Source organism: Pseudomonas leptonychotis, from assembly GCF_004920405.1.
GTDB lineage: Bacteria > Pseudomonadota > Gammaproteobacteria > Pseudomonadales > Pseudomonadaceae > Aquipseudomonas > Aquipseudomonas leptonychotis.
Genome location: NZ_RFLV01000006.1, coordinates 57672 through 113553 on the forward strand (window position 1 = coordinate 57672; position 55882 = coordinate 113553).

Sequence of the window (55882 nt, forward strand, 5' to 3'; positions counted from 1 at the left end):
ACACACCATGCGCAAGACCCTTACCGCAGTACTGCTCGCCCTGACCCTGCCGACTCTGGCCATGGCCATGCCCGAAGATGGCCCGCGTCATGGCGGCGGCGAGCACGGTTCCCGCATGTTCAAAGAGCTCGACCTGAGCAAAGAACAGCAGCGCGATATCCGTAAGCTAATGGGCGAGCAGATGAAAGGCCGCCATGAGATCACCAAACGCTACCTGGACAAGCTGCCAGCTGCTGAGCAGAAAGCCATGCAGGACGAATTGAAAGCCGCCAAGGACAAGCAGCACAGCGCCATCCGTGCCCTGCTCAAGCCAGAACAGCAGAAAGCTTTCGACGAGCACCAGAAGAAGATGGAAGTGCGCCGCACCGAGCAGCAGGCATTCAAAGCCTGGCAGGCCGATCAGGCGAAAAAGAACTAACCCGGGCACTGTTGCCTTTACGCCCATCACGCTGCAAAGCCTGATGGGCGTAGTCATTACGATTAAGGAGCCACCGTGCGGTCACTGTTCTGGCGCATCTTTGCGAGCTTCTGGCTGGCTATTGCCCTGGTTGCCGGATTGAGCCTGCTGCTGGGGCGCATGCTCAATCAAGACGCTTGGCTGCTCAGCCAGCACCCGGCATTACAGAACTTCGCCGAGAAGTGGGTGCAACGCTACGAGACACAGGGCCCGCAAGCGGCTCAGGCACTGCTGGAACAGCGCAAACGTAAGTTTCGTATCGACGTGCAAGTGCTCGATGACAGCGGCCAGCCACTGGTCGACGGCACCTTCCCGCCTCGCGCGGCAGCCTTCGAGGCGCGCCACCGCAATGAAAAGCGCCTGCCCTGGCGTCGACTGAGTGCCGATTACACCAGTGCGCAGAGCGGCGAAACCTACTTGTTGATTTACCGTATCCCGCTGCCCGAGATCGCCGCCTGGCAGCGCAGCAGCTTGCTCTGGCCGCTGAGTGCATTGGGCATCGCCATACTGGTATTGACCCTGCTCAGCCTCTGGCTGACGTTGTCCATTACCCGCCCCTTGAATCGGCTACGCGGCGCCGTACACGACCTGGGGCAAACGGCCTATCAGCAGAACAGCCTGGCCAAATTGGCCGAGCGGCGTGACGAACTTGGCGTACTTGCGGCCGACTTCAACCGCATGGGCGAGCGGGTGCAGGGTCTAATCAGCAGCCAGCGCCAGCTGCTGCGCGATGTGTCCCATGAACTGCGTTCACCCCTGGCGCGCTTGCGTATTGCCCTCGCGCTGACCGAGCGCGCTGATGCCGCAGAACGGGAAAAATACTGGCCGCGCCTGAGCCAGGAGTGCGACCGCCTGGAAGCCCTGATCAGTGAAATTCTCGCCCTTGCCCGTCTCGACGCCGAACCGGGCGCAGCGCAACCCATTGATCTCGACACGCTGCTGCGCACGCTGCAAGACGACGCGCACCTGGATGCGCCACAACAAGTGATTAAGATTCAGCTAGACAGCGGCCTGCAACCCTTCGGCTGGCCGGACATGCTGCAACGCGCGATGGATAATCTGCTACGCAATGCACTGCGCTTTAACCCCGCAGGCCAAACCATCGAATTGACTGCCCGCAAAGACGCCGAGCAGCTATGCCTGAGCGTGCGCGACCACGGTCCTGGCGCTGCCCCCGAGCAGCTTGCGCGCTTTGGCGAGCCGTTCTATCGCGCCCCCGGCCAGACCAGCAGTGGTCATGGCCTGGGCTTGGCCATCGCTCGGCGTGCCGCGCAGCGGCATGGCGGTGAACTTGAGCTAAGTAACCATGCGCAAGGCGGCTTTATCGCCACCCTACGCTTGCCCCTCACTCAGCCGAATCAATTAGCGGCCAAGCCCTGACAAAGTCACTCACCTGCACCTGCGGTACCGCACGCAACTCACGCTCTGGCGTGCCCAGGTAGAGGTACGCAATCAGCTGCTCATCGCCATCCAGGCCAAGCCCCGCAGCAACTTGCGGGTTGTAGGCCATGTCGCCAGTACGCCAGACCGCTCCTATGCCTTGGGCATGAGCCGCCAGCAGAATACCGTGGGCCGCACAGCCGGCAGCCAACATCTGCTCTTGCGCTGGCACTTTATGGTTGGCTTGCACGCGGGCAATGACCAGCACCAGCAACGGCGCGCGCAGCGGCATCGCGCGGGCCTTGGCCACCGCTTCGGGGCTGGCATCGGCCGGTAGGGCACGGGCAAACAGCTCGCCTAATTGCGCCAACGCCTCGCCTTCAACGGTGAGAAAGCGCCAGGGGCGCAATTGACCATGATCAGGCGCACGCAAGGCCGCACGAAACAACAGCTCGCGCTGTGCAGCATCGGGTGCCGGCGCCGTCAGGCGCGGCGCGGAAACACGGTTAAGCAGCGCATCAAGAGCGTCCATCAGCCACCTCATCTATCCAATCAGGGGGCCATTCTAGTGCCTGCACGGTGTTGACGGGTAACCGGGGCTCCAACCAACCACCGCGACAACACATGTGTGGCGCCAGATCATGCACACCCGACTCATCACCTCGCCACGAATTGATACTCAGCCCAGTCCATCGCTCACGACAACCCACGCGCTGGCGCCATCGCTCAAGCCAGAATGGTGTTTGGGCATGACTGGCCGGCCCAGAAACGCTATAGACCTGCAGCGGACCGTTATTTCATGACCCAGCACATGCCCAAATACCCGCACCGCAGCATCTGTACAGTGACTACAGCCCGCGTAGAATGACGCCCCTTTGCCCCACCAGAGCTTGAGCCGAATCCATGTCATTGCCGACGCTGCGCATCATTGCTTTTATTCTCGGCATATTCCTGATCACCCTGGCAGTCAGCATGTTGATCCCCATGCTGACGCTGCTGCTCTATTCACGCACTGACGATATCGACGCCTTTCTCTGGTCCAGCCTGGTGACGGCCGTAGCCGGGGTTATCATGGTCGCTCCCGGACGGCCGCAAGACGCCCAGTTACGCCCGCGCGACATGTACCTGCTAACCACTGGCAGCTGGCTGGTGGTGTGCATCTTCGCCGCCCTACCGATGGTGCTGATCCACCACATCAGCTACACCGACGCCTTTTTCGAAACCATGTCCGGCGTCACCACAACAGGCTCGACCGTACTCTCTGGCCTGGACCAGGCCTCCCCCGGTTTGCTGATCTGGCGCTCGATGCTGCAATGGCTGGGTGGCATCGGCTTTATCGGCATGGCAGTGGCGATTCTGCCGCTGCTGCGGGTCGGCGGCATGCGCCTGTTCCAGACCGAATCATCGGATTGGGGCGAGAAGGTCATGCCGCGCTCGCACATGGCCGCCAAATACATCCTGTTTATTTACTTGGGTTTGACCCTAAGCGGTTTCTTCGGCTTTTGGCTGGCCGGCATGACGCCTTTTGATGCGATCAACCATGCAATGACGTCCATCTCCACCGGCGGCTACTCGACCTCAGACGCCTCACTGGCGAACTGGAGCCAACCGGCCGTGCATTGGGTAGCCGTGGCGCTGATGATCAGCGGCGGCCTGCCCTTTACCCTGTATGTCGCCACCCTGCGCGGCAATCGGCGGGCGCTGTACAAGGACCACCAGGTGCGTGGCTTCCTCGGTTTTCTGCTGGCCACTTGGCTGATTGTCGGCACGTGGCTGTGGCTGCATTCGGACAACAGTTGGCTGGATGCTTTTCGTATCGTGGCGGTGAATATCACTTCAGTGGTCACCACCACCGGTTTCGCATTGGGCGACTACACCACCTGGGGCAGCTTTGCCGTGCTGCTGTTTTTCTACCTGACCTTTGTCGGCGGCTGTTCAGGCTCCACCTCCGGCGGTTTGAAAATCTTCCGTTTCCAGGTCGCCTACGTGCTGCTCAGGGCTAACTTGCAGCAATTGGTGCACCCGCGCGCCGTGATCAAGCAGCAATACAACAACCACAACCTTGATGAAGAGATTGTGCGTTCGTTGATCACCTTTTCCTTTTTCTTCACCATTACCATCGGCGTGATTGCCCTCGGCCTCACGCTAATTGGCCTGGACTGGGTCACAGCTCTAACCGGCGCCGCGACGGCGGTGTGTAACGTGGGTCCTGGGCTGGGCCCGATTATTGGCCCGGCCGGTAATTTCTCCAGCCTTCCTGATGCCGCAAAATGGCTGCTGACCATTGGCATGTTGTTGGGCCGACTGGAGATTCTTACCGTGCTGGTCCTGGTCACACGCTCGTTCTGGCGGCACTGAACACAAACGTTCACCTATGGGCTTATGGCCTCTAGACTCACCCTATTACTGCAACGGAATCTGCTTCGATGGCTTGGCCGACCTTACGGATCATCGCGTTTATCAACGGCATCTTTCTGCTGACCTTGGCGATCAGCATGGCCGTACCCATGTTGACCCTGGTGCTGTTCGAGCGGCCTAACGAACTCAATGCCTTTCTCTGGTCCAGCCTGATCACCTTTGTTGCCGGGATCACGATGATTGCCCAGGGCCGCCCGAAGGACGTGCAACTGCGGCCCCGGGACATGTATCTGCTGACAGTGTCCAGCTGGGTGCTGGTGGGACTCTTCGCCGCCTTGCCTTTTATGTTTTCCCAGCGCCTGAGCGTCACCGATGCGGTGTTTGAAAGCATGTCGGGCATCACCGCGACCGGGGCCACCATACTCAGCGGCCTGGACAACATGTCGCCGGGCATTCTGATCTGGCGCTCGCTCCTGCACTGGCTCGGCGGCATTGGCTTTATCGCCATGGCCGTTGCGATTCTGCCCATGCTGCGTATCGGTGGCATGCGCCTGTTCCAGACCGAGTCGTCGGATCGCTCCGAGAAGATCATGCCGCGCTCGCACATGGTCGCCAAATACATGGTCGCCGCCTATGTCGGTATCAGCCTCCTCGGTTGCCTGGCGCTTTGGCTAGCAGGCATGGGGGTGTTCGATGCGATCAACCACACCATGTCAGCCATCGCTACCGGCGGGTTTTCCACCTCAGACCAGTCAGTTGGCAAATGGACAGAACCTGCGGTGCACTGGGTCACCATTGTGCTGATGATCCTTGGCAGCGTGCCATTTGTGCTGTTTGCCTCGATGTTGCGCGGCAACTACAAGGCGCTGATCAGAGACCAACAGGTGCGGGGTTTTATCGCCATCTTGCTGACCACCTGGCTGCTGCTCGGCACCTGGTACTACCTGAGCACCGAACTGCATTGGCTCGAAGCCATTCGCCACGTGGCGTTCAACAGCACCTCAATTATGACTACCACCGGCTTTGCCTTAGGCGATTACACGCTATGGGGCGGTTTTGCCGGCATGCTGTTCTTCTATCTGGGTTTTATCGGCGGCTGTTCAGGCTCAACGGCCGGCGGCTTGAAGATTTTCCGCTTCCAGGTTGCCTACGTTCTGCTCAGGGCCAACCTGATGCAGCTGATCCACCCACGCGCGGTAATCAAGCAGCAGTACAACCGTCATCACCTGGATGAAGACATCGTCCGCTCGATTCTGACCTTCTCGTTCTTCTTCACCATCACCATCGCCGTGCTGGCGTTGGGCTTGACGCTCTGTGGGCTGGACTGGATTACCGCACTCAGCGGCGCAGCCAGCACGGTTTCTGGCGTAGGCCCCGGCATGGGCCCGATCATCGGCCCGGCGGGCAACTTCTCCAGTCTGCCGGATACGGCTAAATGGCTGCTGACCTTCGGCATGCTGCTCGGCCGCCTGGAAATCCTCACCGTATTGGTACTGATGCTTCCGGCCTTCTGGCGACACTAAGAATCTATTTACGATCTGCTGCGCGTCGGCCCTGCTGCGTTAAAAACAGGCTCGGCAAGCCGCTTGCGGCTAACGCGCTTTAGCGCGACCCGAAGGGCGAGTGAAACGAGTAATGCTCATGTACAACAGTACACTCCGCTTCCTCGCCTGTTTTGCCTTGCACGGCTCTAGCTCGCAAGATCGTAAACAGATTCTGAAAACCACGATGCATAGTTAAAGACGCGCGCGATATTCACCTGGCGTGGTGTCAAACCAGCGGCGAAACGCACGAAAAAAATTGCTGGGGTCTGAGAAGCCCAGCAAATAGGAAATTTCCAGCAAGGTCAGGTTCGCCTGCCCCAGGTACTGCCCGGCCAGCTCGCGGCGGGTGTCATCGAGCAGGTGCTGATAACTGGTGCCCTCATCCTGCAAACGCCGCTGCAAGGTGCGTTCGGACAATAACAATGCCTGCGCCACAGCCTCACGCTTGGGCTCGCCTTGAGGCAGCAAGCGGCATAAGACCTGACGCACCTGATGGGTCACCCGCGTGCCGGAAAAACGCGCCAGGTAATCGCCGGCAAAACGGTCATGCAGCTGCGCCAAAGCCTCGTTAGCCGATGGCAACGGTGCATCCAGGTCAGCCCGCTCGAACAACAGCGCATAGTGCTCGGCATTGAATTTAAGCGGGCACTGAAAAACCTCGCGGTAGGGCTCTAGGTCCTCCGGCGGCGGCCCCATCAAACTGATCAATCGTGGCCGTAACGGTTTACCGGTGAGCCAGCGACAGAACGCCAGGGAATGCGCCAATGACGCCTCAGCACTCTGGCGGGCAGAGGGTAAGCGGTCCCCGTGAATCGCTAGAACCATCTCATACCCTTCAGGGGTCGGATGAAAGCTCAGGTCAGCACCCTCGCCGATAATCCGTTGATAGCGCACCAGCCGGGTAAAGCCTTCCTGCAGGTTACGGCTGGACATCACCGCATACCCCACCACGTTAAACGAGGAGGGGCGTAAGGTTTTCGCCATATTCAGGCCAATCGCCGGATTGCCAGAAGCCTCTACGGCCATATGCCATAGACGGGTCATGGCGTCCTGCGGGAAGCGCGCGTCGGCATCACCGAGCGCGGCGTAGTCCAGACCCAGCTGGGCAAACAGGTTGCGGCAATCGACACCGCCAAGCTCTAACGCCTGCACAATACCGGAGGCCCAACTTGAAGATGTGGTGCGTTCGCTCATGGCGTTTTCTTATTGTGAGTCAGCAAAAAGGGCGACCGAAGGATACTAAACTGGCACCGAATGTCAGTGGCCTAACGCGTCAGTCAACCTAGACTGCAAGTAACCCGCAGTGACTGCAATCACTGCCGTCCACCGAACAATAAACAGGAGGCCTGCCATGACCACTGAAACCCAGCAGCGCTACGCCAGCTTTGCCGAGTTCTACCCCTATTATCTGCAGGAACACAGCAACGCCACCTGCCGCCGTCTGCATTATGTCGGCAGCCTGCTCGTACTGGCTGTTCTGGGTTATGCCTTGGGTACCCAACAATGGCTCTGGCTATTGGCCATTCCTCTATTGGGGTACGGTTTTGCTTGGATTGGCCACTTTGTTTTTGAAAAAAACCGCCCTGCCACCTTCGACTACCCCCTCTACTCGCTGATGGCGGACTGGGTGATGCTCAAGGACGCCTTCACCGGGCGCATCAAGTTCTAGGACCGTTGCTGCTGCGCAACCCTGATCCGGCCTACCGCCTCAGTCGACCGCTGAACTTGGCCGTGCTGCCGTTCAGCTGACACGCTTGGCGGTTCTGGTTGGCTTGGTTATGATCCCCAGCTATTTGCGCAGCCACCACACTGCGCTAGCCAGGCACCCAGTTAGAGGTGCCAGACGAGCAGCAGGGATTGTTCCATCGGATGAATGTTAAAAGCCCCCCACGACTTTCCGCATTACCGGCGCCACCGCTTCGTGAGTATTACTCACGCGTTCTGGCCTATATCGCCATTGCGGCCAGCATTGCAGCCGGCACCTACAACCAGCATTTCGCCTATGACATCCTGTGGATGGTGCCCTACGCCCTGCTCTACCCGCACCTGGCTCACCACCTGAGCCTGCGCTTTAAGCGCGACCATCCTCAGCGCACCACCCTCGGCCTCTTGTTTATTGATGCCCTGCACTCCGGCGGCGTGCTGGCCCTGCTCGGTTTCTCGGTGGTGCCCAGCTTGATGTCGTTGCTGATTCTGCTGTTCAGCTCACTGGTAATGGGTGGCCTGCGTTACCTCGGCCTCGCTGCCCTGATCGCCCTAAGCAGCGCGGTACTCAGCGCGGCCCTGCTCGGCATCAAGCCGAATATCCACACTCCGGCGCTGGTGGCGCTGGTCAGTATTTTCTTTACCACGCTGTATATCTGCATCACTGCCTACTTCGTGCACCAGCAAGGCCTGCGCCTGAGCCAGGTGCGCAGCGAGATCAGCCGCGAGCAGGAAAAAGCGGCCCGCCTGGCGCGCAACTTGGCCAAGTACCTGTCACCCCAGGTCTGGGAGTCGATATTCAGTGGTAAAAAGACCGTTCGCCTGGAAACCCAGCGCAAGAAACTTACGGTGTTTTTCTCTGACATCAAGGGTTTTACCGAGCTGTCCGAAGAGCTGGAAGCGGAAGCCCTGACCGACCTGCTCAACACCTACCTCAACGAAATGTCGAAGATCTGCCTGAAATACGGCGGCACCATCGACAAGTTCGTTGGCGACTGCGTGATGGTGTTTTTCGGCGATCCGGCCAGCAAAGGTGCAAAAAAGGACGCGGTGAATGCCGTGTCCATGGCCATCGCCATGCGCAAACACATGAAAGTGCTGCGCCAACAATGGCGCGCCCAAGGCATTACCAAACCACTGGAAATTCGCATGGGCCTGAACACGGGCTACTGCACGGTGGGTAACTTCGGCGCCGACACCCGCATGGACTACACCATCATCGGCCGCGACGTGAACCTCGCCAGCCGCCTGGAAAGCGCGGCCGAGTCAGGTGAAATCCTGATTTCCCACGAGACTTACTCGCTGATCAAGGACGTGATCATGTGTCGTGACAAGGGCCAGATCACCGTCAAGGGCTTTACCCGCCCGGTTCAGATCTACCAGGTGGTGGATTTCCGCCGTGACCTGGGCGCCACCTCCAGCTATGTCGAACATGAGCTACCGGGTTTCTCGATGTACCTGGATACCAACGGCATCCAGAACTTCGACAAGGAAAAGGTCATTCAGGCCCTCGGCCAGGCCGCCGACAAACTGCGTGACAAGGTGATCATGTAAGCAGCGGCTGGCGCCGGCCCTGCGGCGTTAGCAAGCGACTCTAGTTCGCGAGATCGTGAACAGGCTCTAAGCCCGCTAAGGCCGGCATACACAGCTCACCATCGAGCAGCGGCTGCTGCGCCAGAAACTCCAGCGCCGACGCCCGCCAGGATTGCCGTGCGGCCAGCGCAACGCAGCGCGTGCGGTCCAGAGTTAAAGCGCCTAGACAGGCCGTTTGCAAATCCTCATTCATTACCCCGCTGACACCCGCCTGCAGCACATCCAAAGGACCTGCGACCGGAAACGCGGCCACCGGCGTGCCGCAGGCCAAGGCCTCAAGCATTACCAAGCCATAGGTATCGGTGCGCGACGAAAATACCAACACGCTGGCCTGCTGAAACGCTTCGGCCAGCGCCTGAGCATGCTGATAACCGAGAAAGCGCACCTGCGGATAGGCCGCTTGCAAGGCCTCGCGTTGGGGGCCGTCACCGACCACGCGCATCTCACCCGGTAAATCGAGCGCTAGAAATGCCTCGATATTTTTTTCCGGGGCAACCCGCCCGACATAAAGAAATACCGGCGCGGCCGGGTTCGGCAATCTCACGCGAGGGCGAAACAACTGCGTATCGACACCCTTACGCCATAGCAGCAGGCGCTTGAAGCCCCAGCCGGCGAACTCATCACGCATCCGCTCAGTGGTCACCAACACCGCCTGACTCGGCCGGTGAAACATGCGCAGAAAGGCATAGCCCCAACGCAGCGGTATCCATGGCCAGCGCGCATGTACGTACTCGGGAAAGCGCGTGTGGATGGCGCTGGAAAAAGCCAGCCCGCGCTTACTCAGCCAGCGCCGCGCAGCCCATCCCAGGGGGCCTTCGGTGGCCAGGTGTACGCAGTCAGGCTGAAAGTCACGAATCGCCGCGCCGACGTTCCAGAGATCCCACACCAGTGGAATCTCTGGGTAGCTGGGGCATGGCAGCGCACGAAAATCCGCAGGCGACAGCAGCTTGACCTGATGCCCAAGGCCGCGCAGCTCGCTGATCAGCGCCTGCAGGCTGGTGACCACACCATTGACTTGCGGCGACCAGGCGTCGGATACGATCAGAATTCTCACAGGATGGGTTCGGCGGCAGCGACTACCGGCGCTTGCAGTGCGCGCGCGTGATCATCGGCCAGGCGATAGAGCTCGATAGTGCCGTCCAGGTGCTCGATCAGCGCCGTGCAGGACTCCACCCAATCACCACAATTCATGTACTCCACCGCCCCCATCGCGCGGATTTCGGCGTGGTGAATATGCCCGCAAATAACGCCATTAAAGCCGCGCTTGAGGCACTCATGGGCAATGGCTTCTTCGAAGTCACTGATAAAACTGACCGCACTCTTAACCTTGTGCTTGAGGTACGCCGACAGCGACCAATAACCGTAGCCATAGCGGCTGCGCCAGTAATTCAGCCAGCGGTTGAGCGTCAGGGTGAAGCCGTAGGCCGAGTCACCGAGAAAAGCCAGCCAGCGGTGGTAACGCGTAATCACATCGAACTGGTCACCGTGAATTACCAGCAACCGCCGGCCATCGGCAGTGAAATGCTCGGCTTCGTCGACCAGCTGGATATTACCGAGCATCAGGCTTGAGTAGCGGCGCAGGAATTCATCATGGTTGCCGGTGACGTAGATCACTTCGGTGCCGCGCTTGCTCATGGTCAGTAAACGGCGAATCACGTTGCTGTGCGCTTGCGGCCAATACACTCCGCTGCGCAGCTTCCAGCCATCAATGATGTCACCGACCAGGTAAATCTTGTCGGTTTGATAGCGCTTGAGAAATGCCGCCAGGTGTTCGGCCTGACAATCGCGAGTACCCAAGTGCACATCGGAAATCCACAGGGTACGGACACGTTGCTTGCGGCTGGGCTTAGCGAGCTGGGCACTGGTCATGGATGACCTCCGGCTGGGTTTGCTTGAGTCTGCGTAGCACCCGTGAAATACCCATGACAATCGTGTGTCAGTTCAATGACCACACCTTGCCATCATCTGCAGGTAGACTCGCGAAACCGAACCAGGAGCTCGCCATGTCCTCACTGCTGTCGTTGCGTCACTACAGCCATGAACGGCTCAGCCACAGCCACGCGCATGCTCAGCTGGTATTCGGCCTGAGCGGTTTGCTCGAGTTTGAAGTAGCCGGCCGCGGCAGCCTGGTCACCCGCCAGGTCCTGGCCGTGGTGCCCAGTGATGCTCAGCATGCGTGCGGCAGTAAGGCCGGCAGCCAGTGCCTGGTGCTCGATGTGCCGTCCGAGCAGTGGTTGCAACTGCAACTGGGCCGACACGCTGATGCCACCCGCAGGCTGCTCGAAACGCCAGCCGCCCTGCCCCTCAATTCGGCGCAGGGGCAGTTGGTCAGCTGGCTGGCCGCCAGCCCGATCAATGATCCAGTTATTGCCCAACAAGGGGCAGCCCTGCTGTTGGCCAGCCTGGCGAATGACGCCACCAAGAAGCATGAGCCCACGCGCCTGCCGCTTACTGCATTGGATGCGCACATCCACCTGCATGCCGCACACCCGTTACAAGTCAGCGATCTCGCGCGCTTGGCCGGGCTGTCGACGGCGCGCTTTCATGTGCGTTTCCTCAGTGAGACCGGGCAAACGCCCATGGATTATGTGCGTAACCGGCGCTTGCAGCTCGCACGCCAACTGCTGCAAGGCAGCAACTTGGCCATTGGTGAAATCGCCGCACGGGTCGGCTACAGCTCGCAAAGCGCCTTTACCGCAGCTATTACACGGCAGTTCGGCCTGTCTGCCCGTGCGCTGCGCCTGCACCGCGAGTAACGCGACAAACGCCGCAAGTCCTGCGACAGACTTCTGCTCAGCCGCGTCCTAGACTGCAGCCAACAGCCTGAGGAGTCGTGGCATGCAGCATATCGAGTGGCAAGACTTTCAACGGGTGGAACTGCGCGTCGGCACCCTGCTGTCCGCGGTAGTCAACGAGAAGGCACTCAAGCCTGCCTATACCTTGCAGGTTGACCTCGGCGAGTTGGGAGTCAAGCAATCCAGCGCGCAACTAACCGCTCATTACACCTGTGACGAGCTCGTCGGCCGCCAGGTACTTTGCGTGTGCAACTTCGCCGCTAAACGCATCGCCGGCGTGCGCTCAGAAGTGCTGGTGACGGGCGTGTATGACGCCGATAACCGCGTGGTACTGGCCGGCTTCGACAAGCCGCTACCGAACGGCGCACGCCTGGCATGAATCAACGTAATGCGCTGTGGGCGATCCACCTGGGCGCCCTGCTGTTCGGTCTATCTGGCATCTTCGGCAAACTGGCCAACACCACCCCGCAAATGATTTCTGCCGGTCGCGCCGCTTTCGCCGTGGCGGCCTTGCTACTGTTTGCCAAGCTGTTCAGTCATGTTCACATGGTACGCCTCGGCCTGCGCCAAACTAGCTTGCTGGCCCTCGGCGGTTTACTGCTGGGCGGTCACTGGTGGAGTTTTTTCGAGTCCGTACACATATCTGGCGTGGCCATCGCCACCCTTGGTTTTGCCAGCTTCCCGGCGTTTACCGTGCTGCTGGAGGGCTTGCTGTTCCGTGAGCGCACCCGAGCGGTCGAGTTCGCCATGGTGGCACTGGTATGTCTGGGCCTGGTACTGGTTACCCCGGACTTCGACCTGGCGAACCAAGCCACCACTGGCCTGCTCTGGGCAGTGTTGTCGGGCCTGTTGTTCGCCCTGTTGTCTTTACTCAATCGTGCCAGCACCCGCGGTGTCGAGCCGGTACAGGCGGCGCTATACCAGAACCTCACCGTGCTGCTGGTATTTACCCCCCTGGCCTGGCCGACCCTGCCCAGCGTGCAAGCACAAGACTGGCTGTGGATGGCCATGCTCGGGATCTTCTGTACCGGCCTGGCGCATAGCCTATTCGTCGCCAGCCTACGGGTACTCAAGGCACGCACCACGGCGGTTATTTTCGCCCTGGAGCCGATCTATGGGATTGCCTTTGCCTGGCTGCTCTTCAGTGAGGTGCCCACCCTGCGAATGCTTGCCGGTGGCCTGCTGATTGTCAGTGCGATCTTTCTTTCAGCGCGCATGGCCAAATAATTCAAGGCCTCTGCCCAGACAACACCAACGCCAATAAAAACGACCAGAAACGCCAGTTACCGAGAGGCAACCAGCACTATCCGGCCGTTGACGTCACACAGGACTGATACCGCGTTACCGTAAGCGCCTAACAGGCGGGCATCCTATGCCTCGACTGTTAGGCGCTACGATGGTTAGTTTTCCAACACGTTGCGGGGCGCACCAATCGGGATGCGTTTGGCTTTCGCCTCTTCCGGCACGATACGCAGCAAATCGATATTCAGCAGCCCGTTTACCAAGCTGGCGGCCTTAACCTCGATATGGTCAGCCAGGCGGAACGACAACTTGAATGCGCGCTGGGCGATACCTTGGTACAGGTAGGTGACATTCTCGGCGCTGGTATCTCGCTTGCCGCCGCTAACGGTCAGTACACCGCGCTCGACCTGCAGCTCCAGATCGTCATCCTCAAAACCTGCGGCGGCGACCACAATGCGGTATTGATCGTCAGCGTACTTTTCGACGTTGTAGGGTGGATAGCTGCTGCCCGCGTCATTGCGCATGGCCGATTCAAACAGGTCATTGAAACGGTCGAAGCCAACAGACTGACGGAACAGCGGGGTCATGGAAAATGCAGTGCTCATAATTTAAATCTCCTGAATTTCAGCGAGTAATGCGGAACCCGACTTCGGCATCCCACATCACTAAAAATGTGGCTACTCAGGTAGATTTCAAGCCTCTGCAAAATTTTCTTACAGGGAGCAACTCGATGAGCAAGGTCATGCTGATTACCGGCGCCAGTCGCGGCATTGGAGCTGCAACAGCCAGACTAGCTGCGGCTAAGGGTTATGCGCTGTGCTTGAACTATCACCAGCAGCAGGCAGCAGCTGAAGCACTGGTGAGCGAGATCACCCAGGCGGGCGGCCAGGCGATCGCAGTGCAGGCGAATGTAGCCGATGAAACCCAGGTGATAGCGATGTTCGAGCAACTCGACCAGCACTTTGGCCGCCTCGATGTGCTGGTCAACAACGCCGGCATGCTGGAAACCCAGATGCGTTTGGAACAGATGGACCTGGCGCGCTGGCAGCGGGTATTTGCCACCAATGTGTTTGGCAGCTTTCTCTGCAGCCGCGAGGCCATTAAACGCATGTCAACCCGCCAAGGCGGACATGGCGGCGCCATCGTCAATCTGTCCTCTGCGGCAGCGCGACTGGGCGCGCCGGACGAATACATCGATTATGCGGCGGCCAAAGGCGCGATCGACAGCATGACCCTAGGCCTGGCCAAGGAAGTGGCCGGCGAAGGCATTCGCGTTAATGCCGTGCGACCTGGATTGATTGCCACTCAGATTCACGCCAGCGGCGGCGAGCCTGAGCGGGTCGCACGGGTCAGCCCAAGCATACCCATGGGGCGCGGCGGCTTGCCTATGGAAGTGGCTGAAGCGATTCTGTGGCTGGCCAGCGAGCAAGCATCCTATGTCAACGGTGCGCTCTTGGATGTCAGCGGCGGACGTTAACCGCCGCGAAGATGACCAAGGCTCAGGCGCTCGCCTGCTGCTGGCGTTGCCATTCTGCAAAGTCGATACCGAGCAAGGCATCGATGCGCAGGCAGTCACTTTCGCGGCGCAGCAGGTTGAACAATGCAGTGGCTTCGGGGTAGCTACGGGTCAGCATGGCCAACCATTGTTTGAGCCGTCCTGGCGCATAGCGCGGGGAAATCTTCCGGCGCGCCTGCAGCCAGAAGTCAGCCAGCAACGGTTGTAACTCGCACCAGCTCATGGCGATTACGGCCTGCCCTGCTCTGGCGGCGGCGATCTGCCGGGCCAGATCCGGACGCGCCACCAACCCGCGACCGAGCATGATGTCCTCAACCCCGCTAACCTCGCGGCAACGCCGCCAATCATCCAGGGTCCAGACCTCGCCATTGGCGAAAACCGGCACCTTGACCGCTTCCTGCACCCGCGCCACCCACTCCCAATGCGCCGGCGGTTTGTAGCCTTCAACCTTGGTCCGCGCATGCACCACCAGCTGCGCGGCGCCGCCGTCGGCCAGCGCCTGAGCACATTCCAAGGCGTAATCCTTATGATCAAAGCCCAGACGCATTTTCGCCGTAACTGGAATGGCCGCCGGCACCGCGCGGCGCACCTCAGAGACGATGGCGTGGAGCAGCTCGGGCTCCTTGAGCAGCACCGCGCCGCCGCGGGATTTGTTCACTGTCTTGGCAGGGCAACCGAAGTTGAGGTCAATCACCGGCGCGCCCAGGGTGCAGGCAAAGGCGGCGTTATCGGCCAAGCAAGCGGGATCGGAGCCGAGAAATTGCACACGCAGCGGCGTACCGGCCGCCGTTTGCGCGCCACTGAACAGTTCTGGGGCCAACTTCTGGTAGGTGCTGGCCGGCAACACGCGCTCGGTGACCCGAATAAATTCAGTCACGCACCAATCGATGCCGCCGACCTGAGTCAGCACATCGCGAAGGATTTCGTCGACCAACCCCTCCATTGGGGCCAGGGCGATTTGCATAGGCAGTCTCTTGAATATTCGTGGCCGTGCGCGGCATAGCGCGCAGATACAAAAACGCCGCGTAGTGTACGCGGCGCGACAGGCTGATGCGCAGCCAGCGATCGATTAAACCCGGCTTATAACTCCATCGGGAAAGGTGGCTGCAACGCCGCACCATAGCCTTCAACAAACGCTGGTGGCATGCGCTTGGGCTTGCCGCTGGATAGCTCAATACAGACGAACGTAGTTTTCGCCCGCAATAACGTCACGCCATCCGCTGGACGAATCAGTTGAAAGCGCCGATCCATCTTCAGGCGCTGGTCGGACTCAACGATCCAAGTGGCCATTTGCAGCTGCTGGTCTTCATAAGCACTGGCCAGGTAATCAATTTCATGACGCAGCACGGCCATGGCGCGGTCGAGACGGCGGTATTCGCTCAAGTCCAGGCCGAGATACTGCGAATGCCGCCAGGCACAACGCTCCAGCCAACTGACGTACACCGCGTTATTGGCATGGCCAAGGCCGTCGATATCGTCGGCACTCACCTGAATATCAATCACAAACGGATTGCTCAGGTCCCAACTCACGATGCCTGCTCCAAACGGCCGGCCAGGGCGCGCGCTTCGGCGGCCAACTGAGTGATTTGATCCCACGCCCGGGCACGCACTAGGTTGCTTGGCGCGATCCAGGTGCCGCCAACGCAAGCCACATTGGGCAAGCGCAGAAAGCCCAGCAAGTTGTCCGGCGTCACCCCTCCGGTTGGGCAGAAGCGAATGCCGGTAAAAGGCCCCTTGAAGCTTTTCAGCATCTTGATGCTGGTGGCCCCATCCGCCGGAAACAGCTTGAGCGAGCGATAGCCGTATTCCAGCGCCAGCAACACTTCCGATGGCGTCATTACCCCTGGCAAATACGGCAGGCCAGAATCCTCCGCCGCCGCCGCCAGGCGTGCGGTGCAACCAGGGCTGACGGCAAACTGCGCACCCGCCTCGCGCGCCTCGAGAAACTGTTCGGCGTGAATCACCGTGCCCGCGCCAATCAACAGTTCCGGCAGCTCCTTGCGCATGGCCGCCAGGGCATCCAGCGCCCGCGGCGTACGCAGGGTGACCTCCAGCACGCGAATCCCGCCGGCATGCAGGGCACGGGCCAGGTCCACGGCCAGGCTGATGTCTTCAATCACCAACACCGGCAACACCGGGCGGGCCTCTTGCAACACCGCGTCTATCGTCAGGCTCATGCTTTGCTCCCGGTTCGATTTCTAGTCTTCAAATAAGCTGCTGGCACCCTGTTCGGCCGTGCCGACCAAGCGGCGTTGCACGGCGAACATTTCCAGGCCGAAGCCCAATTCCAGCTCAGTCGTGGCTGCGCTCAATGGCCGCGCGGCTAACTCTTGCTCAGTCAGTTCAACCTGCAAAATACCCTGCTGCGCATCCAGCAGCAGCCAGTCGCCATCCTGCAACCGCGCCAACGCACCACCGGCCGCCGCCTCCGGGCAAACATGCAAGGCCGTGGCCACCTGGCCCGAGGCACCCGACATACGCCCGTCGGTCACCAGCGCCACGCGCTGCCCGGCCTGCTGCAGATTAGCCAGCAGCGGCATCAGTTTGTGCAGCTCAGGCATGCCATTGGCTCTTGGGCCTTGGAAGCGCACGACCAGCACCAGGTCACCTTGCAGCTCGCCGGCTGTATAGGCCGCCTGCACGGCGGCCTCAGTTTCAAAAATTCGCGCCTGGGCACGAATGCGCCAGAAGGCCGGGTCGACCGCTGAGGTTTTGAGGATGGCACGGCCCAGATTGCCTTCAAGCAGCACCAGCCCGCCCTCCTCGGCAAAGGGTTCAGTTACAGGTCGAACGATGTCGGGGGCCGGGCTCTGCGCGGGCAGGTCGCGCCAGGCGAGTTGTTCGCCATCCAACCAGGGCTCGCGGGTATACGCACGCAAACCATGCCCAGCCGCGGTGGCCACATCGTCATGCAGCAGACCCGCGCTCAATAGCTCACGCAGTAACCAGGCCGGGCCTCCCGCTGCCTGGAACTGATTCACGTCCGCCGCGCCATTGGGGTATACCCGCGCCAGCAATGGCACCACCTTGGACAGCGCGGCGAAATCATCCCAAGTCAATTCATAACCGGCGGCTCGGGCAATAGCTGGCAGGTGCAAGGTGTGATTGCTCGAACCGCCACTGGCGAGCAGCGCCACCACGGCATTGATAAGGGCACGCGCATCGATCTGCTGGCCAACCGGCAGATAACGCTCGCCCTGGCGGCTGTTGTGCGCCACCAGGCGCGCAGCTTCATCGGTCATGGCATCACGTAACGGCGTGTAGGGGTGGATAAAGGCACTGCCCGGCACATGCAGGCCCATGGCTTCCATCAGCAGCTGGTTGGTGTTTGCGGTGCCGTAGAAGGTGCAGGTGCCAGCCTGGTGATAAGCGGCCAGCTCAGCCGCCAGCAACTCGTCACGGCTGGCTTCGCCGCGGGCGTAACGCTGGCGCACCGCCGCTTTTTCCTTGTTTGGCAGGCCCGACTGCATGGGGCCGGCCGGTACGAACACGGCAGGCAGATGGCCAAAATGCAAGGCACCGATCAGCAAACCGGGAACGATCTTGTCGCACACACCCAGGTACAGCGCGCCGTCGAATATCCCGTGGGTCAGGCCAATGCCGGCCGCCTGGGCAATCAGGTCGCGAGAAAACAGCGACAACTGCATGCCGCCTTCGCCCTGAGTGATGCCATCGCACATGGCGGGCACACCGGCGGCGAATTGCGACGTTGCACCGGCCTTGGCCAACGCCACTTTCAGGCGCTCAGGGTATTCCCTGAGCGGCGCATGGGCCGAGAGCAAGTCGTTGTAGCTGGAGATAATGGCGACATGTGGCGAGCCGCCCTGTTTCATGATCAGCCGCGCTTCATCGGGCTGCGCGGCCAAGGCATGGGCCAGGTTGGAGCAACCCAGGGCCTGGTGCGCGGTGCGCCCGGCCGCCAGGGCCAGGCGCTGTAAATAGCGTTCGCGGCGCATGGCAGAACGTTTTTCCAGCGCGGCGGTAACCTGCTCAACAACCGGATGCAACATGACGGGTCCCTTTATCGGCGAGGTACAGGCTTGCAGTGTAACGGCTTAGCGCTGCGTTTAACGCAACAAGGCCAATGCACAACAGACGCTGGAATAGGCGCTTAAGGAGCCCAGTAGATATTGACCGGCAACGGGCTGCGTTGCAGCCAGGCATATAACGGCAATTCACGAGCCTCTGACTGGTCGGCCAACACTGCGTCGATCAACTCGCGCTTGCGCTCACCGAACGCCAACAAGCCGAGCCACTGCCCACGCTGCAACATCGCCAGGTTCAGGGAAAGACGCTCACGCGGTTCCTGCGGGGCCAACGCCGGCAAAGCCGCAGGCGCAGCATGCGGATCGAGCGCCGCCGCCAGCCCCGGCATGCCCGGGAACAGCGACGCGATATGGCCGTCTTCACCCATACCCAGCAGCACCGCGCTGAACGGCAGCCACGTGCTGAGCTGCTCGGCCCAACCCTGTGCTGCCTGCGCCAGCGTCGCACCCTGGCGCGGATCCAAGCAATTGGCCTGCGGCAGCCCCTGATGCAACAGCTGCCAATTGCTCTCAACAGCCTGCGCCGGTACCCAGCGCTCATCACTGGGACTAAGGTCGATGCGACAACTGTCCAGGTGCGGCGCCAGTAACGGCAACAAGGCCTGCGGGCTACTGCCACCGGGCAACAACGCGCGCGCCCGTGGTTGCTGCGCCAAGCTACGCTGGAGCTGCACACGCAGCGCAGCAGCCAAAGACTCTAAGCATTCGCTGCGCTGAGCATGGCAATGCAGGATATTTCGAATCATAAGCAACTCTGTATAAGCTATCGATATGTCATAAGGCCGCGTAATAATGCGCCATTGTTGCGCATTGCGAACATTCTTCCCCCGTGAGTACCTGGTGTGACTGCGTTGTTGCGTGTACTTCTACTGCTGTTACTGCCGGCTTTTAGCCAGGCGGCCCCCCTGTCGTTGGTGGCCGGTGACGCGCCGTTACTGCCCGGCCCATTTATGCAGGTTTGGCAGGATCCACAGGGTCAGGCCGACATCCACACCGTGCGTCAACTACCTGATTCAGCCTGGCAAGACGTAGCTCGTCGCGATCCCAGCTTCGGCTACACCGGGTACACCTACTGGTTACGTGTCACGCTGCACAATCCCAGCGATCAACCGATTGACTGGGTTCTGTTGATCGGTAATCCGCTGCTCGACTACCTAGACGCCTACGGCCTGGATGGCGAGCGAGTGTACCGTGCTGGCGATCAGCGCCCCTTCGATGAACGCTGGGTCCAACACCGCCAGCTGGTATTGCCGCTAAGCCTGGCGGGTGGCGAACAGCGCGAACTGATCCTGCGCATGCAGACCAACGGCTCGGCTAACCTCAGTGCCAGCCTGATGAGCGCACAAGCCTTTAACCATCACGAACAACGGATGCTAATGCTGCAAGGGCTATTTTTTGGCGCCTTGCTGGTAATGCTGATCTACAACCTGTCGATCTTTATCATCACCCGGGATCGTAATTACCTGTGGTATAGCCTGTTTGTCGCCAGCTTCAGTTTCTATCAATTCATTCAGCAAGGCTTTGCCCTGCAGTGGTTTTGGCCGAACTCACTGGCCTGGCATCAGCTGAGCTTTCCTTTCAGCTCAGCCCTGGCGACCCTGTTCGGCATTTTGTTCACCTACGGCATTCTTGACCTTAAAAGCCAACACCGCGCCTATACCTGGGTCACTCGCGCCTTACTGGGCTCAAGCCTGCTGGTGATCGCGCTTGCTCTTAGTGCGCCTTACCGAGTCGCGCTGCTCGGCAGCTTTTATCTGCTGATTATCTGCGCGGCTGTGGGCTGCATCATCACCGCACTGCGCTGGCGTGCGGGGTACCCGCAAGCCAAATTGTTCGCCCTGGGCTGGTCATCGCTGATTATCGCCAGCCTGTTCAGCGTACTCACCGGCACCGGATTGATCGCCAACTCCCTGCTCACCCTGCACGCGCAACAAATCGGCTGCCTGTTAGAGCTGGTGATTTTCTCGATTGCGCTCGGTGCACGCATCCGCCAAACCCAGAGCGATCACCACCTGGCGCAGGCACGCTTGTTTGCCAAAGAGCATCAACTGCGCATGGAGCAGGCCAAAAGCCTGGACTTGCAACAAGAGATCAATGAAGGACTCGAAGCCCGCGTCCAAGAGCGCACGGCTTCCCTGCAGCAGGCCTTGGAGAAACTGTCCGAAGCCAACCAGCGCCTGGCTGAGCTCAGCCGGCATGACAGCCTCACCGGCCTATTCAACCGCCAAGTCCTCAACGAAGAACTTGAACGCATGCTGGCGCAAGCCAAGCGCAGCCAGCAACCGATTGCTGTATTGATGATGGACCTGGACTACTTCAAGCAGGTCAACGACGAATACGGCCACCTGGTTGGCGATGCCTGCCTACAACATGCCGCGCAGCGTATGCAGCAACGCATGCGCAGTAACGACTTGCTCGCCCGCTTCGGTGGTGAGGAGTTCGTTGCCATGCTCTGCGACACCGATCAACCAGGCGCCTACGACTTAGCCGAACAGCTGCGCGAAGACCTGGCTAAGCATCCCTGCCAGCACCAAGGCCTGAATATCACGCTAAGCCTAAGCATTGGCGTTTGCGCACTGATACCCGACGCTCTGAGCAACCGCGAACAACTGCTGCGCCAGGCTGATCAGGCCCTGTACCAAGCCAAAGCTGCCGGGCGCAACCGCGTAGCATGCTACGAGGCCAACACCCGCGCCGGCGCGTGACGGACCGACTCAAGCAACTGCAACACCGCCTGCACCACCTGCGGATCAGCCAGAACTCGCTGGTGTCCGCCCGCCTCCACGCGCAGTAAACGGCTGTCAGACCAGTTTTGGTGAATTGCTTCGGCTTCGCTGAACGGCACCATCGGGTCATCCGCTGCATGTACGATCAGACCGGGGAAATCCAGCTGATAGCGAGCGCTGTCCAGCTGCCCGACCGGTATTCCGGCCCGCTCCTCAACCAGACGGACAAAATGTGCCTGCGCCTGACGTGGCAAGCCCATAAACCGCGAGAAACGCCGCAGCATGGTGAGAATCCGGCTCGGCGCCGCAATGCTGACCAACGCCTCGGTGCGCAAACCCAACTGCGTCGCCAGCAAAGCACTCGCACCGCCCATCGAATGGCCGATAACCGCCTTCAACGGGGGTAGCTCGCTGGCCGCCTCCAACAGGGCACGGGCAAATACCACCACATTGGCCTCATGCCCGGGTGAGCGACCATGCGCCGGCGCATCCAGCGCCACCACGCCGTAGCCGGCGTGCACCAATGCCTTGATCAACTCAGCGAACTGCGTCGGCCGCCCTTCCCAGCCATGCATCAGCAGCACCGCCGGGCCACTGCCCCAGCGCAGAGCTGATAAGCCGAAACGCAGGGTGATGCGCTCAGCCTGCGCCAACAACGGCAGCTCCCAATCGCGCGGCGGCGCGGTGTGCGGCGTCATAAACTCCCGGCGTAATTTGCTCGCCAGCGCTTGCGGGGCCAACAGACCAACAGATGCATTGAAACCACGAACCCAGTTCATGCTGTTCATTGCCACACTCCTCAAACGATGGCCGACTTGGCGGCACGCAAGACGCGGTCAGACAATTCACCAGGACCCAGCGCCCGCGCCAGCGCCAGCCCCCCAACCATCAACGCGATATCAGCCAGGGCCTTGTCGGCCTCTTCCGGGCTGGCCGACATTTGCGCACTCATCAACTCGATATGCTCGGCCAACACCGCACGGAAGGCTTCCGGCAGGCGCGTGAGCTCGCCCAATGAACTGGGCAACGGGCAGCCTTGGTCCCTGGCATCACGGTGTTTGCGTGACAGGTAGAACGCCGCCAACAGCACACGGCGCTCTTCAGCCGGCAACTGGCTGTCCATCTGCTCGATCAACTCACGACGCTGACCGAGCATCTGCTGGAACACTTCCAGCATCAGCGCGTCCTTGCTGTCGAAGTGCGCATAGAAGCCGCCCACCGTCAGCCCAGCAGCGCCCATCACTTCACCGACACTGGGCTCCGCCGGCCCGCGCTGCAGCAAGGCGGCACTGGCAGCGGCGAGAATCCGTTCACGGGTCTGAGCCTTCTTATCGTTCATCGTTACTCTCCGAATATTACGATTGAAATATTATACTCGTAATAAATTTGCGCAAGCGCTAACCACGACCTTTGGTCGGTGCACTCGGAGAAAGAAATTTTCAGGCTGAAAAAACAAAAGGGCCATTCAATAAAGAATGACCCTTCAAAATCCCGCAGAGCGGGCAAAAATGGCGTCCCCTAGGGGACTCGAACCCCTGTTACCGCCGTGAAAGGGCGGTGTCCTAGGCCACTAGACGAAGGGGACGAAACCTTCGAAGAACAAGGCCAGCTTTACGCTGGCCCCGTGGCAGTTGTTACTACTGCAAAATTGGTGGAGATAAACGGGATCGAACCGTTGACCTCTTGCATGCCATGCAAGCGCTCTCCCAGCTGAGCTATACCCCCAGATTTATCGCCTCTCGGCTCACAGCCCAAACCAGCACTGCTTTTTGAAACTGGCGTCCCCTAGGGGACTCGAACCCCTGTTACCGCCGTGAAAGGGCGGTGTCCTAGGCCACTAGACGAAGGGGACGTAACCCTTCTACAACGCAACCAGCCCGAGAGCTAGTTGTGGCAAGCCTTTCGGCTTTGAAGATGGTGGAGATAAACGGGATCGAACCGTTGACCTCTTGCATGCCATGCAAGCGCTCTCCCAGCTGAGCTATACCCCCATCACAAGGACGGGGCGCATATTAAGAGCGCACCCCACACCTGTCAACAACATTTTATCTATACACGCATTCTTTATGCTGACAGAACAACCACTTACCCAACCCCAGCGCGCCGCAGCGACGGCAGGGCGAAGCCTCCAGCGTCTCAGGCAATGGCTGCGAGCAGCTTTTCCCATTCCTTATTTTCTTTCTTCGATACGCCGCCTAGCAGCTCGATAGCCTGGCGCAAGCGGAAGCGAGTGAGGTCCGGGCCGAGGATTTCCATGGCATCCAGCACCGACACCGAACTGGCCTGCCCGGTAATAGCCGCAAACATCAGCGGCATGGCGTCACGCAACTTAAGCTCAAGGTGCTCGACCACCGCCTGTATGCAACCGGTGATTTGCTCTTTTTCCCACTGACGCAGCGCTTCAAGCTTCCACAGAATCAGCTGCATGACCTGGCGCACCTGGTCTGCCGAGAGCTTCTTGTGCTCAAACAGCGCAGCGGCCGGAGCCACGCCGCCGGCGAAGAAGAAGCTGGCCAGCGGCGCTATCTGACTGAAGGTCTCGACCCGGCCCTGCACGTGCGGAGCAATCTGCATCAAGTAGTCATTATTGAACGCCCACTTTTGCGCACCCGCCGCAAACTCTTCAACGCTCAGCTCACGCATCCACTGACCGTTGAGCCAGGACAACTTCTCCAGATCGAAAATCGGCCCGCCCAACGACACCCGATTGATGTCGAAATGCTCGACCATCTCGTCGAGGCTGAACTTTTCGCGCTCATCCGGCATCGACCAGCCCATGCGCCCGAGGTAGTTGAGCATCGCTTGCGGCAGATAACCCATGCGCTCGTAGAAGGTGATGGAGGTGGGGTTCTTGCGCTTGGACAGCTTGCTCTTGTCAGGGTTACGCAGCAGCGGCATGTAGCACAGCTGCGGTTTGTCCCAGCCGAAGTACTCGTAGAGCAGAATCAATTTAGGTGCCGACGGCAGCCATTCTTCGCCACGCAGCACGTGGGTGATGCCCATCAGGTGGTCGTCGACCACGTTGGCCAGGAAGTAGGTCGGCAGGCCATCGGTCTTCATCAGCACCTGCATGTCCATGCGATCCCACGGGATCTCGACTTCGCCACGCAGCATGTCTGGCACCACGCACACGCCTTCGGTTGGCACCTTCATACGCACCACATTCGGCTCGCCGGCGGCCAGGCGCTGTTGCACCTCTTCAACGGAGAGATGCATGCAATGGCCGTCATAACGCGGCGTCTGCTTGGCTTCCATTTGCTCGGCACGCAGCTTGTCTAGGCGCTCGGCACTGCAGAAGCAGTGGAAGGCATGCCCCTTCTCCACCAACTCGGCGCTGTACTTTTGGTAGATATGGCCGCGTTCGCTTTGCCGATACGGGCCGTGCGGGCCGCCAACATCCGGACCTTCGCTCCACTCAATACCTAACCAACGCAGGGCATCGTAGATCTGCTGTTCCGACTCGCGAGTCGAACGCACTTGGTCGGTGTCTTCGATACGCAGAATAAATTCGCCACCGTGCTGACGCGCAAAGCACAGATTGAACAGGGCGATATAGGCGGTGCCTACGTGCGGATCGCCAGTGGGCGACGGTGCGATACGGGTGCGAACGGTGGTCATGGCAGCTCTCAAAGAATGTGCAACGGGCTATCGTTTCAAGGCCGCGATATTAACAGGCTGGCCGCTGCTGGCTCTAGCCAGCACTGCTATTTCAGATACGCCGCCCCGCAATAGAACAATACTGGCTCCTGTAGCGCGCAGCAGGCTGGACAACACCGCCAGCGCGCTTAGACTGGCGCCCTCTACTGCGGCCCCTGCAGCTTTTTAACTGCCCGCCCTGCCGACTCGTCAAATCAGACCATCATGCTCACCCCATCACGCGCCCGCAGCCTGCTGCTGATCATCGCCTTTGCCACTATCTATATCGGCTGGGGCACCACCTACCTGGCCAACCACTTTCTTCTGCTGGAATTGCCGCCGTTTGTCATCGGCAGCCTGCGCTTTTTAATTGCAGGTTTGCTCGCCCTGACATGGGTCGTGCTCAGCGGCCAGTTACGCATACAGCGCAGCGACTGGGGCGGCATTTTGATCGGCAGTCTGGCGCTGATTGCCGTCGGCCAAGGCGCCTTGATCTATGCCAATCAATTTTTGCCAACCGGTATGCTCGCGATGCTCTACACCACGCTGCCATTGTGGAGCGTGGCCTTGGAATGGCTGCTCGGTGAGCGACCACCGCTGTGGGTGATAGGCGGTCTGGCGTTGGCCAGCAGTGGAATTATGCTGTTGATGAATAACGGCCTAGGCCATAGCGCTTCAGCCGAGCAATGGTTCGCCGGCCTGCTGGTGGTGGTCGCCACACTGTTATGGGCCTGCGGCGCTTGGCTGTTACGCCAACGCCCGCCATTTCGCTCAAGCTGGCTGGGCCTGAGCTTGCAAATGCTGATCGGGGCGTTGCTTCTGGCACTGTTCGGCTTGTGGCACGGTGACTGGCAGGCAGTCGAATTGCGCCGCATAAGTAGCAACGCTTGGCTCTGGCTGGCCTATCTGGTGCTGCCGGTGAGCCTCGGCGTGTATCCGGCCTATTTCTGACTGCTGCGTGAGGTGCGCCCGAGCCTGGTATCGACTTTTGCTTTTGTAAATCCGATAGTCGCCCTACTGCTGGGCTATCTGCGGCTGGGCGAACAGCTTAGCTTGCTCGCCATGCTCGCCTGCGGCATCACACTGGGTGGGGTGGTGCTGATTATCTTCGGCCGCCACTAGTTAACTGATTTATGGGACGGGCTTTAGCCACGAACAGGCAGTTACCTTGTCGCGGCTAAAGCCCCTCCCACAGCCCCCACTTAAACCTGCAACAAACGTTCGCGTAATTTGTGGATCTCATCGCGCAGCTGCGCCGCCGCCTCGAATTCCAGATCGCGGGCCAATTGGTACATCTTCTCTTCCAGCTGACGAATACGCTTGGTGATCTCGCTCGGCGAGCGCAGTTCGTTCTCGTAGCGCGCACTTTCTTCTGCCGCCTGGGCCATGCCTTTGCGCTTCTTGCTGCGCGAACCGGGCACAACAGCGCCCTCGAGGATGTCCTGAACATCCTTGAATACGCCCTTGGGGGTAATACCATGGGTTTCGTTATAAGCGATCTGCGTGTTACGCCGGCGCTCGGTTTCGCCGATGGCGCGCTCCATCGAACCGGTCATGCGGTCGGCATACAGAATCGCCCGACCATTGAGGTTACGCGCGGCGCGACCGATGGTTTGGATAAGCGAACGCTCGGAGCGCAAAAAACCTTCCTTGTCGGCATCAAGAATCGCCACCAGCGACACTTCCGGCATATCCAAGCCTTCGCGCAGCAGGTTGATCCCCACCAGCACATCGAACGCGCCGATACGCAGATCGCGGATAATTTCCACCCGCTCCACCGTATCAATGTCCGAGTGCAGGTAGCGCACTCTGACCCCGTGATCAGCCAAGTAATCGGTCAAGTCCTCAGCCATGCGCTTGGTCAGGGTGGTGACCAGCACACGCTCCTCAATGGCGACGCGCTTGTGGATTTCCGAGAGCAGGTCGTCGACCTGGGTCAACGCTGGACGCACTTCAATTTGCGGGTCGACCAGTCCGGTCGGACGCACCAGCTGCTCAATAACCCGCCCGGCATGCTCAGCTTCGTAATTACCCGGCGTAGCAGAAACGAAGATGGTTTGCGGGCTCGCCGCTTCCCACTCTTCGAACTTCATCGGCCGGTTGTCCAGCGCCGAGGGCAGACGAAAGCCGTACTCGACCAGGGTCTCCTTGCGCGAGCGGTCGCCCTTGTACATGGCCCCGACCTGCGGCACCGAGACGTGGGACTCGTCGATAATCAACAGCGCCTGATCCGGCAGGTAGTCGTAAAGCGTCGGCGGGGGCTGGCCGGAGTCGCGCCCGGAGAGGTAGCGCGAATAGTTTTCAATACCGTTGCAGTAGCCCAGCTCGACGATCATTTCCAGATCAAAACGGGTGCGCTGCTCCAGGCGCTGGGCCTCGACCAGCTTGCCCGAGCCGCGCAAATATTCCAGGCGCTCGACCAGTTCGACCTTGATCTTCTCCACGGCCTCCAACAGCACTTCACGCGGGGTGACGTAGTGACTCTTGGGGTAGAAGGTAAAGCGCGGCATCTTGCGGATCACTTCACCGGTCAGTGGATCAAAGGCCGAGAGGCTTTCCACTTCATCGTCGAACAGCTCGATGCGCACGGCTTCCAGGTCCGATTCTGCCGGGTAAATGTCGATCACATCGCCGCGCACGCGAAAGGTCGAGCGGGCGAAATCCATGTCGTTACGGGTGTATTGCAAGTCAGCCAGACGGCGCAGCAGCTCGCGCTGATCCATCTTGTCGCCACGGTCGACGTGCAACACCATTTTCAGGTACGACTCAGGACTACCCAGGCCATAGATGCACGACACGGTGGTGACGATGATTGCGTCCGACCGTTCCAACAACGCCTTGGTCGCCGACAAACGCATCTGCTCGATATGGTCGTTGATCGAGGCGTCTTTCTCGATAAAAGTATCCGAGGACGGCACATAGGCTTCCGGCTGGTAGTAGTCGTAATAAGAAACGAAATACTCCACCGCATTGTTCGGGAAGAAGCTCTTGAACTCGCCATACAGCTGCGCGGCCAGGGTCTTGTTCGGGGCCAGTACCAAGGTCGGACGCTGAATCTGCGCAATTACATTGGCGATCGAAAAGGTCTTGCCCGAACCCGTTACGCCGAGCAATGTCTGGTGCGACAAGCCCGCCTCCAGGCCCTCGACCATCTGCCGAATCGCCTCTGGCTGATCGCCGGCCGGCTCGAAACGGGTGACCAATTGAAACTCGGACATGAAGGACCTCGGCAAGCGGATGTGACGCGGCCTAAAAGCCTACGTCAAAACCGGTGAAAAGCGTGTGCCTGCTGTCGCAGCACAGGTTATGCGTCGGTATACTACCGCCGCACTTACGCAACCCCTAGTAGGGTGTTGCTTGATACTCACCTCTCCTCTTCAGAGCTGCCGCATCCATGAGCCTGTTCTCTGCCGTCGAAATGGCACCGCGCGATCCCATCCTGGGCCTCAATGAAGCATTCAACGCCGATACCCGCACGACCAAGGTCAACCTGGGTGTCGGTGTGTACTACAACGAGGACGGCCGCATTCCATTGCTGCGCGCCGTAGCCGAAGCCGAGAAAGCCCGCATTGAAGCCCACGCACCGCGCGGCTACCTGCCGATTGAAGGCATTGCTGCCTATGACAACGCCGTGCAGAAACTGCTGCTGGGGGCCGACTCCGAACTGATCGCCTCAGGCCGGGTGATCACCACTCAGGCCGTGGGCGGTACGGGCGCTCTGAAGACAGGTGCAGACTTCCTTAAGCGTCTGCTGCCCAACACCGTGGTGGCGATCAGTGATCCGAGCTGGGAAAACCACCGCGCGCTGTTTGAGTCCGCCGGCTTCACCGTGCACAACTACCGCTACTACGACGCCGCCAGCCATGGCATCAACCGCGCCGGCATGCTCGAAGACCTGAAAAACCTGCCCGCTCGCTCGGTTGTTGTGCTGCACGCTTGCTGCCATAACCCCACGGGCGTCGACCTGTCATTGGATGACTGGAAAGCCGTGCTGGAGGTATTGCGCGAGCGTGAGCACGTGCCGTTCCTTGATATCGCTTATCAAGGTTTTGGCGACGGCATCGAACAGGACGCCTTTGCTGTGCGCTTGTTTGCCGCCTCCGGCATTCCGTTCTTCGTCTCCAGCTCGTTCTCCAAATCCTTCTCGCTGTATGGCGAGCGCGTCGGTGCACTCTCCATCATTACCGGCAGTCAGGAAGAAGCCAGCCGCGTGCTGTCGCAAGCCAAACGCGTAATCCGCACCAACTACTCCAACCCACCGACCCACGGTGCCACTGTGGTCGCCAGCGTGCTTAATAGCCCGGAGCTACGTGCCCTTTGGGAAGATGAGCTGGCCGGTATGCGCGAACGTATTCGCGGCATGCGCATGGCCATGGTCGAGCAGCTGGCGGCACTGAATTGCAAACGCGATTTCGCCTTCGTCGCCCAGCAGCGCGGTATGTTCTCTTATTCGGGCCTCACCGCCGAGCAAGTCGAGCGACTGAAAACCGAGTTTGGCATCTACGCTGTCAGCACGGGTCGCATCTGCGTCGCCGCGCTTAACCAGCGCAACCTGCCCGCCGTTACACAGGCGATTGCGGCGGTTCTCTGAAGCATAAGGGGAAGTCATCAAAGTATTGACTTCCCCTTTCTAATCAGTAGGATACGCGCAGTTGTTCCGCGATAGCTCAGTCGGTAGAGCAAATGACTGTTAATCATTGGGTCCCAGGTTCGAGTCCTGGTCGCGGAGCCAGTAGTTCATCGGGGTATAGCGCAGTCCGGTAGCGCGCCTGCTTTGGGAGCAGGATGTCGGGAGTTCGAATCCCCCTACCCCGACCATTTTTAGGTTGTTAGAGCAACAGACTTGCAACCCATTGGCCGTAAGCTTAAATGCCGCACCGCCTAACCTTTCAAGCCTGCTTGAAAGTAAAAACCCGCCTAGTGCGGGTTTTTTATGGCCTGCCATTCATGGCAACCAGACTTCGGGCCGTCACTACGCGACATTAAAACCCTTCCAAGCAGTTTTTATTAACGGTTTACCTGCGGCCGCCGGCCGTCCAGCGAATCAATCATCAAAAACTATCAACGCCATTCATATGCAATATTTTACCAATAACACTTGAGCAACTAGCCTGCACCTCAATAAAGAATAATTCTCACTCGAGGTGCAGCATGCTCAAGACTGTGACGTTTACCCTGATGCACTTCTGCATCGCCTTTGCCGTCACCTATGCGCTGACCGGTAGCATCGCAGCCAGTGGCCTGGTGGCGGCCATCGAACCCTTGTGCAACTCGGTAGGTTTCTACTTCCATGAAAAGGTCTGGCAGCGTATCGAAGGCCGCTCAGCCGCTGCCGATGCACGCCCCAAACATGCCTGGCTGCACCACCAGGCATAACGGCTTGAGGCAACGGTAATCCCCTGAACACGTCATAAAAACAGCCAGCAGAGGCCTGGAGCAATCCGCTACTATGCGCGGCTCAGCCACCATGCGCGCCCGATCATGCCTGCCACCTCTCGCTTCCCTGCTGCCCCTTATGCCTTTGCCTGCCTGCTCGGCTTGCTGGCGCTTTTCGGTCTCTGGTATGGCATTGGCCGACCGGTCGAACTGGCGGATGCCGCCACGCCCACGCATAAGCTGCAGTGCGCGTCCTACACGCCGTTCGATAAGGACCAATCGCCCTTCGATCAGCCGATAGAGCTGCGCCCCGAACGGATGGACGCTGATCTGGCAGTGCTTGCCGAGCGTTTCGAGTGTCTGCGCACTTATTCGGTGAGCGGCCTGGAAGAGTTGCCGAATATGGCGCGCAAGCATGGCCTAAAGCTGATCGTTGGGGCCTGGGTCAGCCGTAACCCCACCGACACGGCAGCTGAGATTGCCGGCCTGATCAAAATCGCCAACGCACACCCCGACGTGATTCAGGCAGTAATTGTTGGCAACGAGGCGCTGCTGCGCAAAGAAGTCACCCCGCAACAACTGGTGAGGTTAATTGAGCAAGTCAAATCGCAGATCGCCCAGCCGGTGACCTACGCCGATGTCTGGGAGTTCTGGCTCAAGCACCCTGAAGTGGCCCCCGCGGTGGATTTCATTACCATCCACCTGCTGCCCTACTGGGAAGATAATCCCGCTGGGATAGAGACGGCCTTGCATGAGGTGGCCGAAGTGCGCCAAACCTTTGGCAAGGCTTACGCGCCCAAGGACATTATGATCGGCGAAACCGGCTGGCCCAGCGAAGGTCGCCAGCGCGAAACGGCAGTACCTAGCCGGGTCAACCAAGCAAAATTTATCCGCGGTTTCGTCGCCATGGCTGAACAGAATGGCTGGCGCTACAACCTGATTGAAGCCTTCGACCAACCCTGGAAACGCATCAGCGAAGGTGCGGTGGGCGGTTACTGGGGGCTGTATGACGCAGACCGCCAGGACAAATCGATCCTCGCTGGCTCCGTATCCAATCTGCCGCAGTGGCCGATCTGGCTAATCTTCAGCCTAATCCTTGCAGCGACCACCCTGCTGCTGGCCGGTCGTCCGCATTCGCCACGTGCCGCACTGCTATTGCCGCTGCTGGCAACGTTGGGCGCCGCGTGCATCGGCCTGTTTGCAGAGTTGATGCTGGTTACCAGCCGCTACCTCGGCGAATGGCTCTGGGCCGGCGCACTGATAGTGTTGAACCTGCTAGTGCTCAGCCATGCAGCGCTATGGCTCAGCAACCATAAAGGCTGGCGCGCCCGCGTATTCAACTGGCTGCATAGCCGTGGCGCTTTATGGCTGGCGCTAAGCGGTTTTGCCGGCGCGGTGATGATGCTCGCCCTGGTGGTGGACGCCCGCTACCGCAGCTTCCCCAGCGCGGCGCTGTTGCTGCCGGCACTGGTCTATCTGTGCAGTCCGGTGAGCGGTTACCGCCGTGAAATCGGCCTACTCGCCTTGTTGATCGGCGCGTGCATAGCACCACAGCTGTACCAGGAAACCTTAAGCAACTGGCAAGCCCTGGGTTGGGCGCTGACCTGCGTGCTACTGGTGGCAGCGTTGTGGCGCAGCCTGCGGGTTAAAACGCAAACTGCCTGATCAGGCAGTCTGCGGCGCACGCACCCAGCGCAACAGCGCCAGCACCACGGCAAATACCGCGAGGCTGGCGCTGTACAGCACCAGCGCCGGCAAGCCGAGCAGCAATGCTGGCACCGCCAGACGCTTACCCCGGGCCCCTGGCAGCACAAATGCCAACACCGCGCACAGCAGTGAAGCCCAGGCCAATATTCGGAAGTGGATCAACCAGCCCAGGCTCGCACGCACCTGGCAAGCCAACTGCTCAGGTGCGTCGACGCACAGGCCGACCCACTGCGAACCTTCCATCAGCTGGTAACGCAGCACAACGCTCAGTGCCAGACACAGGGCTGCTGCAATCAGCAGAGCCGTTAGAGGCAGATAACGGGACATAGGCAACTCAGGCAGTTAAAAAGGCTGCGTAGAATAAGCTGCCACGTTCCGGATAACACCCCCCGCGAGATCGCCTAACCATCGCCCCTGCGGCTAGAATCCAAGCATGCTCATACGTCGCCTAACACTGATCGCCGCAAGCCTGCTTGGCCTCTGGATGCTCTGGGTCATCGTGCTGCCTACGCCCAGCAGCCTGCCGCCCAGCATGCCCCTTGCCAGCGGCAGCGGCAGCTGGCGCGTGGCCGAGCACACCGTGAGTACGCTGCAAAGCTTCCAGCTGGAAGCCCGCATCCTGGGCCGTGAAGATTACTACTTCGACCGCGGCGCCAAACTCTCGCCGACCGATCTGGCGCTCGGCTGGGGACCAATGGCCGACCCCGACGTGCTACGCCATATCAGCATCAGCCAACGCAACCGCTGGTACTTCTGGCGCGCAGAACAACTGCCAATCGAACGCCGGCAGATCGAGATTCACAGCGCCAATATGCACCTGATCCCCGCCAACCCTGATGTAGCCAACACCCTGGCCGGGCTCGAAGAAGGCCAGCAGATTCGCCTAAGCGGACAATTGGTCCGGGTCGAAGGCGACGATGGCTATAACTGGGTCAGCTCACTGAGCCGCGAGGACACTGGCGACGGTGCCTGTGAGCTGATCTGGGTCGAGCAACTGACTGTAGTGCATTAACACGCCTGACTTTAAAATGACGCTAACGTCTGAGAAATTACCCATCTATAACTAAACAGCACTTAATAGGTATTAATGTGGTCCAATCGTCCCGCATTGCCCTGTAGCACCAGCCCTGCTCACAAGAGATTTCGCCATGTCGCATGTTCCTCGTATGCTTGCCCTGCTAAGTAGCCTGGTTCTGATCGCCCCCGTCAGCGCGGCCGATATTGACGCCAGCAGCTATGGCTTCCCGATCACTAACGCTTTCGAAGCCACCCTGGCCACCGCGCCACCAGAGCTGCGTCCTGAGTTACCGGCTGATGCCGACATTAACCAGAGCGACTATCAAATCAAGCTGCGCCCGGAGCGCGAGTTCGAACTGCCAGAAAACTTCTGGCCAGTCACCAAGATGCGTTACCGCATGGCCGAGCAATCGGGTGAAGCACCGCTGATCTTTATCATCGCGGGCACCGGTGCGCATTATTCCAGCAGTACCCCCGAATACCTGAAAAAGCTGTTTTACGGCGCCGGTTATCACGTGGTGCAACTGTCGTCGCCCACCAGCTATGACTTTATGACTTCGGCCTCGCGCTTTGCTACACCGGGGATTACCCGTGACGACGCCGACGACTTGTACCGCGCCATGCAGGCCGTGCGGGCGCAACACCCGCGCCTGAAAGTCAGCGAATACCACCTCACCGGTTACAGCCTGGGCGCACTGCAAGCGGCCTTTGTCAGCGAGCTGGATGAAACCCGACGCAGCTTCAACTTCAAGCGCGTACTGCTGCTCAATCCGCCGGTCAACCTTTACACCTCAGTGACCAACCTCGACCGCATGGTGCAAACCCAAGTCGAAGGCATCACTAACCACACCACCTTCTATGAGTTGGTGCTGGGTAAGCTAACCCGCTACTTCCAGAACAAAGGCTATATCGATATCAACGACGCCTTGCTCTATGACTTTCAAAACTCCAAGGAACAACTCAGCGACGAGCAGATGGCCATGCTGATTGGCGCAGCCTTTCGCTTTTCCTCAGCCGACATTGCCTTTACTTCTGACCTGATCAACCGCCGCGGTCTAATTACCCCCGTCGACTATCCGATCACCGAAGGCACTAGCCTTACCCCTCTCTTCAAGCGCGCACTGCAATGCGACTTCGACTGCTACCTGACCGAACAACTGATCCCCATGTGGCGCGCACGCACTGACGGCGGCAGCGTGGCGCAGCTAATCGACCAAGTCAGCCTGTATGCGCTGGCCGATTATCTGAAAAGCAGCAGCAAGATCGCCGTCATGCATAACGCCGACGACGTCATCCTCGGCCCTGGCGATTTAGGCTTTCTGCGTCGCACGATGGGTGACCGTTTGACCGTTTACCCGCTGGGCGGCCATTGCGGCAACCTTAACTACCGCGTCAATAGCGACGCCATGCTGGAGTTCTTCCGTGGCTAAGCCCATTTCCCTTGCCGTGTTTTTAACCCTGTTGCTGGGCAGCGGTCTGGCGCATGCAGAGCACACTGTTGATGACGATGGTTTTAAACGACCAATGGCGCATTTGCAGTTCAACCCAGGGCTGGATCAGCGTGAATTCGAACGCTCAACCCTCGATGCGCTAAACGTCTATGACCCATTAGAGTCGTGGAACCGCCGCGTGTACCACTTCAACTACCGCTTCGATGAGTGGGTGTTTCTGCCGATTGTCGATGGCTACCGCTATATCACCCCCAATCTGGTGGAAAAGGGTGTCAGCAACTTCTTCAGCAACTTGGGCGACGTACCCAACCTGCTCAACAATGCGCTGCAGCTCAAAGGCAAGCGGGCCATGCACACCACTGCACGCCTGCTGGTCAACACCACCCTCGGCGTGGCTGGCCTTTGGGACCCTGCCACGCGCATGGGCCTGCTTAAGCAGAAAGAAGACTTCGGCCAGACCCTGGGCCACTACGGCGCGCCTGCTGGGCCTTACTTGATGCTGCCCATCCTGGGTCCATCTAACCTGCGCGACACCGGCGGCTTGGTGGTGGATTTCACGGCAAAAAGCCAGGTCAACTGGCTGAATGTCGCCGAAGCCAGCACAAGTCACCCGGAAATCACCCTGCTGGAAGTAGTGGACCAACGCTCCACCGTGAACTTCCGTTATGGCCAGCTCAACTCGCCGTTCGAGTACGAGAAGATTCGCTTCTTCTACCACGAAGCACGCAAGCTGCAGATCGCCGAATAAACCGGCGCGCTTGACCCAAGGGCCGCCCTCAGGTTTTAACCTGTCGCGGCCCTTGTCAATTTTGGAGGTTAAATATGCGCGTCGCCCAACTGGCTAAAGCGGCTGCCGTCAGCGCAGAAACCGTGCGCCACTACACCGATCTTGGCCTGCTCAGGCCCACGCGCGATCCGCATAACGGCTACCAACAGTATTCGAATGCAGACCTGCAACGCCTGCGCTTTATCGCCCGCGCCCGCCGCTTGGGTTTTAGCCTAAAAGACACGCAACAGATACTCGCCAGCGCCGATAACGGTCACGCCCCCTGCTCTGAGGTACGCGACCTGCTAAGCGAACGCCTGGCGGCCTTACAGACGCATATCGAGGAATGTCAGCGCCTGGCGCTGGTGATGCAGAACGCCTTCGAGGACTGGGCCGACAAAGGCGAGTGTGCGCCCGATGGACAGGCCATCTGCCGCTTGATCGAAGATTTCGAACCGGATATCGAGCGCCGCCCGGCGACGCCCTGCCCTGCACACTAAAAACTGCTTACTGCGCGTAGCGGCGATATAAGCCGGGCGGCACACCGCTGCTGTCGGTCGCAAGCCAGGGGCCCTGTGGGTTACTGGCCCAGCTCCAGCCGGAGTTCCAGCGGTAATAGGTGCGCTCACGGTAGTACAGGTGAGGTGTCCTACTCACCACATACACACCTAATCCTGCGTTCCACTGGCTCTCCACCCCGGGTGGCGGGGCAAAGCGCGGGTGGTTGCTGCTGCCGCTCGGCGGCTTTACCGGCGCAGTACTAAGCGGAACCTGCACACAAGCGCCAAGCCCGAGCAGGCCAACCAGCACGGCGCCACGCAGTAAAGCATTCATGGTGTTTTACCGTCAGCGCTGTCAATCAGCAGTTGCTGCAGCTCGGTGGTCTTGCTGGCAACCGGCTGACTACTGCCGATCCATTCACCGGCGGTGGCATTGCCGCTGCGCGAAATGCGGGCGACCAGCTGTACCTGCTCGAAGCCAGATATTTTCAGTTGCGGCATCATCGCATCGCTGTCGGACAGGCTGACTTCAGCCGGTAGGTCAGCCACGGTTAAGCGCTTAACCGCCAACGGCATCGGCGGCCCGGAAACCGCGCGGGCAAAGATGAATACCGCATCGCTCGGCTGCACCTTGGCCTGCAGCTCGGCAGCCAGCGCGACCCGTACGGTCAAACCCTGGCTAGCCGCAGGTGTAACATCAGCCGCGGGCTCACCAAGCTGCTCGCGGGCGCGGTCAATACCGCCCTGTATCGCCTGACGTGAAGGGTCTTCAACCGGCAGAACCGCCACCAACTGCTGCCAGTGACCAATAGCCTGCTGGAACTGCCCTGCTTCATAGGCGGCAATACCGAGCAGGCCGAGGCTGGTGACTTCTGCCGGATCGCCTTTCAGCGCCTCATCGGTCAGCGCCTGCAACTGCGGCGTCCACTGCTTGCTCCCGGCAAAATACAGCGCCTGGGCCCACTGCCCGAGCAGCTCCGGCTCGCGCCCGGCCACGCCGATAGCGCGCTCGAACGCCACCGAAGCATCGCCAGCACGTTCCTGAGCCATATAGGTACGACCAAGGAAGTACCAGCTCTCGGCGGATGTGGGATCGTTCTTCACCGCAGCCTCTAGGCGTGCGGTCATTTCCTCGATGGTTTTCGGCTGATCGGCAAAAGTACGGGCACGTTCGACGTCATCGATTGCGCCCCAGTGCTGATACAGGCCAAAGCCCAGTAGCGGCATCAGCAGCGCGGCAATCAGCGGAATTTTGCTGCCCAGCGTGCGCTGGATCGGCCGCACCTGGGCACCCTCGGTATCGGCGAGCAGCTCGCGGGCTGCCTCATCACGACCATTGGCCAATTGCTCGGCATTCAGCGCACCCGCGTCGTGCTGGCCTTGTAGATCCAGCAAACGCTCCTGGTACAGGGTCACGTTGAGGGCGGTACGGTCTTCTTCAGCCTGTACCTTGCGCGCACGCAGCACCGGGATCAGCAGAAACGCCAGGGCCGTCAGCAACAGCAAGCCGGCGCATAACCAGAATTCAATCATCAGTCTTTCTTATCCACAGGCGGTTGATTAAGCAGAGCAGCCAGACGCTGCTGTTCATCCGCCGACAGGCCGTTGGCTGCAGTGCCCGACTTGCCACGACGGCGCAACAGGATGACCCCGAGCAGGACGAAGCCACCGGCCAGTAAACCGGCAGGGCCGTACCACAGAAGTAAGGTGCGCGCGGTTACCGGCGGTTTGTAGAGGACGAAATCACCATAACGGCTGACCAGAAAATCGATGATCTGCTCGTTACTCTGGCCCTCCTCCAGCATGCGGAAAATCTGCGCACGCAGGTCCATGGCAATCGGTGCATCGGAGTCGGCGATATTCTGATTCTGGCACTTGGGGCAACGCAGCTCTTGCACCAGATTGCGATAGCGCTGACGCTCGGCCTCAGTGGCAAACTCGTAGGTGTCGATAGCCGCTTGGGCAGTGCCCAACAACGCTAGGCCCAATACAACGGCAACCAGCAAGCGCTTGAACAAGCCGCTTGAGAGCTTAGCGAGCGAAGGGTAGGCAAGGCGAAAGCAGGCGAGGAAGCGGAGTTTACGGGTTGTAAATGAGCATTCCGAGCCTGCTTTCAACGCAGCATGGCCGAGCGCAGTAGCTCTCATGCGACTTGTCATGGCTGCACCTCATCGACCAGCTCCTGATACAGCGGCGCCAGCTGTTCACGCCAGACGCGCTCATCAATCACCCCAACAAACTTGTGGCGGATGATGCCAGCCTTATCGATCAGGAAAGTCTCTGGCGCGCCATACACGCCTAAATCCAAACCCAGGGTGCCGCGCGCATCGTTGATATTCAGCTGATAGGGGTCATGGAACTCCAGCAACCACTTCTGCGCGTCGGCGTTGTCATCTTTGTAGTTGACCCCGTAGATGGTCACGCCCAGCTTGGCCAGCTTGTTCAGCACCGGATGCTCAACGCGACACGCCACACACCAGGTGGCCCACACATTGACCAGCGCCGGCTTGCCCTTGAGGTCGGCCTCGCTCAGCACGCTGCCATCCTGCACCGCCGGCAGACTGAAGGACGGGAATGGCTTACCGATAAGCGCCGAGGGTAATTCGGACGGGTCAAGCCACAACCCACGGTAGAGAAACACCGCCACACCCAGAAAGAGCACCAACGGCAGCAGCAGTAACAGGCGCTTCATGCGTGCGCTCCCGTCATGCCCAACGCATCACGCACGCGGGTACGCACTTTCATCCGGTAACGCTTGTCGCAAGCTGAGAGGAAGCCACCCAAGCCCATCAACAGCGCGCCGAACCAGATCCAACGTACAAAGGGTTTGATGTGCACCCGCACCGCCCAAGCGCCGTTTTCCAAGGGTTCACCCAAGGCAACAAACAGGTCGCGGGTAATCCCGGCGTCAATGCCGGCTTCGGTCATGACGGACTGCTGCACGGTGTACAGACGCTTCTCCGGGTGCAGCACAGCAATCTGCTGGCCGTCTTCAAGAATGCGCACAGTGCCTTTATCCGAAGTGAAGTTTGGCCCCTCAAAGTGTTCAGCCCCTTCGAAGATAAACTGGTAACCGCCGATATCCACCGATTCACCTGGTGCCATGCGCATGTCACGTTCGAAGCTGCCCATGCTGGTCAGCACTACGCCAAGGGCGCACACCGCCATGCCCAGGTGTGCCGTCTGCATGCCCCAATAACTGCGGGTCAGGCTTGGCAGGCCACGGAAAAAGCCTTTGTGGCGGGTCTTCTCGACAATATCGCGCACCCCAGCGAGCACCACCCATGCCGCCAACAGGCACACGCCGAGCACGGCCCAGTTGAAATCGCCGACCAGTAAGGTCGCGATCACGGCGAGCACCACGCTGCCGATCAACACCGGCGCCAGCATGCTCAGCAACCACTGCACGGGCGTGTCCTTCCAACGCACGACCACACCGACCGCCATCATCGCCATGAGCAGGCCCATCAGCGGTACGAACAGGGCATTGAAGTACGGCGGGCCAACCGACAACTTGGCGCCGGTCATGGCATCCAGCACCAACGGGTACAGGGTGCCGAGCAGAATCATCGCCGCAGACACCACCAAAATCAGGTTATTCACCAGCAACAAGGTTTCCCGCGACCATAGGGCAAAACCGACCTGACTCTTGACCACCGGCGCGCGCAAGGCAAACAAGGCCAACGAGCTCCCCACGACGAGCAGCAGGAAAGCCAAGATGAATACGCCCCGCTCAGGGTCGCTGGCAAAGGCATGCACCGAGGTCAGCACGCCAGAGCGCACCAGGAATGTGCCCAGTAGGCTGAGGGAGAAGGCAGCGATGGCCAGCAGCACGGTCCAGCTCTTGAATACTCCGCGTTTTTCCGTGACCGCCAAGGAGTGGATCAACGCCGTGCCGACCAGCCAAGGCATAAACGAAGCGTTTTCCACCGGGTCCCAGAACCACCAGCCGCCCCAGCCAAGCTCGTAGTAAGCCCACCAAGACCCCAGGGCAATACCGATACCGAGAAACGCCCAGGCGACAATGGTCCATGGCCGCGACCAGCGTGCCCAGGCCGCGTCCAGCTTGCCACCCAGCAACGCTGCAATGGCGAAAGCGAAGGCGACGGAGAAACCGACATACCCCATGTACAGCATCGGCGGGTGAATAATCAGGCCAAAGTCCTGTAGCAATGGGTTGAGGTCACGGCCATCGGTAGGCGTATCGAACAACAAGCGTTCGAACGGGTTGGAGGTCACGATCAGAAACAGCAAAAAACCAATGCTGATGATGCCCATCACACCCAGCACCCGCGCCAGCACTTCTTCCGGCAACTGGCGAGAGAAGATCGATACTGCAAAGGTCCAGCCGGCCAGGATCAAGCCCCACAACAGCAAGGAACCTTCATGAGCACCCCATACGGCGCTGAATTTGAAGTACCAAGGCAGTGCACTGTTGGAGTTACTGGCCACATAGGCGACGGTGAAATCGTCGACCATAAAGGCGTAGGTCAAGCAGATAAACGCGAACAGCATAAAGCTGAACTGCCCCCAGGCTGCCGGCTGCGCCAGGCTCATCCATTGCCGGTCGCCGCGCCAGGCGCCAATCAGTGGCAGGGTGGCCTGCACCAGCGCCATGCACAGCGCCAGAATCATCGCTAAATGGCCGAGTTCGGGGATCATTGTGCGTACTCCGATTGGGCCGCTTGTTTAGTCGCTTTGGCCGCATCATGTTGCTGCTGCATGCCGCTCTGTTCCAGCGCCTGCATGACTTCTGGGGGCATGTAGTTCTCATCGTGTTTAGCCAACACTTCATCGGCAATCAACACGTTTTGGGCATCGAGCTTACCCATGGCGACAATGCCCTGCCCTTCACGGAATAGATCGGGAAGAATGCCGCTGAAGCGGATGGTCACGCGCTTGGCACCATCGGTGACGACAAAGTCGGTTTCCAGCGAATCACTGGAGCGCTTTACCGAGCCCTCTTCAACCAAGCCACCGGCTCGGATGCGCGTATCCTGCGGCGCGTCGCCATTGGCGATCTGGGTGGGCGTGTAAAACAAATTGATGTTTTGTTGCAGCGCGCTCAGGGCCAGAGCCACGGCGACGCCGACACCAGCGATGATGGCCAGCACGATAAACAAGCGCTTCTTACGCACGGGGTTCACTTCAACTCCTCCCGGCGCAAACGACGCGCCTCGTCTTGCAAATAACGGCGACGCGCCAGGATTGGCAGCGCCACATTCAGCCCCAGCACAATCAGGCTGATGGCATAACAGGACCAGACATAAGGCCCATGGGTGCCCATGGCGAAAAACTCGCTAAAGCTGGCAAAACTCATCGGCCTTTCTCCACCAGCGCCTTGACCTCGGCTTTGGCCCAACTGCTGCGCGCCTCACGCTTGAGCACGTCCAGGCGCATGCGCAGCAGCAGCACCGCGCCGAAAAAGCAGTAGAAACCGAGCACCATGATCAGCAGCGGCATCCACATTTCAAACGGCATGGCCGGTTTTTCGATCACGCTGAAGGTGGCCGGTTGATGCAGGGTGTTCCACCACTCCACCGAATATTTGATGATCGGGATATTCACCACCCCGACGATCGCCAACACCGCGCAGGCCTTGGCGGCGCTGTCACGATTGGTGATGGCATTGCCCAGGGCGATCACTCCGAAATACAGAAACAGCAGAATCAACATCGAGGTCAGGCGTGCGTCCCAGACCCAGTAAGTACCCCAGGTCGGCTTGCCCCACACCGCACCGGTCACTAGGGCAATCACGGTCATCCAGGCACCGATGGGCGCTGCCTGCTGCAGGGCGACGTCGGCCAGTTTCATCTTCCACACCAGGCCAACGGTGCCGGCAACAGCCAGCATCACGTAGATCGATTGGGCGAGAAAGGCAGCCGGCACATGGATGTAGATGATGCGAAAGCTATTACCTTGCTGATAATCCGGCGGCGCAAACGCCAACCCCCAGGCGAGGCCCACCAGCAACAACACGGTCGCCGCCAAGGCTAACCAAGGCAGCCAACGGCTGCTGATCTCATAAAACCACTTGGGCGAGCCGAGCTTGTGAAACCACGTCCAATTCATCAGGTTACTCATCAGTGCTAGGGCTGATCGCCGCACGGGCAAATGCTCGGCGTCAGCTGGCCATTCAGGCTTATTGTCTACTCAGCGACGCTGATCGTCAGACCCGCGGCGATGGCAAAAGGTGTCAAGGTCACCGCCAATGCGGTGAGGCTGGCCAGCCACAACAAGTGGCCAACTGCCGGCAATCCTTGCAGGCTGGCTTGTAACGCACCGCTGCCGAGAATCAGCACCGGGATGTACAGCGGTAAAATCAGCAAAGCGAGCAGTAAACCGCCGCGCTTCAAACCGACCGTCAGTGCTGCGCCCACCGCGCCCAACAAGCTCAAAACCGGTGTGCCCAGCAGCAGAGAAATCAGCAGCACCGGCAGGCAACGCTCCGGCAACCCCAGCATCAACGCCAACAGCGGTGCCAGCAACACCAGCGCCAAGCCGGAAAACAACCAGTGTGCCAGCACCTTGGCCAGAACCAGAAGGGCTAGGGGGTGCGGCGAAAGGACCCACTGCTCGAGCGAGCCATCCTCGAAATCACTGCGGAAAAGCCCGTCCAGCGAGAGCAGCACGGCCAATAGCGCCGCCACCCACACCAGACCTGGCGAAAGGCTTTGTAACAACTGAGTCTGCGGCCCCACCGCTAACGGGAACAGGGCAATCACAATGGCAAAGAACACCAGCGGGTTGGCCAACTCGGCCGGCCGGCGAAACAGCAAGCGGGCCTCACGGGCCAACAGCAGGGTAAAAACATTGCTCATGCTGTGCGTTGCCCCAAATCAAGCTCACGATAACCAGATGGCTTGACCATCAACTCATGATGCGTGGTCAACACCACGAGGCCGCCCTGCTCACAATGCGCGGCCAGGTGGTGCTCCAGCTGCACGACCGCAGCTTTGTCTAACGCGGTGAACGGCTCATCGAGCACCCATAACGATGGACCCGGCAGATACAAACGTGCCAGCGCCACGCGCCGCTGCTGCCCGGCAGATAAGGTATGGCACGGCACATCTTCAAAACCGCGCAGCCCAACCGCCGCTAGCGCCTGCCAAATGGCTTCGCGTTCGGCCGGTTGATGCAGGGCGCAAAGCCAAGTGAGGTTCTCTTCTGCAGTGAGCAAGCCCTTGATGCCAGCGGCATGGCCGATCCACAACAGATTACGCGCCAGTTCGGCACGCTGCGCCGCCAAAGGCCGGCCATTCAATAGAATTTCACCCGAGGTAGGTTGCATCAAACCGGCCATCAACCGCAGTAAGCTGGTCTTGCCACTGCCATTGGGGCCGGCCACCTGCAACATCTCACCGGGAACCAGACGCAGCTCCAGATGCTCGAACAGCATGCGCCAATCCCGCTCACAGGCGAGCGCAACGGCTTCGAGAAGAGGACTGGTCAAGGCATCGGCACCTAAGATGGATGGCTAAAGCGGTTCAAGTCGGCAGAGTCTTGGCCGCTATACTGACGCGAGTGGAATGCGCAGCCAAACCAGACGGGGCGCGATTATACATGCCCCGCCCTGCCTCCCGCAGTGAGCATTTTCGACAGGGTGTAACCCGCCAATGAGTGAAATCAGCAGCCCTCGGCCTATTGCGCCGACGCCCCCCAGTAATCGCCCAAACGCCGTAGCGGCGGACTTGGCGGTAAAACTGCTACAGCCCATGCAGGGCTTGTTGGCCAGCGGTGAAACCGCCAAGGCCGAAGTCATCGCCCTGAAAGAAGTCGCGCAGAGCTTTCAGGTGCTGCTCAAACTGACCCTCAACAACGGCAGCCAAACCACCCTTGAGGCCAACAGCCCTCGCCCGCTGGCCCAGGGTACGACACTGACCGTAACCGCTTTGTCGGAAACACGCCTGGCGCTTGCCGTGCTAGCCGGTGGCGACAAGCCGCTGACCAGCCTGGACCTCGAACAACTGCCAGTGGGTACCCTGCTGCAAGGCAAGGTGGTCGCCCGCGAACAAGTGCTGCAAGGCCGCGCACAGCAAGTGATCTACAAAGTGCTGGTCAGCCTGCTCAACACGCCCCTGGCAGGCAGCAAGCTCTCCCTGGAAACCCCGCTGGCGCTGCCTTTAGGCAGCCTCCTCAGCGCCCAGGTGGAAGGCAGTCAGACGTTGAACTTTATGCCCTTGAGCAGCCGCCTGGATCAACTTGCCCTCAACCAGCAGCTGGGTAGTCAAAGCAATCGGCAAGGTTCGCTAGAAGGGTTGTTCACTGCGCTGCAAGGGTTACGCGGCAATGCAGAAATGAGCGAAGGCTTGCGCACGAGTATCGACAAGCTGTTTGGCGCCCTGCCTGACGCGACTCAATTGAGCAGCCCCAAAGGCCTGGCCATGGCCCTGGAAAACAGCGGCATTGTGCTGGAAAGCAAATTGCTCGGCGGACAAGGCCAAGCCCTGCCGACGGACCTGAAAGCCAACTTGCTGCGCCTGATCACCCAGCTACTGCCTAACCTGCCTGCAAGTGCCCCACTTGCTGCGGCGAATGCCAGTTCAGCACTGGCTCAAGCCATGCCAGCTCTGGCGCGCGACTTACTCGGCAGTCTTGGCAAAGCCAATCACCGCCAGCAGGCACTGAACTTCCCCCTGCCCTCGCGCCTGCTGCAGGCCATGGAGGGCGAGGCTGACCTGGAAACACTACTCAAGCTTGCGGCGGCGGCTATCTCGCGCTTGCAAACCCATCAACTGTCCAGCCTGGCGCAGAGCCAAGTCGGCCCAGATGGCAACCTGCTGACCACCTGGCAACTGGAGTTGCCCATGCGCAACCAGCAAGAGTTGGTGCCCTTACAGGTAAAAATACAGCGCGAGGACAGCAACAAGTCGGACAACCAGGAAAAAAAGGAAACACTGTGGAAAGTCGAACTGGCGTTCGATCTTGAGCCACTGGGCCCACTGCAAGTCCAGGCCCAGCTGGCTCACGGCCGCCTATCCAGTCAGCTCTGGGCTGAACGCAGCAGCACCGTCAGCCTGATTGACGCGGAGCTGGACAATTTGCGCCAACGCCTCAATGCCACTGGCGTACTGGTTGGCGAACTCGCTTGCAACCAAGGCATACCGCCACGCGGGCCACGAACGACCCTGGAACAACGCTGGGTGGATGAAACCGCATGAAGAAGCCTGCACCACGCCAAGCCATCGCACTTACCTATGACGGTCAGAGCGCGCCAGTGCTCAGCGCTAAAGGCGATGATGAGCTGGCCGAAGCCATCCTCGCCATCGCCCGCGAATACGAAGTGCCGATCTACGAAAATGCCGAGCTGGTACGCCTGCTCGCGCGCCTGGAGCTGGGCGATGCGATTCCCGAGCAGCTGTATCGCTGTATCGCGGAAATCATCGCTTTTGCTTGGTATTTGAAGGGCAAGTCGCCTGCCAGCAGTGAACGCGACACCGACATCACGCCGCCGCTACGCTTGCTGGAAGGTCCGGCACACTGAGTATTAAGTAGGCGGTGAGGAGAGTCAGGACCGTTGCAGCTTAGCCTGCTGCATCTTACTGACTAGCTCGGCCTCAGCCTTACTAAGGCCGCAAGACTGGGTGAGGTCATCCACGCTAGCGCCCATACCCGCCAGACGCGCAGCCTGGGTAAACGACAGACTACTGGGGTCACGCTGCTCGATCTGACTGAGTTTGTCTGGCAAAGGCGCGACCACACGCCTCAACTCATGCAACTCCTCACCCATCTGCACGCTACCGGTCAGATAGGCATCCAGGCGTCGACTGAGCTCCTTGAGTCGTCGATCACGCACTGCATCACGCTCGCCTTGCAGCTTTATAGCGTCGCGCAACTGCCTGGTCAGCCAGATACAGGCGCCTACCAGCCCCAGGCAAACCAGGGCCAGCGCGATGAGCAGCGCGTCGAACATGACCTAGATACTCTCCAGATCGGACCACTCTTCTTCGCTCATCATCTTGTCCAGCTCAACCAGAATCAGCAGTTCGCCGTTCTTGTTGCACACACCCTGGATAAACTTGGCCGATTCGTCATTACCCACGTTCGGTGCGGTTTCCACTTCCGACTGGCGCAGATAAACCACCTCAGCCACGCTGTCGACCAGAATACCGACCACCTGCTTGTCGGCCTCGATGATCACAATACGGGTATTGTCGGTCACCTCGGTGGAGTCGAGCCCAAACCGCTGGCGCGTGTCGATCACGGTCACCACGTTGCCGCGCAGATTGATGATGCCCAGCACATAGCTCGGAGCACCCGGCACAGGAGCAATTTCGGTATAGCGCAGGACTTCTTGAACCTGCATCACGTTGATGCCATAGGTTTCATTGTCCAGGCGGAACGTCACCCACTGCAGAATCGGATCGTCAGAACCTTGTGCAGAACTTTTCTTCATGTCCCTAGCCTCGTCATGAACCGCTCGCGGCGGCGATCGCGGGTGTATACCCCGCTGTCATTACTATAGTTGCAAAGCTGCGCTCATCGCACAGCCCGGTGTTATTCAATGCGCTTGCTTGGCAGCCATACGTTTGGCTGCGCCGCTGGCAATCAGCTCAGCCAAGGACGCGATATCCAGCAAGGCGCACATGTGTTCAATCACCGTACCCGCCAGCCACGGACGCTGCGTGCGCTGACTGCGCCATTTGACCTCGTTAGGGTCGAGACGAATCGAGCGGCTGACCTGGTGCACCGCCAGCCCCCATTCATAACCCTGAACAGAAATCACATACTGCAGCCCTTCGCGAAAATCATCACGATAGCGGTCAGGCATAACCCAGCGCGCGGTATCAAGCACCTTCAGATTGCCCGACTGAGAGGGCAGTATGCCGAGAAACCAGTCTGGCTGGCCAAATAATGGCGTGAGCTCCTGGCCCTCCAGTGGATAGATCGAACCCAGACACACAAGCGGCACTGCCAGTGTCAGGCCGGCCACATCAAACAACAGGCATTCGAACGGGCCCTCGGCCCACTCCGGCCGCCCCTGCAACACCGGCTCAGGCACCACCAACACATGGGGAACCGGCTGCATTACCTCGACCGCCACTGCCGCTTCAATCACCTGCGGTGGTTCGATGTGAACCTCAATTTCCGGCGCCGGCATCTCGATAGTTGGCAGCACCAATGGGCGTGGCGCGAGCTCAGCCAAAGGCTTAGCAGCAATGGTTTGCACCTGCGGCATTACCCGGGCATCGCGCACCTGCTCCTCAAGCACCGCCGCCTCAAACTCATCCAGCGTGATGCTACCAGCAAGTTCGACCGCAGCCTCCTGCAGCAAGCCGTCCAGGTAGGACTGCAAAGCCAGTTGCGAACGTGTAGCGGTGACGAGAGGACGACTCATGAACACAACCCGAAATAACAATCTGTACAGACTATCGGCCGCGCTAGCGACAGACTTGAGCCTATATCTTCAGCATAGCCGTTCATCTCAGGCGACCTGCGCGGCAATCTGTTGCGACAGCAAATGTTTGAGCAGTGCGCGATAGGCGATGACACCCCGACTATTGTTGTCGAACGTCGACGGTGTAAGCCCCGCCCGGCTAGCATCGCGCAGGCGCGTATCGACGGGAATATAGGCCGGCCACAGATGTTCAGGATAACTGTTACGCAACACCCGCAGCGTGCTCATGGAGGCCTGGGTACGGCGATCAAACAGAGTGGGGACGATGGTGTAAGGCAATGCCTGCTGCCGCGAGCGATTGATCATCGCAAGGGTATTGACCATCCGCTCAAGACCTTTTACCGCGAGAAACTCGGTCTGTACCGGGATTACCAACTGCTGACAGGCCGCCAAGGCATTGACCATAAGCACGCCCAACAAGGGCGGACTATCGATTACGGCATGATCAAAATCCTGCCAGAGCTGCGCCAAGCTCTTGGCAATCACCAAACCCAGGCCGCTCTGCCCAGGCGACTGACGCTCTAGCGTGGCCAGCGCAGTGCTGGAAGGCAATAGGGAAATACGCTCATCGCTGGTAGGCAGCAGGAGCTGCTTGGGCAAGCCGCGCGGCACGCTGCCCTTATGCTGAAACAGGTCAAAGCTGCTGTGCTCCAGGCTGTCGGGGTCGTGCCCGAAATAACTGGTCATCGACCCATGGGGATCGAGGTCGACAACCACCACGCGCTTACCAGCATCGGCCAACAGGCCTGCTAGCGCGATTGATGTGGTGGTCTTGCCGACTCCACCTTTTTGATTGGCTACTGCCCAGACTCTCATCGTAATCATCCTCCCGGTACAGCTGCAGTCTGACCGAGAATGTGTGCCGCCCTTATGGGGCTGGCGACGGGGGATTGACGGCACCCGCTTGCGGGGCCGGCGCTGCCGGAGTTTTTGCAGGTTGCGTGCCAGCTCGTTGCAGGGCCGCATCGGGTTTAGCATTGGCACTGCCCACACCGCTGACACTGCGACGTATATCTAGATTGCGTGAGATCACTAACACCACCCGGCGGTTGCGGCCACGCCCCTCTGCTGTGGTGTTATCGGCAATGGGCTGAAACTCACCATAACCCACTGCGGCCAACCGACTCGGCTTGACACCTTCGATCGCTAGCATCCGCACAATACTGGCAGCTCGCGCGGTAGAAAGCTCCCAGTTGGTCGGAAATTGCGCAGTTTGGATCGGCAGGTTATCGGTGAAACCTTCCACGTGAACCGGATTTTCGTAGGGCGCCAGAATTCTGGCTATTTTCTCGATGATATCGAAGGCCGCATTGTTGGGTATGGCATCGCCGCTGGTAAACAGCAAACTGGAGCTAAGTTCAATTTCAATCCACAGCTCATTGCCACTGACCTTGAGCTGTTCGGCCTGAATCAAATCACCGAATGCTTCACGCACACTGTTAGCGATGCTTTCCAGTGAGTCCGCAGCAGACAGCGTGCTTTCCTCATCCACCAGTGAACGATCTGGCTCAGTGGTGCGCGGTCGTTCATCGCCGACCGGAATCGGCTTTATGGCCCGATCAGGCTGATTGAACACGCCCGTCAGGCTGTCCGAAAGAATTTTGTACTTACCTTCATTGATCGACGAGATCGAATACATCACCACGAAAAACGCGAACAGCAAGGTGATGAAGTCCGCATAGGAAACTAACCAACGCTCGTGGTTCTCATGTTCTTCTTGATGTCGCCGGCGGGCCATACGGTGTCCCCATCAGTCCATAAAGCCTTGCAGCTTTAATTCGATGGAGCGCGGGTTCTCACCCTCGGCAATCGACAGGATGCCTTCGAGCAGCATCTCGCGATAACGCGACTGACGCTGGGCGATGGCCTTGAGCTTGTTGCCAATAGGCAGCAGCAGCAGGTTGGCAAAACCCACGCCGTAGATAGTCGCGACGAACGCGACGGCAATTCCGCTGCCGAGCATGCTTGGATCGGCGAGATTGCCCATCACATGAATCAGGCCCATGACAGCACCGATAATGCCAATAGTCGGTGCGTAGCCACCCATGCTTTCAAACACTTTGGCAGCCTGAATATCGCGGCCTTCCTGGGTGTACAGATCCACTTCGAGAATACTGCGAATGGCTTCTGGCTCTGCGCCATCGACCAATAGCTGCAAGCCTTTGCGGGCATACGGGTCAGCTTCAACATCTGCCACGGCCTCAAGGCCCAGCAAGCCCTCTTTGCGCGCGGTCATACTCCAACCCACCACGCGGTTAATACCGCCTAATAGATCAACCCGCGGCGGAAAAAAGATCCAGCTGATAATGGCCAAAGCCCGTTTGAAAACGTGCATCGGCGCCTGTAAAAATGCGGCGCCCAAAGTGCCGCCAATCACGATCAACGCAGCGGGCCCATTGAGCAAAGCGCCAGCATGGCCACCTTCAAGGTAATTGCCGCCGAGGATGGCGACAAATGCCAGGATGACCCCAATAAGACTCAGTACATCCATTAAATGCAGGTCTCCACCAAGTGCCTGCCGATATCATCCAGCGGGTAGATGGCGTCGGCTAAGTTGGCTTTGACGATCGCCATGGGCATGCCATAAATCACGCAGCTGGCTTCGTCTTGCGCCCACACCTGACTACCACCTTGCTTGAGCAGGCGCGCACCTTCACGGCCATCAGCCCCCATACCAGTCAGCACCACGGCCAGTACTTTGTCCGCATAGGACTTGGCGACCGAGCCGAAGGTAATATCGACGCAGGGTTTGTAGTTCAGCCGCTCATCGCCAGGGAGGATTTTGATCACACCACGCGCATCAACCATCATTTGTTTGCCGCCAGGGGCCAACAGCGCCCAGCCAGGACGCAGAACGTCACCATCTTCGGCTTCCTTGACGCTGATTTGACAGAGCTTGTCGAGACGCTCGGCAAAGGCCTTGGTAAAAGCGGCTGGCATATGCTGAATCAGTACGATGGGTGCAGGGAAATTCGCTGGCAACTGGGTCAAGACCCGCTGCAAAGCCACCGGCCCACCCGTGGAGGTACCAATAGCAACCAGCTTGTAGGACTTGCGTTTGGGCGCAGCACTTACACCCGCAGGACGGGGCGGCGGGCTGGTTGTGGTGGTAGCAGGACGCACCGCAGGCTTGGCTTGCGCAGCAGTCGATGTGGCAGCCGCCGACACCGGCGGCGGGCTCAGGCTACGGCGATTACTGCGGGCGATGGTATGGATCTTCTCGCAGAGCAGCTGTTTAACCCGCTCTGGATTACGCGAAATATCCTCAAAGTTCTTTGGCAGAAAATCCACCGCACCGGCTTCAAGGGCGTCGAGGGTAACCCGAGCGCCCTCATGGGTCAGTGAAGAGAACATCAATACCGGCGTCGGGCAGCGCTGCATGATGTTACGCACAGCCGTGATGCCATCCATCATCGGCATTTCGTAATCCATGGTAATCACATCGGGCTTGAGCGCCTGCGCTTGCTCGATGGCTTCACGGCCGTTAGTGGCAGTTCCGATCACCTGAATATTCGGATCGGCTGAAAGAATTTCCGATACACGCCGCCGAAAAAAGCCGGAGTCATCAACCACCAACACCTTAACTGCCATAAACACTCCTAAACGGCGCAACAGACTCCTGCGCCGTTAACAATCAGATACGCCGCGCGTAACGTTTGAGCATGCTCGGCACGTCAAGAATCAAGGCAATACGGCCGTCACCGGTGATGGTCGCGCCTGACATGCCTGGCGTGCCCTGCAGCATTTTGCCCAGTGGCTTGATCACCACTTCTTCTTGGCCTACCAATTGGTCGACCACGAAGCCGATGCGCTGACTGCCAACGGTCAGAATCACCACATGGCCTTCACCTTGCTCGACATGAGCAGCATTACCAATCAGCCAGCGCTTGAGGTAGAACAGCGGCAAGGCTTTATCGCGCACAATCACCACTTCCTGTCCATCGACCACATTGGTGCGCGACAGATCGAGGTGGAAGATTTCGTTAACGTTGACCAGTGGGAAGGCGAATGCCTGATTCGCCAGCATCACCATCAGCGTCGGCATAATGGCCAAGGTCAGCGGAACCTTGATAACGATCTTCGACCCCTGCCCTTTGACCGAGAACACGTTGACCGTGCCGTTGAGCTGGGAAATCTTGGTCTTCACCACGTCCATGCCCACACCGCGACCGGACACATCGGAGATTTCGGTTTTGGTCGAGAAGCCGGGGGCGAAGATCAGGTTGTAGCATTCGAACTCGTTGAGACGATCGGCCGCATCTTTGTCCAGCAAGCCTTTTTCTACGGCTTTGGCACGTAGCTGATCGGCATCCATGCCTTTGCCGTCATCGGAAATGGACAGCAGGATATGATCGCCCTCCTGCTCGGCGGACAGTATTACCTTACCGCCGCGTGACTTGCCCGAGGCCTCACGCTCCTCTGGCATTTCAATACCGTGGTCTACCGCGTTGCGCACCAAGTGCACCAACGGATCGGCCAACGCCTCGACCAGGTTCTTGTCGAGGTCGGTTTCTTCGCCAACCAGTTCCAGATTGATCTCTTTCTTAAGCTGACGCGCCAGGTCGCGAACCAGCCGGGGGAAGCGTCCAAAAACCTTTTTGATCGGCTGCATACGGGTTTTCATCACCGCCGTCTGCAGATCGGCTGTCACCACATCCAAGTTGGACACGGCTTTGGACATAGCCTCGTCAGCGCTGCTTGAACCCAAGCGCACTAGGCGATTGCGCACCAACACCAACTCGCCAACCATGTTCATGATTTCATCCAGCCGCGCAGTATCGACCCGCACAGTGGTTTCTGCTTCGCTGGGCGGCGCAGCCTTTTCTGCTGCAGGCACAGCGCTCGGCGTCTTGGCCGGCTCAGGTTTGGCAGCAGGTTTTGCTACAGGCTTGGCTGCAACTTTAGCCGGCTCCACAGGCGTGGCAGCCGGCGCAGGCGCAGCAGGTTTGATTGCTTCAGGCTCAACAAACTTGCCCTTGCCATGCAGCTGATCAAGTAAGGCTTCGAACTCATCGTCGGTAATGTCACCACTCGGCGCGGCGGCAGACTCAGTCTTGACGGGCGGTGCAGCCGGTGCCGAGATAGGCGGAGGTGCAAACTGACCTTTGCCGTGCAATTGATCGAGCAGCGATTCGAATTCGTCATCGGTAATTTCATTGCCCGCAGCTGGCGCAGGCGCAGAGGCCACAGGTGCCGCAGCAACTTCAGCGGCGGCGAACTGACCTTTGCCATGCAATTGGTCAAGCAGCGACTCAAATTCGTCATCGGTGATTTCATCGCTGCTTGCAGCACTAGACGCTGGCGCAGGCGATTGATCCAAGGCACCAAGCAAGTGCTCAAACTCAGTGTCGGTGATATCACCTGTAGCGGGCTCAGGCTCGGCTTCAGCGGGCTGTTCAACCGGCACGGCCTCAACAGCACCCGCCGGCTCAGCCAGGCGCGCCAAAGCAGCCAGCAACTCAGGTGTGGCCGGAGTCAGCTCGGTACGCTCACGCACCTCGGTAAACATGCTGTTGACGGCATCCAGTGCTTCAAGCACCACATCCATCAACTCGGAGTCGACGCGCCGCTCACCCTTACGCAGGATGTCGAAGACGTTTTCTGCAATATGGCAGCATTCCACCAGCTCGTTGAGCTGGAGGAAACCGGCACCACCTTTGACGGTATGAAACCCGCGAAAAATAGCGTTGAGCAGATTCATGTCATCCGGGCGACTTTCCAGCTCTACCAGCTGCTCGGACAATAGTTCAAGAATCTCGCCGGCCTCTACCAGGAAGTCCTGGAGGATTTCTTCATCGGCGCCGAAGCTCATAAGACGTGCTCCTAAAATCCCAGGCTGGAAAGCAGGTCGTCGACATCATCCTGATTGGATGCGACGTCTTCACGCTTATCGGCATGAATCTGCGGACCTTCACCATGCGAAGGCTCTTTTTGTTTTTCTTGTTCAGCGCGCAGCATGTCGTGGTTGTGCTCAATGCCCGCAAACTGATCCACCTGACTGGCCATTAGCATCAGTTTCACAAGGTTGCTCTCAACTTCGGTCACCAGTTGAGTCACACGCTTGATCACCTGGCCGGTCAAGTCCTGATAATCCTGGGCCAACAGAATATCGTTGAGGTGCCCGGAAATTTTCGCTCCGTCGCGCTCACTGTTGGCCAGGAAAAGCTCAACACGCTTGGCCAGCTCGCGAAAACCATCGGCGCTCATCTCGCGGCGCATAAAGCGCCCCCAGTCAACGCTCAGGCTGTGCGCCTCATGGCTGATATCGTTCACCATTGGCGCGCTTTGCTCGACCAGGTCCATGGTCCGATTGGCCGCTTTCTCGGTCATCGTCACCACGTAATTGAGGCGCTCTGTGGCATCAGTAATTTGCGAGACCTCGGTGGCGTGAGGCACACGAGGGTCGAGTTGGAAATTGACGATAGCGTTGTGCAGCTCACGGGTCAGCTTGCCAACTTCGTGATACAGGCCCCGGTCACGCGCTTTGTTTAGCTCATGAATCAAGCCGACTGCTTCACCAAAGTTGCCTTGTTCCAGGCTGTCTACCAGTTGGCGAGCGTTGTGTTTCAGAGTCGACTCAAGGTCACCCTGAACGGAATCTTTATGTTCCATAGCACCCTCATGGCAAACATCAGCCGTTGACTCGCTCGAAGATCTTTTCAATCTTTTCTTTCAGCACTTGGGCAGTAAACGGCTTTACGACATAACCGTTAACCCCCGCCTGAGCTGCTTCGATGATCTGATCGCGCTTGGCTTCTGCCGTCACCATCAATACCGGCAGCGTTTTCAGGCGCTCATCTGCACGCACCGCGCGCAGCAGATCGATACCGGTCATGCCTGGCATATTCCAGTCAGTCACCAGAAAATCGAAACTGCCGCTTTGCAGCATGGGCAGTGCGGTGACGCCATCATCGGCTTCCGCAGTGTTGGTGAACCCCAAGTCACGCAGGAGGTTCTTGATGATCCGTCGCATCGTTGAAAAGTCATCAACGATGAGGATTTTCATGTTCTTGTCCAAGTCGACCTCCGTACAGTCCCAAACGCACCCAGCAACCTGTGTGCGCCTTTAATCGTGAAACCGGCCCAACGTTAGCGAATGCCGTTCAATGTGCGCGCCACTCGCCCAAACGAGCGCGTAAACGAGCGGCACACTGACTGTGTAGTTGGCTTACGCGCGATTCGCTAACCCCCAACACTGCGCCGATCTCTTTAAGGTTCAATTCTTCATCGTAATATAGCGCTAACACCAGACGCTCGCGCTCTGGCAGGTTGGCGATGGCATCGGCCAAGGCCACCTGAAAGCGTTCATCTTCCAGATCACGAGAAGGTTCGAGGTGGTTGCTGCCAGCGTCTTCATTCAGCCCGCCGTGCTCGCCGTCCTGCAAAAGGTCGTCAAAGCTGAACAGGCGGCTGCCTAAAGTATCGCCAAGAATGCCGTAGTAATCCTCGAGACTCAATTGGAGTTCGGCCGCAACCTCTTGATCTTTAGCGTCTCTGCCGGTTATGGCCTCTATTTTTCTAATCGCGTCACTGACCATACGGCTATTGCGATGCACAGAACGCGGCGCCCAGTCGCCTTTGCGCACCTCATCGAGCATGGAACCGCGGATGCGAATACCGGCGAATGTCTCGAAACTGGCACCTTTACTGGAGTCGTATTTTTTTGACGCTTCGAGCAGACCGATCATCCCGGCCTGGATTAAATCGTCGACCTGAACATTGGCCGGCAAACGCGCCAACAGGTGATAGGCAATGCGTTTGACCAAGGGCGCATAGCGCTCGATCAACTGGTGCTGGGAATCCTGCGCCTGCGCCTTGCTATACATACGGAATCCAGAGGCTGATGTCATATAGCCGTGTCTGCGATCGGTTGCTGCACCAGGCGCTCAACGAAAAACTCCAAATGACCGCGCGGGTTGGCCGGTAACGGCCAGGCATCGACTTTCTGGGCTATCGCTTTGAACGCCAGCGCGCACTTCGAACGCGGGAAGGCCTCGTAAACCGCGCGCTGCTTCTGCACGGCCTTGCGTACTGACTCGTCATACGGCACTGCACCAACATACTGCAAGGCAACGTCAAGAAAACGGTCAGTGACTTTAGTCAGCTTAGCAAAGAGGTTACGACCTTCCTGCGGGCTGTGGGCCATATTGGCCAAAACCCGGAAACGATTCATGCCGTGATCGCGGTTTAGCAGTTTGATCAGGGCGTAGGCGTCGGTGATGGAGGTGGGCTCATCGCAGACCACCACCAGGACTTCCTGGGCGGCACGCACGAAGCTGACGACGCCATCACCAATACCGGCTGCAGTGTCGATGATCAGCACATCGAGGTTGTCACTGATATCGCTGAAGGCCTGGATTAAACCAGCATGCTGCATGGGCGAGAGCTGCACCATGCTCTGAATACCAGACGCGGCTGGCACGATACGAATGCCGCCCGGCCCCTGCAGTAACACTTCACGCAGCTCGCACTCGCCACTGATGACATCTTCTAACGTGCGTTTGGCGCTCAGACCCAGCAACACATCGACGTTGGCCAAGCCAAGGTCAGCGTCCATCAGCATGACGCGACGCCCCAGGTCAGCCAAGGCCAAAGCCAGGTTCACCGAGACGTTCGTTTTACCGACGCCACCTTTGCCGCCGGTCACCGCAATCACCTGTACGGGATGCA

At 59.2% G+C, this 55882-nt stretch carries 59 protein-coding genes and 6 tRNA genes (1 of these 65 running past the window's edge); 24 read left to right on the forward strand and 41 right to left on the reverse strand.

The features are described from left to right. Positions 1-7 precede the first annotated feature (7 nt). Together D8779_RS19380 and D8779_RS19385 are read left to right on the forward strand one after the other, a co-directional pair. Complete coding sequence (locus D8779_RS19380) at positions 8-418, forward strand: Spy/CpxP family protein refolding chaperone (RefSeq protein WP_136666226.1); 411 nt, start codon at positions 8-10, stop codon at positions 416-418. A 75-nt stretch (positions 419-493) separates the two neighbouring features. Beyond that, on the forward strand, positions 494-1837 hold the full coding sequence (locus D8779_RS19385; protein WP_136666228.1) for a sensor histidine kinase: 1344 nt from the start codon (positions 494-496) through the stop codon (positions 1835-1837). Here D8779_RS19385 and D8779_RS19390 read toward each other — a convergent pair. Further along, the gene (locus tag D8779_RS19390; protein ID WP_136666230.1) at positions 1803-2369 is read right to left on the reverse strand and encodes a nitroreductase family protein; all 567 of its coding nucleotides are present in this window, start codon (positions 2367-2369) and stop codon (positions 1803-1805) included. The genes D8779_RS19385 and D8779_RS19390 overlap by 35 nt on opposite strands. Before the next feature lie 371 nt (positions 2370-2740). On the opposite strand from D8779_RS19390, the gene D8779_RS19395 reads away from it, so the two are divergent. Next, positions 2741-4195, forward strand: coding sequence for a TrkH family potassium uptake protein (locus D8779_RS19395; protein WP_136666232.1), 1455 nt, complete (start codon positions 2741-2743; stop codon positions 4193-4195). 68 nt (positions 4196-4263) lie between these two features. Continuing rightward, complete coding sequence (locus D8779_RS19400) at positions 4264-5718, forward strand: TrkH family potassium uptake protein (RefSeq protein ID WP_136666234.1); 1455 nt, start codon at positions 4264-4266, stop codon at positions 5716-5718. A gap of 213 nt (positions 5719-5931) precedes the next feature. Here D8779_RS19400 and D8779_RS19405 read toward each other — a convergent pair whose 3' ends face one another. Then, positions 5932-6933, reverse strand: a complete 1002-nt coding sequence (locus D8779_RS19405; protein WP_136666237.1) for an AraC family transcriptional regulator — start codon at positions 6931-6933, stop codon at positions 5932-5934. A gap of 157 nt (positions 6934-7090) precedes the next feature. Between D8779_RS19405 and D8779_RS19410 the strand changes: the two genes are divergently transcribed. Together D8779_RS19410 and D8779_RS19415 are read left to right on the forward strand one after the other, a co-directional pair. Continuing rightward, entirely contained in the window at positions 7091-7408 is a 318-nt protein-coding gene (locus D8779_RS19410) for an Mpo1-like protein (protein WP_136666239.1), read from the forward strand. A gap of 200 nt (positions 7409-7608) precedes the next feature. Further along, positions 7609-8997 carry an adenylate/guanylate cyclase domain-containing protein gene (locus D8779_RS19415; protein ID WP_136666241.1) on the forward strand — a complete coding sequence of 463 codons (1389 nt, stop codon included), beginning with the start codon at positions 7609-7611 and terminating at the stop codon, positions 8995-8997. A gap of 40 nt (positions 8998-9037) precedes the next feature. Here D8779_RS19415 and D8779_RS19420 read toward each other — a convergent pair whose 3' ends face one another. Both D8779_RS19420 and D8779_RS19425 read right to left on the reverse strand, forming a co-directional pair. Beyond that, positions 9038-10090, reverse strand: coding sequence for a glycosyltransferase family 4 protein (locus D8779_RS19420; protein ID WP_136666243.1), 1053 nt, complete (start codon positions 10088-10090; stop codon positions 9038-9040). Next, positions 10087-10905, reverse strand: coding sequence for a UDP-2,3-diacylglucosamine diphosphatase (locus tag D8779_RS19425; RefSeq protein ID WP_136666245.1), 819 nt, complete (start codon positions 10903-10905; stop codon positions 10087-10089). Before D8779_RS19425 ends, D8779_RS19420 begins: the two co-directional genes overlap by 4 nt. Before the next feature lie 134 nt (positions 10906-11039). Here D8779_RS19425 and D8779_RS19430 point away from each other — a divergent pair, with 134 nt between their 5' ends. The 3 genes from D8779_RS19430 to D8779_RS19440 all read left to right on the forward strand — a co-directional run bounded on the left by D8779_RS19430 (position 11040) and on the right by D8779_RS19440 (position 13058). Next, positions 11040-11792, forward strand: a complete 753-nt coding sequence (locus tag D8779_RS19430; RefSeq protein WP_136666247.1) for an AraC family transcriptional regulator — start codon at positions 11040-11042, stop codon at positions 11790-11792. Between the two features lie 82 nt (positions 11793-11874). Further along, positions 11875-12210: a tRNA-binding protein gene (locus tag D8779_RS19435; RefSeq protein ID WP_136666249.1), complete on the forward strand. Its 336-nt coding sequence runs from the start codon at positions 11875-11877 to the stop codon at positions 12208-12210. Next, the gene (locus D8779_RS19440; RefSeq protein WP_136666251.1) at positions 12207-13058 is read left to right on the forward strand and encodes a DMT family transporter; all 852 of its coding nucleotides are present in this window, start codon (positions 12207-12209) and stop codon (positions 13056-13058) included. The genes D8779_RS19435 and D8779_RS19440 overlap by 4 nt, the downstream gene beginning before the upstream one ends. A gap of 173 nt (positions 13059-13231) precedes the next feature. Here D8779_RS19440 and D8779_RS19445 read toward each other — a convergent pair whose 3' ends face one another. Next, a complete protein-coding gene (locus D8779_RS19445; protein WP_136666253.1) occupies positions 13232-13678 on the reverse strand; it encodes an Hsp20 family protein in 447 nt (148 codons plus the stop codon). 125 nt (positions 13679-13803) lie between these two features. On the opposite strand from D8779_RS19445, the gene D8779_RS19450 reads away from it, so the two are divergent. Then, the gene (locus D8779_RS19450) at positions 13804-14550 is read left to right on the forward strand and encodes an SDR family oxidoreductase (protein ID WP_136666255.1); all 747 of its coding nucleotides are present in this window, start codon (positions 13804-13806) and stop codon (positions 14548-14550) included. 22 nt (positions 14551-14572) lie between these two features. On the opposite strand, the gene D8779_RS19455 is transcribed toward D8779_RS19450, so the two are convergent. From D8779_RS19455 to D8779_RS19475, 5 genes are all read right to left on the reverse strand, one after another. Further along, positions 14573-15553 (reverse strand): tRNA dihydrouridine synthase, encoded by a 981-nt coding sequence (locus D8779_RS19455; RefSeq protein WP_136666257.1) that lies wholly within the window; start codon positions 15551-15553, stop codon positions 14573-14575. 116 nt (positions 15554-15669) lie between these two features. Next, positions 15670-16119 carry an acyl-CoA thioesterase gene (locus tag D8779_RS19460; RefSeq protein WP_136666259.1) on the reverse strand — a complete coding sequence of 150 codons (450 nt, stop codon included), beginning with the start codon at positions 16117-16119 and terminating at the stop codon, positions 15670-15672. Then, a complete protein-coding gene (locus tag D8779_RS19465; RefSeq protein ID WP_136666261.1) occupies positions 16116-16766 on the reverse strand; it encodes a bifunctional 4-hydroxy-2-oxoglutarate aldolase/2-dehydro-3-deoxy-phosphogluconate aldolase in 651 nt (216 codons plus the stop codon). Before D8779_RS19465 ends, D8779_RS19460 begins: the two co-directional genes overlap by 4 nt. Positions 16767-16787: 21 nt before the next feature. Further along, positions 16788-18596, reverse strand: a complete 1809-nt coding sequence (gene edd / locus D8779_RS19470; protein WP_205895858.1) for a phosphogluconate dehydratase — start codon at positions 18594-18596, stop codon at positions 16788-16790. A gap of 104 nt (positions 18597-18700) precedes the next feature. Then, positions 18701-19381, reverse strand: a complete 681-nt coding sequence (locus tag D8779_RS19475; protein ID WP_136666265.1) for a 6-phosphogluconolactonase — start codon at positions 19379-19381, stop codon at positions 18701-18703. Positions 19382-19477: 96 nt separating this feature from the next. On the opposite strand from D8779_RS19475, the gene D8779_RS19480 reads away from it, so the two are divergent. Beyond that, a complete protein-coding gene (locus D8779_RS19480; protein WP_205895856.1) occupies positions 19478-21340 on the forward strand; it encodes a sensor domain-containing diguanylate cyclase in 1863 nt (620 codons plus the stop codon). Here the strand turns inward: D8779_RS19480 and D8779_RS19485 are convergent. The 7 genes from D8779_RS19485 to gltX form a co-directional block, all read right to left on the reverse strand. Further along, the gene (locus D8779_RS19485) at positions 21310-22149 is read right to left on the reverse strand and encodes an alpha/beta fold hydrolase (RefSeq protein ID WP_136666267.1); all 840 of its coding nucleotides are present in this window, start codon (positions 22147-22149) and stop codon (positions 21310-21312) included. The two genes, D8779_RS19480 and D8779_RS19485, sit on opposite strands and share 31 nt — an antisense overlap. Positions 22150-22160: 11 nt before the next feature. Next, positions 22161-22700: a TetR/AcrR family transcriptional regulator gene (locus tag D8779_RS19490; protein ID WP_136666269.1), complete on the reverse strand. Its 540-nt coding sequence runs from the start codon at positions 22698-22700 to the stop codon at positions 22161-22163. Positions 22701-22870: 170 nt separating this feature from the next. After that, positions 22871-22946 (reverse strand) — tRNA-Glu (locus D8779_RS19495). 64 nt (positions 22947-23010) lie between these two features. Continuing rightward, positions 23011-23086: transfer RNA gene (locus D8779_RS19500), tRNA-Ala, on the reverse strand. A 51-nt stretch (positions 23087-23137) separates the two neighbouring features. Beyond that, positions 23138-23213 (reverse strand) — tRNA-Glu (locus D8779_RS19505). Between the two features lie 63 nt (positions 23214-23276). Continuing rightward, a tRNA-Ala gene (locus D8779_RS19510) sits at positions 23277-23352 on the reverse strand. 145 nt (positions 23353-23497) lie between these two features. Next, positions 23498-24979, reverse strand: a complete 1482-nt coding sequence (gltX, locus tag D8779_RS19515; protein ID WP_136666271.1) for a glutamate--tRNA ligase — start codon at positions 24977-24979, stop codon at positions 23498-23500. A gap of 243 nt (positions 24980-25222) precedes the next feature. Here gltX and D8779_RS19520 point away from each other — a divergent pair, with 243 nt between their 5' ends. Next, a complete protein-coding gene (locus D8779_RS19520) occupies positions 25223-25948 on the forward strand; it encodes a DMT family transporter (protein ID WP_240789772.1) in 726 nt (241 codons plus the stop codon). A gap of 12 nt (positions 25949-25960) precedes the next feature. Then, the gene (locus D8779_RS20875) at positions 25961-26119 is read left to right on the forward strand and encodes an EamA family transporter (RefSeq protein WP_240789773.1); all 159 of its coding nucleotides are present in this window, start codon (positions 25961-25963) and stop codon (positions 26117-26119) included. An 80-nt stretch (positions 26120-26199) separates the two neighbouring features. On the opposite strand, the gene uvrB is transcribed toward D8779_RS20875, so the two are convergent. Beyond that, complete coding sequence (gene uvrB / locus D8779_RS19525; RefSeq protein WP_136666273.1) at positions 26200-28215, reverse strand: excinuclease ABC subunit UvrB; 2016 nt, start codon at positions 28213-28215, stop codon at positions 26200-26202. A gap of 176 nt (positions 28216-28391) precedes the next feature. Here uvrB and D8779_RS19530 point away from each other — a divergent pair, with 176 nt between their 5' ends. The 5 genes from D8779_RS19530 to D8779_RS19550 all read left to right on the forward strand — a co-directional run bounded on the left by D8779_RS19530 (position 28392) and on the right by D8779_RS19550 (position 32038). Further along, complete coding sequence (locus D8779_RS19530) at positions 28392-29588, forward strand: amino acid aminotransferase (protein WP_136666275.1); 1197 nt, start codon at positions 28392-28394, stop codon at positions 29586-29588. Between the two features lie 65 nt (positions 29589-29653). Then, positions 29654-29729, forward strand: a tRNA-Asn gene (locus D8779_RS19535). 9 nt (positions 29730-29738) lie between these two features. Beyond that, a tRNA-Pro gene (locus tag D8779_RS19540) sits at positions 29739-29815 on the forward strand. A 333-nt stretch (positions 29816-30148) separates the two neighbouring features. Beyond that, positions 30149-30373 (forward strand): DUF2061 domain-containing protein, encoded by a 225-nt coding sequence (locus D8779_RS19545; protein ID WP_136666277.1) that lies wholly within the window; start codon positions 30149-30151, stop codon positions 30371-30373. A 105-nt stretch (positions 30374-30478) separates the two neighbouring features. Then, positions 30479-32038 carry a glycoside hydrolase family 17 protein gene (locus D8779_RS19550; protein ID WP_136666279.1) on the forward strand — a complete coding sequence of 520 codons (1560 nt, stop codon included), beginning with the start codon at positions 30479-30481 and terminating at the stop codon, positions 32036-32038. Here D8779_RS19550 and D8779_RS19555 read toward each other — a convergent pair whose 3' ends face one another. Beyond that, entirely contained in the window at positions 32039-32407 is a 369-nt protein-coding gene (locus tag D8779_RS19555; RefSeq protein ID WP_136666281.1) for a hypothetical protein, read from the reverse strand. 106 nt (positions 32408-32513) lie between these two features. On the opposite strand from D8779_RS19555, the gene D8779_RS19560 reads away from it, so the two are divergent. From D8779_RS19560 to D8779_RS19575, 4 genes are all read left to right on the forward strand, one after another. Then, a complete protein-coding gene (locus D8779_RS19560; RefSeq protein ID WP_136666283.1) occupies positions 32514-33092 on the forward strand; it encodes a hypothetical protein in 579 nt (192 codons plus the stop codon). 136 nt (positions 33093-33228) lie between these two features. Then, positions 33229-34527 (forward strand): serine/threonine protein kinase, encoded by a 1299-nt coding sequence (locus D8779_RS19565; RefSeq protein WP_136666285.1) that lies wholly within the window; start codon positions 33229-33231, stop codon positions 34525-34527. A 16-nt stretch (positions 34528-34543) separates the two neighbouring features. After that, complete coding sequence (locus D8779_RS19570; protein WP_240789778.1) at positions 34544-35296, forward strand: MlaA family lipoprotein; 753 nt, start codon at positions 34544-34546, stop codon at positions 35294-35296. A 74-nt stretch (positions 35297-35370) separates the two neighbouring features. Then, on the forward strand, positions 35371-35814 hold the full coding sequence (locus D8779_RS19575; RefSeq protein ID WP_136666287.1) for a MerR family DNA-binding protein: 444 nt from the start codon (positions 35371-35373) through the stop codon (positions 35812-35814). Between the two features lie 7 nt (positions 35815-35821). Here the strand turns inward: D8779_RS19575 and D8779_RS19580 are convergent, their stop codons facing one another. From D8779_RS19580 to ccmA, 10 genes are all read right to left on the reverse strand, one after another. Then, entirely contained in the window at positions 35822-36148 is a 327-nt protein-coding gene (locus D8779_RS19580; RefSeq protein ID WP_136666288.1) for a hypothetical protein, read from the reverse strand. Next, positions 36145-37347, reverse strand: a complete 1203-nt coding sequence (gene ccmI / locus D8779_RS19585) for a c-type cytochrome biogenesis protein CcmI (RefSeq protein ID WP_136666289.1) — start codon at positions 37345-37347, stop codon at positions 36145-36147. Before ccmI ends, D8779_RS19580 begins: the two co-directional genes overlap by 4 nt. After that, positions 37347-37832 carry a cytochrome c-type biogenesis protein gene (locus tag D8779_RS19590; protein ID WP_240789774.1) on the reverse strand — a complete coding sequence of 162 codons (486 nt, stop codon included), beginning with the start codon at positions 37830-37832 and terminating at the stop codon, positions 37347-37349. The genes ccmI and D8779_RS19590 overlap by 1 nt, the downstream gene beginning before the upstream one ends. A gap of 137 nt (positions 37833-37969) precedes the next feature. Then, the gene (locus D8779_RS19595) at positions 37970-38506 is read right to left on the reverse strand and encodes a DsbE family thiol:disulfide interchange protein (protein ID WP_136666291.1); all 537 of its coding nucleotides are present in this window, start codon (positions 38504-38506) and stop codon (positions 37970-37972) included. After that, positions 38503-40476, reverse strand: a complete 1974-nt coding sequence (locus D8779_RS19600; protein ID WP_136666292.1) for a heme lyase CcmF/NrfE family subunit — start codon at positions 40474-40476, stop codon at positions 38503-38505. Before D8779_RS19600 ends, D8779_RS19595 begins: the two co-directional genes overlap by 4 nt. Beyond that, positions 40473-40961 (reverse strand): cytochrome c maturation protein CcmE, encoded by a 489-nt coding sequence (gene ccmE / locus D8779_RS19605; protein ID WP_136666293.1) that lies wholly within the window; start codon positions 40959-40961, stop codon positions 40473-40475. The genes D8779_RS19600 and ccmE overlap by 4 nt, the downstream gene beginning before the upstream one ends. Beyond that, positions 40958-41134 (reverse strand): heme exporter protein CcmD, encoded by a 177-nt coding sequence (gene ccmD, locus D8779_RS19610; RefSeq protein WP_136666294.1) that lies wholly within the window; start codon positions 41132-41134, stop codon positions 40958-40960. Before ccmD ends, ccmE begins: the two co-directional genes overlap by 4 nt. Next, positions 41131-41889 (reverse strand): heme ABC transporter permease, encoded by a 759-nt coding sequence (locus D8779_RS19615; protein ID WP_205895859.1) that lies wholly within the window; start codon positions 41887-41889, stop codon positions 41131-41133. The genes ccmD and D8779_RS19615 overlap by 4 nt, the downstream gene beginning before the upstream one ends. Positions 41890-41963: 74 nt before the next feature. Next, positions 41964-42635: a heme exporter protein CcmB gene (ccmB, locus tag D8779_RS19620; RefSeq protein ID WP_136666296.1), complete on the reverse strand. Its 672-nt coding sequence runs from the start codon at positions 42633-42635 to the stop codon at positions 41964-41966. Further along, the gene (gene ccmA, locus D8779_RS19625; protein WP_136666297.1) at positions 42632-43267 is read right to left on the reverse strand and encodes a cytochrome c biogenesis heme-transporting ATPase CcmA; all 636 of its coding nucleotides are present in this window, start codon (positions 43265-43267) and stop codon (positions 42632-42634) included. The genes ccmB and ccmA overlap by 4 nt, the downstream gene beginning before the upstream one ends. Before the next feature lie 163 nt (positions 43268-43430). On the opposite strand from ccmA, the gene fliK reads away from it, so the two are divergent. After that, the gene (gene fliK / locus D8779_RS19630) at positions 43431-44975 is read left to right on the forward strand and encodes a flagellar hook-length control protein FliK (RefSeq protein WP_136666298.1); all 1545 of its coding nucleotides are present in this window, start codon (positions 43431-43433) and stop codon (positions 44973-44975) included. Then, entirely contained in the window at positions 44972-45298 is a 327-nt protein-coding gene (locus tag D8779_RS19635; RefSeq protein WP_136666299.1) for an EscU/YscU/HrcU family type III secretion system export apparatus switch protein, read from the forward strand. The genes fliK and D8779_RS19635 overlap by 4 nt, the downstream gene beginning before the upstream one ends. A gap of 24 nt (positions 45299-45322) precedes the next feature. On the opposite strand, the gene D8779_RS19640 is transcribed toward D8779_RS19635, so the two are convergent. The 12 genes from D8779_RS19640 to fleN form a co-directional block, all read right to left on the reverse strand. Further along, complete coding sequence (locus D8779_RS19640; RefSeq protein WP_136666300.1) at positions 45323-45727, reverse strand: DUF2802 domain-containing protein; 405 nt, start codon at positions 45725-45727, stop codon at positions 45323-45325. A gap of 3 nt (positions 45728-45730) precedes the next feature. Further along, positions 45731-46210: a chemotaxis protein CheW gene (locus D8779_RS19645; RefSeq protein ID WP_090252131.1), complete on the reverse strand. Its 480-nt coding sequence runs from the start codon at positions 46208-46210 to the stop codon at positions 45731-45733. A gap of 105 nt (positions 46211-46315) precedes the next feature. Then, the gene (locus tag D8779_RS19650; RefSeq protein WP_136666301.1) at positions 46316-47152 is read right to left on the reverse strand and encodes a CheW domain-containing protein; all 837 of its coding nucleotides are present in this window, start codon (positions 47150-47152) and stop codon (positions 46316-46318) included. Positions 47153-47239: 87 nt separating this feature from the next. Continuing rightward, entirely contained in the window at positions 47240-48028 is a 789-nt protein-coding gene (locus tag D8779_RS19655) for a ParA family protein (RefSeq protein WP_136666302.1), read from the reverse strand. Positions 48029-48080: 52 nt separating this feature from the next. Continuing rightward, entirely contained in the window at positions 48081-48950 is an 870-nt protein-coding gene (gene motD, locus D8779_RS19660) for a flagellar motor protein MotD (protein ID WP_136666303.1), read from the reverse strand. Positions 48951-48962: 12 nt separating this feature from the next. Further along, complete coding sequence (locus D8779_RS19665; protein ID WP_136666304.1) at positions 48963-49703, reverse strand: flagellar motor protein; 741 nt, start codon at positions 49701-49703, stop codon at positions 48963-48965. Beyond that, the gene (locus tag D8779_RS19670; RefSeq protein ID WP_136666305.1) at positions 49703-50803 is read right to left on the reverse strand and encodes a protein-glutamate methylesterase/protein-glutamine glutaminase; all 1101 of its coding nucleotides are present in this window, start codon (positions 50801-50803) and stop codon (positions 49703-49705) included. Before D8779_RS19670 ends, D8779_RS19665 begins: the two co-directional genes overlap by 1 nt. A gap of 43 nt (positions 50804-50846) precedes the next feature. Further along, on the reverse strand, positions 50847-53024 hold the full coding sequence (locus D8779_RS19675) for a chemotaxis protein CheA (protein ID WP_136666306.1): 2178 nt from the start codon (positions 53022-53024) through the stop codon (positions 50847-50849). 11 nt (positions 53025-53035) lie between these two features. Next, on the reverse strand, positions 53036-53824 hold the full coding sequence (locus D8779_RS19680) for a protein phosphatase CheZ (protein WP_136666307.1): 789 nt from the start codon (positions 53822-53824) through the stop codon (positions 53036-53038). Positions 53825-53843: 19 nt separating this feature from the next. Next, positions 53844-54218, reverse strand: a complete 375-nt coding sequence (locus D8779_RS19685; protein WP_178091816.1) for a chemotaxis response regulator CheY — start codon at positions 54216-54218, stop codon at positions 53844-53846. 97 nt (positions 54219-54315) lie between these two features. Next, entirely contained in the window at positions 54316-55062 is a 747-nt protein-coding gene (gene fliA / locus D8779_RS19690; protein WP_136666308.1) for an RNA polymerase sigma factor FliA, read from the reverse strand. Next, on the reverse strand, positions 55059-55882 hold the 3' portion of the coding sequence (fleN, locus tag D8779_RS19695) for a flagellar synthesis regulator FleN (RefSeq protein ID WP_205895857.1). Its footprint extends 7 nt past the window's final position; the window shows 824 of its 831 coding nt (coding positions 8-831); its start codon lies beyond the right edge, outside the window — the gene reads right to left on this strand; its stop codon occupies positions 55059-55061. The genes fliA and fleN overlap by 4 nt, the downstream gene beginning before the upstream one ends.

Excerpts from the sequence above, each read along its gene's own strand:
- D8779_RS19380 (WP_136666226.1), top strand. The coding sequence starts at position 8 with ATGCGCAAGACCCTTACCGCAGTACTGCTCGCCCTGACCCTGCCGACT.
- D8779_RS19390 (WP_136666230.1), bottom strand. The coding sequence starts at position 2,369 with ATGGACGCTCTTGATGCGCTGCTTAACCGTGTTTCCGCGCCGCGCCTG.
- D8779_RS19395 (WP_136666232.1), top strand. The coding sequence starts at position 2,741 with ATGTCATTGCCGACGCTGCGCATCATTGCTTTTATTCTCGGCATATTC.
- D8779_RS19400 (WP_136666234.1), top strand. The coding sequence starts at position 4,264 with ATGGCTTGGCCGACCTTACGGATCATCGCGTTTATCAACGGCATCTTT.
- D8779_RS19405 (WP_136666237.1), bottom strand. The coding sequence starts at position 6,933 with ATGAGCGAACGCACCACATCTTCAAGTTGGGCCTCCGGTATTGTGCAG.
- D8779_RS19410 (WP_136666239.1), top strand. The coding sequence starts at position 7,091 with ATGACCACTGAAACCCAGCAGCGCTACGCCAGCTTTGCCGAGTTCTAC.
- D8779_RS19415 (WP_136666241.1), top strand. The coding sequence starts at position 7,609 with ATGAATGTTAAAAGCCCCCCACGACTTTCCGCATTACCGGCGCCACCG.
- D8779_RS19425 (WP_136666245.1), bottom strand. The coding sequence starts at position 10,905 with ATGACCAGTGCCCAGCTCGCTAAGCCCAGCCGCAAGCAACGTGTCCGT.
- D8779_RS19430 (WP_136666247.1), top strand. The coding sequence starts at position 11,040 with ATGTCCTCACTGCTGTCGTTGCGTCACTACAGCCATGAACGGCTCAGC.
- D8779_RS19435 (WP_136666249.1), top strand. The coding sequence starts at position 11,875 with ATGCAGCATATCGAGTGGCAAGACTTTCAACGGGTGGAACTGCGCGTC.
- D8779_RS19440 (WP_136666251.1), top strand. The coding sequence starts at position 12,207 with ATGAATCAACGTAATGCGCTGTGGGCGATCCACCTGGGCGCCCTGCTG.
- D8779_RS19445 (WP_136666253.1), bottom strand. The coding sequence starts at position 13,678 with ATGAGCACTGCATTTTCCATGACCCCGCTGTTCCGTCAGTCTGTTGGC.
- D8779_RS19450 (WP_136666255.1), top strand. The coding sequence starts at position 13,804 with ATGAGCAAGGTCATGCTGATTACCGGCGCCAGTCGCGGCATTGGAGCT.
- D8779_RS19455 (WP_136666257.1), bottom strand. The coding sequence starts at position 15,553 with ATGCAAATCGCCCTGGCCCCAATGGAGGGGTTGGTCGACGAAATCCTT.
- D8779_RS19465 (WP_136666261.1), bottom strand. The coding sequence starts at position 16,766 with ATGAGCCTGACGATAGACGCGGTGTTGCAAGAGGCCCGCCCGGTGTTG.
- D8779_RS19475 (WP_136666265.1), bottom strand. The coding sequence starts at position 19,381 with ATGATTCGAAATATCCTGCATTGCCATGCTCAGCGCAGCGAATGCTTA.
- D8779_RS19485 (WP_136666267.1), bottom strand. The coding sequence starts at position 22,149 with ATGAACAGCATGAACTGGGTTCGTGGTTTCAATGCATCTGTTGGTCTG.
- D8779_RS19490 (WP_136666269.1), bottom strand. The coding sequence starts at position 22,700 with ATGAACGATAAGAAGGCTCAGACCCGTGAACGGATTCTCGCCGCTGCC.
- gltX (WP_136666271.1), bottom strand. The coding sequence starts at position 24,979 with ATGACCACCGTTCGCACCCGTATCGCACCGTCGCCCACTGGCGATCCG.
- D8779_RS19520 (WP_240789772.1), top strand. The coding sequence starts at position 25,223 with ATGCTCACCCCATCACGCGCCCGCAGCCTGCTGCTGATCATCGCCTTT.
- uvrB (WP_136666273.1), bottom strand. The coding sequence starts at position 28,215 with ATGTCCGAGTTTCAATTGGTCACCCGTTTCGAGCCGGCCGGCGATCAG.
- D8779_RS19530 (WP_136666275.1), top strand. The coding sequence starts at position 28,392 with ATGAGCCTGTTCTCTGCCGTCGAAATGGCACCGCGCGATCCCATCCTG.
- D8779_RS19545 (WP_136666277.1), top strand. The coding sequence starts at position 30,149 with ATGCTCAAGACTGTGACGTTTACCCTGATGCACTTCTGCATCGCCTTT.
- D8779_RS19550 (WP_136666279.1), top strand. The coding sequence starts at position 30,479 with ATGCCTGCCACCTCTCGCTTCCCTGCTGCCCCTTATGCCTTTGCCTGC.
- D8779_RS19555 (WP_136666281.1), bottom strand. The coding sequence starts at position 32,407 with ATGTCCCGTTATCTGCCTCTAACGGCTCTGCTGATTGCAGCAGCCCTG.
- D8779_RS19560 (WP_136666283.1), top strand. The coding sequence starts at position 32,514 with ATGCTCATACGTCGCCTAACACTGATCGCCGCAAGCCTGCTTGGCCTC.
- D8779_RS19565 (WP_136666285.1), top strand. The coding sequence starts at position 33,229 with ATGTCGCATGTTCCTCGTATGCTTGCCCTGCTAAGTAGCCTGGTTCTG.
- D8779_RS19575 (WP_136666287.1), top strand. The coding sequence starts at position 35,371 with ATGCGCGTCGCCCAACTGGCTAAAGCGGCTGCCGTCAGCGCAGAAACC.
- D8779_RS19580 (WP_136666288.1), bottom strand. The coding sequence starts at position 36,148 with ATGAATGCTTTACTGCGTGGCGCCGTGCTGGTTGGCCTGCTCGGGCTT.
- ccmI (WP_136666289.1), bottom strand. The coding sequence starts at position 37,347 with ATGATTGAATTCTGGTTATGCGCCGGCTTGCTGTTGCTGACGGCCCTG.
- D8779_RS19595 (WP_136666291.1), bottom strand. The coding sequence starts at position 38,506 with ATGAAGCGCCTGTTACTGCTGCTGCCGTTGGTGCTCTTTCTGGGTGTG.
- D8779_RS19600 (WP_136666292.1), bottom strand. The coding sequence starts at position 40,476 with ATGATCCCCGAACTCGGCCATTTAGCGATGATTCTGGCGCTGTGCATG.
- ccmD (WP_136666294.1), bottom strand. The coding sequence starts at position 41,134 with ATGAGTTTTGCCAGCTTTAGCGAGTTTTTCGCCATGGGCACCCATGGG.
- ccmB (WP_136666296.1), bottom strand. The coding sequence starts at position 42,635 with ATGAGCAATGTTTTTACCCTGCTGTTGGCCCGTGAGGCCCGCTTGCTG.
- fliK (WP_136666298.1), top strand. The coding sequence starts at position 43,431 with ATGAGTGAAATCAGCAGCCCTCGGCCTATTGCGCCGACGCCCCCCAGT.
- D8779_RS19635 (WP_136666299.1), top strand. The coding sequence starts at position 44,972 with ATGAAGAAGCCTGCACCACGCCAAGCCATCGCACTTACCTATGACGGT.
- D8779_RS19640 (WP_136666300.1), bottom strand. The coding sequence starts at position 45,727 with ATGTTCGACGCGCTGCTCATCGCGCTGGCCCTGGTTTGCCTGGGGCTG.
- D8779_RS19645 (WP_090252131.1), bottom strand. The coding sequence starts at position 46,210 with ATGAAGAAAAGTTCTGCACAAGGTTCTGACGATCCGATTCTGCAGTGG.
- D8779_RS19650 (WP_136666301.1), bottom strand. The coding sequence starts at position 47,152 with ATGAGTCGTCCTCTCGTCACCGCTACACGTTCGCAACTGGCTTTGCAG.
- D8779_RS19655 (WP_136666302.1), bottom strand. The coding sequence starts at position 48,028 with ATGAGAGTCTGGGCAGTAGCCAATCAAAAAGGTGGAGTCGGCAAGACC.
- motD (WP_136666303.1), bottom strand. The coding sequence starts at position 48,950 with ATGGCCCGCCGGCGACATCAAGAAGAACATGAGAACCACGAGCGTTGG.
- D8779_RS19665 (WP_136666304.1), bottom strand. The coding sequence starts at position 49,703 with ATGGATGTACTGAGTCTTATTGGGGTCATCCTGGCATTTGTCGCCATC.
- D8779_RS19670 (WP_136666305.1), bottom strand. The coding sequence starts at position 50,803 with ATGGCAGTTAAGGTGTTGGTGGTTGATGACTCCGGCTTTTTTCGGCGG.
- D8779_RS19675 (WP_136666306.1), bottom strand. The coding sequence starts at position 53,024 with ATGAGCTTCGGCGCCGATGAAGAAATCCTCCAGGACTTCCTGGTAGAG.
- D8779_RS19680 (WP_136666307.1), bottom strand. The coding sequence starts at position 53,824 with ATGGAACATAAAGATTCCGTTCAGGGTGACCTTGAGTCGACTCTGAAA.
- D8779_RS19685 (WP_178091816.1), bottom strand. The coding sequence starts at position 54,218 with ATGAAAATCCTCATCGTTGATGACTTTTCAACGATGCGACGGATCATC.
- fliA (WP_136666308.1), bottom strand. The coding sequence starts at position 55,062 with ATGACATCAGCCTCTGGATTCCGTATGTATAGCAAGGCGCAGGCGCAG.